At 48.7% G+C, this 57,671-nt stretch carries 53 protein-coding genes, 14 tRNA genes and 1 rRNA gene (1 of these 68 running past the window's edge); 52 read left to right on the forward strand and 16 right to left on the reverse strand.

Annotated elements, in window-relative coordinates:
• From rrf to KNP00_RS10380, 19 genes are all read left to right on the forward strand, one after another.
• Nucleotides 1–87, forward strand: a 5S ribosomal RNA gene (rrf, locus tag KNP00_RS10290); the annotation flags it as partial.
• Nucleotides 88–95: 8 nt separating this feature from the next.
• Nucleotides 96–170: transfer RNA gene (locus KNP00_RS10295), tRNA-Asn, on the forward strand.
• Nucleotides 171–181: 11 nt separating this feature from the next.
• Nucleotides 182–272 (forward strand) — tRNA-Ser (locus KNP00_RS10300).
• Nucleotides 273–290: 18 nt separating this feature from the next.
• Nucleotides 291–365 (forward strand) — tRNA-Glu (locus KNP00_RS10305).
• 16 nt (nt 366–381) lie between these two features.
• Nucleotides 382–455 (forward strand) — tRNA-Met (locus KNP00_RS10310).
• Nucleotides 456–463: 8 nt separating this feature from the next.
• Nucleotides 464–539 (forward strand) — tRNA-Asp (locus KNP00_RS10315).
• A 25-nt stretch (nt 540–564) separates the two neighbouring features.
• Nucleotides 565–640 (forward strand) — tRNA-Phe (locus tag KNP00_RS10320).
• Between the two features lie 5 nt (nt 641–645).
• Nucleotides 646–729, forward strand: a tRNA-Tyr gene (locus tag KNP00_RS10325).
• 3 nt (nt 730–732) lie between these two features.
• A tRNA-Trp gene (locus KNP00_RS10330) sits at nt 733–803 on the forward strand.
• Between the two features lie 18 nt (nt 804–821).
• Nucleotides 822–897, forward strand: a tRNA-His gene (locus KNP00_RS10335).
• A gap of 7 nt (nt 898–904) precedes the next feature.
• Nucleotides 905–979 (forward strand) — tRNA-Gln (locus KNP00_RS10340).
• Between the two features lie 4 nt (nt 980–983).
• Nucleotides 984–1,058: transfer RNA gene (locus KNP00_RS10345), tRNA-Gly, on the forward strand.
• A 10-nt stretch (nt 1,059–1,068) separates the two neighbouring features.
• Nucleotides 1,069–1,142 (forward strand) — tRNA-Cys (locus tag KNP00_RS10350).
• Between the two features lie 9 nt (nt 1,143–1,151).
• Nucleotides 1,152–1,232: transfer RNA gene (locus KNP00_RS10355), tRNA-Leu, on the forward strand.
• A 452-nt stretch (nt 1,233–1,684) separates the two neighbouring features.
• A tRNA-Gly gene (locus KNP00_RS10360) sits at nt 1,685–1,755 on the forward strand.
• A 67-nt stretch (nt 1,756–1,822) separates the two neighbouring features.
• Nucleotides 1,823–2,971 carry a tRNA epoxyqueuosine(34) reductase QueG gene (queG, locus tag KNP00_RS10365; protein ID WP_215144894.1) on the forward strand — a complete coding sequence of 383 codons (1,149 nt, stop codon included), beginning with the start codon at nt 1,823–1,825 and terminating at the stop codon, nt 2,969–2,971.
• Complete coding sequence (locus tag KNP00_RS10370) at nt 2,952–3,392, forward strand: methylated-DNA--[protein]-cysteine S-methyltransferase (RefSeq protein ID WP_215144896.1); 441 nt, start codon at nt 2,952–2,954, stop codon at nt 3,390–3,392. The genes queG and KNP00_RS10370 overlap by 20 nt, the downstream gene beginning before the upstream one ends.
• A 12-nt stretch (nt 3,393–3,404) precedes the next feature.
• Entirely contained in the window at nt 3,405–3,878 is a 474-nt protein-coding gene (gene trmL, locus KNP00_RS10375) for a tRNA (uridine(34)/cytosine(34)/5-carboxymethylaminomethyluridine(34)-2'-O)-methyltransferase TrmL (RefSeq protein WP_215144898.1), read from the forward strand.
• 227 nt (nt 3,879–4,105) lie between these two features.
• Complete coding sequence (locus KNP00_RS10380) at nt 4,106–4,663, forward strand: DUF5366 family protein (protein ID WP_015880910.1); 558 nt, start codon at nt 4,106–4,108, stop codon at nt 4,661–4,663.
• A gap of 38 nt (nt 4,664–4,701) precedes the next feature.
• Here the strand turns inward: KNP00_RS10380 and KNP00_RS10385 are convergent, their stop codons facing one another.
• The gene (locus KNP00_RS10385) at nt 4,702–6,489 is read right to left on the reverse strand and encodes a transglycosylase domain-containing protein (RefSeq protein WP_215144900.1); all 1,788 of its coding nucleotides are present in this window, start codon (nt 6,487–6,489) and stop codon (nt 4,702–4,704) included.
• A 155-nt stretch (nt 6,490–6,644) separates the two neighbouring features.
• Between KNP00_RS10385 and KNP00_RS10390 the strand changes: the two genes are divergently transcribed.
• The 4 genes from KNP00_RS10390 to KNP00_RS10405 are packed head-to-tail and all read left to right on the forward strand — an operon-like array spanning nt 6,645 to nt 12,833.
• Entirely contained in the window at nt 6,645–7,799 is a 1,155-nt protein-coding gene (locus KNP00_RS10390; protein ID WP_215144902.1) for a glucose-1-phosphate adenylyltransferase, read from the forward strand.
• On the forward strand, nt 7,741–8,934 hold the full coding sequence (glgD, locus tag KNP00_RS10395; protein ID WP_240542834.1) for a glucose-1-phosphate adenylyltransferase subunit GlgD: 1,194 nt from the start codon (nt 7,741–7,743) through the stop codon (nt 8,932–8,934). Before KNP00_RS10390 ends, glgD begins: the two co-directional genes overlap by 59 nt.
• Before the next feature lie 10 nt (nt 8,935–8,944).
• Nucleotides 8,945–10,378, forward strand: a complete 1,434-nt coding sequence (gene glgA, locus KNP00_RS10400) for a glycogen synthase GlgA (protein ID WP_215144904.1) — start codon at nt 8,945–8,947, stop codon at nt 10,376–10,378.
• 22 nt (nt 10,379–10,400) lie between these two features.
• Nucleotides 10,401–12,833: a glycogen/starch/alpha-glucan phosphorylase gene (locus KNP00_RS10405; protein ID WP_215144906.1), complete on the forward strand. Its 2,433-nt coding sequence runs from the start codon at nt 10,401–10,403 to the stop codon at nt 12,831–12,833.
• 15 nt (nt 12,834–12,848) lie between these two features.
• On the opposite strand, the gene KNP00_RS10410 is transcribed toward KNP00_RS10405, so the two are convergent.
• The gene (locus tag KNP00_RS10410) at nt 12,849–13,664 is read right to left on the reverse strand and encodes a sulfurtransferase (RefSeq protein ID WP_215144908.1); all 816 of its coding nucleotides are present in this window, start codon (nt 13,662–13,664) and stop codon (nt 12,849–12,851) included.
• A 99-nt stretch (nt 13,665–13,763) separates the two neighbouring features.
• On the opposite strand from KNP00_RS10410, the gene KNP00_RS10415 reads away from it, so the two are divergent.
• The 3 genes from KNP00_RS10415 to KNP00_RS10425 all read left to right on the forward strand — a co-directional run bounded on the left by KNP00_RS10415 (nt 13,764) and on the right by KNP00_RS10425 (nt 17,023).
• The gene (locus KNP00_RS10415) at nt 13,764–15,491 is read left to right on the forward strand and encodes a phospho-sugar mutase (RefSeq protein WP_215144910.1); all 1,728 of its coding nucleotides are present in this window, start codon (nt 13,764–13,766) and stop codon (nt 15,489–15,491) included.
• Nucleotides 15,492–15,617: 126 nt separating this feature from the next.
• Nucleotides 15,618–16,376 (forward strand): transporter substrate-binding domain-containing protein, encoded by a 759-nt coding sequence (locus KNP00_RS10420; RefSeq protein ID WP_215144912.1) that lies wholly within the window; start codon nt 15,618–15,620, stop codon nt 16,374–16,376.
• A complete protein-coding gene (locus KNP00_RS10425) occupies nt 16,373–17,023 on the forward strand; it encodes an amino acid ABC transporter permease (protein ID WP_215144914.1) in 651 nt (216 codons plus the stop codon). The genes KNP00_RS10420 and KNP00_RS10425 overlap by 4 nt, the downstream gene beginning before the upstream one ends.
• A gap of 47 nt (nt 17,024–17,070) precedes the next feature.
• On the opposite strand, the gene KNP00_RS10430 is transcribed toward KNP00_RS10425, so the two are convergent.
• The 3 genes from KNP00_RS10430 to KNP00_RS10440 form a co-directional block, all read right to left on the reverse strand.
• Nucleotides 17,071–17,910: a DUF6671 family protein gene (locus KNP00_RS10430; protein WP_215144916.1), complete on the reverse strand. Its 840-nt coding sequence runs from the start codon at nt 17,908–17,910 to the stop codon at nt 17,071–17,073.
• 131 nt (nt 17,911–18,041) lie between these two features.
• The gene (locus KNP00_RS10435) at nt 18,042–19,139 is read right to left on the reverse strand and encodes an ABC transporter ATP-binding protein (protein WP_215144918.1); all 1,098 of its coding nucleotides are present in this window, start codon (nt 19,137–19,139) and stop codon (nt 18,042–18,044) included.
• Between the two features lie 102 nt (nt 19,140–19,241).
• Nucleotides 19,242–20,093 carry a PucR family transcriptional regulator gene (locus KNP00_RS10440; protein WP_338082276.1) on the reverse strand — a complete coding sequence of 284 codons (852 nt, stop codon included), beginning with the start codon at nt 20,091–20,093 and terminating at the stop codon, nt 19,242–19,244.
• 69 nt (nt 20,094–20,162) lie between these two features.
• On the opposite strand from KNP00_RS10440, the gene KNP00_RS10445 reads away from it, so the two are divergent.
• Nucleotides 20,163–21,254, forward strand: a complete 1,092-nt coding sequence (locus KNP00_RS10445) for a DUF445 domain-containing protein (RefSeq protein WP_215145110.1) — start codon at nt 20,163–20,165, stop codon at nt 21,252–21,254.
• 35 nt (nt 21,255–21,289) lie between these two features.
• Entirely contained in the window at nt 21,290–21,661 is a 372-nt protein-coding gene (locus KNP00_RS10450; protein WP_215144922.1) for a YlbF/YmcA family competence regulator, read from the forward strand.
• A 103-nt stretch (nt 21,662–21,764) separates the two neighbouring features.
• Here the strand turns inward: KNP00_RS10450 and KNP00_RS10455 are convergent, their stop codons facing one another.
• Genes KNP00_RS10455 through KNP00_RS10465 form a run of 3 tightly spaced genes read right to left on the reverse strand, consistent with a single transcriptional unit; the run spans nt 21,765 to nt 24,075 of the window.
• The gene (locus tag KNP00_RS10455) at nt 21,765–21,983 is read right to left on the reverse strand and encodes a YhzD family protein (RefSeq protein WP_215144924.1); all 219 of its coding nucleotides are present in this window, start codon (nt 21,981–21,983) and stop codon (nt 21,765–21,767) included.
• Nucleotides 21,984–22,022: 39 nt separating this feature from the next.
• Nucleotides 22,023–23,114, reverse strand: a complete 1,092-nt coding sequence (gene dinB, locus KNP00_RS10460; protein ID WP_215144931.1) for a DNA polymerase IV — start codon at nt 23,112–23,114, stop codon at nt 22,023–22,025.
• A 22-nt stretch (nt 23,115–23,136) separates the two neighbouring features.
• Nucleotides 23,137–24,075 (reverse strand): CorA family divalent cation transporter, encoded by a 939-nt coding sequence (locus tag KNP00_RS10465; RefSeq protein ID WP_215144934.1) that lies wholly within the window; start codon nt 24,073–24,075, stop codon nt 23,137–23,139.
• A gap of 81 nt (nt 24,076–24,156) precedes the next feature.
• On the opposite strand from KNP00_RS10465, the gene KNP00_RS10470 reads away from it, so the two are divergent.
• A complete protein-coding gene (locus tag KNP00_RS10470) occupies nt 24,157–25,116 on the forward strand; it encodes an HD domain-containing protein (RefSeq protein ID WP_215144936.1) in 960 nt (319 codons plus the stop codon).
• Between the two features lie 55 nt (nt 25,117–25,171).
• Here the strand turns inward: KNP00_RS10470 and KNP00_RS10475 are convergent, their stop codons facing one another.
• Nucleotides 25,172–26,161 (reverse strand): peptidylprolyl isomerase, encoded by a 990-nt coding sequence (locus KNP00_RS10475; RefSeq protein WP_215144938.1) that lies wholly within the window; start codon nt 26,159–26,161, stop codon nt 25,172–25,174.
• A gap of 154 nt (nt 26,162–26,315) precedes the next feature.
• Between KNP00_RS10475 and KNP00_RS10480 the strand changes: the two genes are divergently transcribed.
• The gene (locus KNP00_RS10480; RefSeq protein ID WP_338082277.1) at nt 26,316–26,654 is read left to right on the forward strand and encodes a DUF1878 family protein; all 339 of its coding nucleotides are present in this window, start codon (nt 26,316–26,318) and stop codon (nt 26,652–26,654) included.
• On the opposite strand, the gene KNP00_RS10485 is transcribed toward KNP00_RS10480, so the two are convergent.
• Both KNP00_RS10485 and KNP00_RS10490 read right to left on the reverse strand, forming a co-directional pair.
• Nucleotides 26,638–27,201, reverse strand: coding sequence for an HTH-type transcriptional regulator Hpr (locus KNP00_RS10485; RefSeq protein ID WP_015880933.1), 564 nt, complete (start codon nt 27,199–27,201; stop codon nt 26,638–26,640). The two genes, KNP00_RS10480 and KNP00_RS10485, sit on opposite strands and share 17 nt — an antisense overlap.
• Nucleotides 27,202–27,262: 61 nt before the next feature.
• Nucleotides 27,263–27,619, reverse strand: coding sequence for a hypothetical protein (locus tag KNP00_RS10490; protein ID WP_215144942.1), 357 nt, complete (start codon nt 27,617–27,619; stop codon nt 27,263–27,265).
• Between the two features lie 168 nt (nt 27,620–27,787).
• Between KNP00_RS10490 and KNP00_RS10495 the strand changes: the two genes are divergently transcribed.
• A complete protein-coding gene (locus tag KNP00_RS10495; RefSeq protein ID WP_215144944.1) occupies nt 27,788–28,123 on the forward strand; it encodes a hypothetical protein in 336 nt (111 codons plus the stop codon).
• A 34-nt stretch (nt 28,124–28,157) separates the two neighbouring features.
• Here the strand turns inward: KNP00_RS10495 and KNP00_RS10500 are convergent, their stop codons facing one another.
• Nucleotides 28,158–28,586: an HIT family protein gene (locus KNP00_RS10500; protein WP_215144946.1), complete on the reverse strand. Its 429-nt coding sequence runs from the start codon at nt 28,584–28,586 to the stop codon at nt 28,158–28,160.
• 127 nt (nt 28,587–28,713) lie between these two features.
• On the opposite strand from KNP00_RS10500, the gene KNP00_RS10505 reads away from it, so the two are divergent.
• Entirely contained in the window at nt 28,714–29,763 is a 1,050-nt protein-coding gene (locus KNP00_RS10505; protein WP_215144948.1) for a zinc ribbon domain-containing protein, read from the forward strand.
• A gap of 42 nt (nt 29,764–29,805) precedes the next feature.
• Here the strand turns inward: KNP00_RS10505 and KNP00_RS10510 are convergent, their stop codons facing one another.
• Entirely contained in the window at nt 29,806–30,057 is a 252-nt protein-coding gene (locus tag KNP00_RS10510; RefSeq protein ID WP_215144950.1) for a GlsB/YeaQ/YmgE family stress response membrane protein, read from the reverse strand.
• A 162-nt stretch (nt 30,058–30,219) separates the two neighbouring features.
• Here KNP00_RS10510 and KNP00_RS10515 point away from each other — a divergent pair, with 162 nt between their 5' ends.
• Nucleotides 30,220–30,957 (forward strand): ABC transporter ATP-binding protein, encoded by a 738-nt coding sequence (locus KNP00_RS10515; RefSeq protein WP_240542836.1) that lies wholly within the window; start codon nt 30,220–30,222, stop codon nt 30,955–30,957.
• Nucleotides 30,954–32,087 (forward strand): ABC transporter permease, encoded by a 1,134-nt coding sequence (locus KNP00_RS10520; RefSeq protein ID WP_215144952.1) that lies wholly within the window; start codon nt 30,954–30,956, stop codon nt 32,085–32,087. The genes KNP00_RS10515 and KNP00_RS10520 overlap by 4 nt, the downstream gene beginning before the upstream one ends.
• A 43-nt stretch (nt 32,088–32,130) precedes the next feature.
• Here the strand turns inward: KNP00_RS10520 and KNP00_RS10525 are convergent, their stop codons facing one another.
• Entirely contained in the window at nt 32,131–33,435 is a 1,305-nt protein-coding gene (locus KNP00_RS10525; RefSeq protein WP_240542837.1) for an ammonium transporter, read from the reverse strand.
• A 122-nt stretch (nt 33,436–33,557) separates the two neighbouring features.
• Between KNP00_RS10525 and KNP00_RS10530 the strand changes: the two genes are divergently transcribed.
• From KNP00_RS10530 to KNP00_RS10605, 16 genes are all read left to right on the forward strand, one after another.
• Nucleotides 33,558–33,863, forward strand: coding sequence for a MerR family transcriptional regulator (locus KNP00_RS10530; RefSeq protein WP_338082278.1), 306 nt, complete (start codon nt 33,558–33,560; stop codon nt 33,861–33,863).
• A gap of 117 nt (nt 33,864–33,980) precedes the next feature.
• Entirely contained in the window at nt 33,981–35,030 is a 1,050-nt protein-coding gene (gene hemE, locus KNP00_RS10535; RefSeq protein ID WP_215144956.1) for a uroporphyrinogen decarboxylase, read from the forward strand.
• Nucleotides 35,027–35,956, forward strand: a complete 930-nt coding sequence (hemH, locus tag KNP00_RS10540) for a ferrochelatase (RefSeq protein WP_215144958.1) — start codon at nt 35,027–35,029, stop codon at nt 35,954–35,956. The genes hemE and hemH overlap by 4 nt, the downstream gene beginning before the upstream one ends.
• Nucleotides 35,949–37,334 (forward strand): protoporphyrinogen oxidase, encoded by a 1,386-nt coding sequence (gene hemG / locus KNP00_RS10545; RefSeq protein ID WP_215144960.1) that lies wholly within the window; start codon nt 35,949–35,951, stop codon nt 37,332–37,334. Before hemH ends, hemG begins: the two co-directional genes overlap by 8 nt.
• Before the next feature lie 87 nt (nt 37,335–37,421).
• The gene (locus tag KNP00_RS10550; protein ID WP_215144962.1) at nt 37,422–38,309 is read left to right on the forward strand and encodes a Cof-type HAD-IIB family hydrolase; all 888 of its coding nucleotides are present in this window, start codon (nt 37,422–37,424) and stop codon (nt 38,307–38,309) included.
• A gap of 70 nt (nt 38,310–38,379) precedes the next feature.
• Entirely contained in the window at nt 38,380–39,369 is a 990-nt protein-coding gene (locus KNP00_RS10555; protein WP_215144964.1) for a lipoate--protein ligase, read from the forward strand.
• 147 nt (nt 39,370–39,516) lie between these two features.
• On the forward strand, nt 39,517–39,990 hold the full coding sequence (locus tag KNP00_RS10560) for a PTS sugar transporter subunit IIA (protein WP_215144966.1): 474 nt from the start codon (nt 39,517–39,519) through the stop codon (nt 39,988–39,990).
• A gap of 100 nt (nt 39,991–40,090) precedes the next feature.
• A complete protein-coding gene (locus KNP00_RS10565; protein ID WP_215144968.1) occupies nt 40,091–41,638 on the forward strand; it encodes a long-chain-fatty-acid--CoA ligase in 1,548 nt (515 codons plus the stop codon).
• Between the two features lie 90 nt (nt 41,639–41,728).
• A complete protein-coding gene (locus tag KNP00_RS10570) occupies nt 41,729–42,031 on the forward strand; it encodes a metal-sensitive transcriptional regulator (protein WP_026826659.1) in 303 nt (100 codons plus the stop codon).
• An 11-nt stretch (nt 42,032–42,042) separates the two neighbouring features.
• Nucleotides 42,043–44,151, forward strand: coding sequence for a heavy metal translocating P-type ATPase (locus KNP00_RS10575; protein WP_215144970.1), 2,109 nt, complete (start codon nt 42,043–42,045; stop codon nt 44,149–44,151).
• Nucleotides 44,148–44,354 (forward strand): copper chaperone CopZ, encoded by a 207-nt coding sequence (gene copZ, locus KNP00_RS10580; RefSeq protein WP_215144972.1) that lies wholly within the window; start codon nt 44,148–44,150, stop codon nt 44,352–44,354. The genes KNP00_RS10575 and copZ overlap by 4 nt, the downstream gene beginning before the upstream one ends.
• Nucleotides 44,355–44,663: 309 nt before the next feature.
• On the forward strand, nt 44,664–45,326 hold the full coding sequence (locus KNP00_RS10585; protein ID WP_215144974.1) for a response regulator transcription factor: 663 nt from the start codon (nt 44,664–44,666) through the stop codon (nt 45,324–45,326).
• Nucleotides 45,326–46,693: a sensor histidine kinase gene (locus KNP00_RS10590; RefSeq protein WP_240542838.1), complete on the forward strand. Its 1,368-nt coding sequence runs from the start codon at nt 45,326–45,328 to the stop codon at nt 46,691–46,693. Before KNP00_RS10585 ends, KNP00_RS10590 begins: the two co-directional genes overlap by 1 nt.
• A gap of 127 nt (nt 46,694–46,820) precedes the next feature.
• Entirely contained in the window at nt 46,821–47,291 is a 471-nt protein-coding gene (locus KNP00_RS10595; RefSeq protein ID WP_215144978.1) for a competence protein ComK, read from the forward strand.
• 87 nt (nt 47,292–47,378) lie between these two features.
• A complete protein-coding gene (locus KNP00_RS10600; RefSeq protein ID WP_215144980.1) occupies nt 47,379–50,453 on the forward strand; it encodes an efflux RND transporter permease subunit in 3,075 nt (1,024 codons plus the stop codon).
• A gap of 123 nt (nt 50,454–50,576) precedes the next feature.
• Complete coding sequence (locus KNP00_RS10605; protein WP_215144987.1) at nt 50,577–50,987, forward strand: hypothetical protein; 411 nt, start codon at nt 50,577–50,579, stop codon at nt 50,985–50,987.
• Nucleotides 50,988–51,015: 28 nt separating this feature from the next.
• Here the strand turns inward: KNP00_RS10605 and KNP00_RS10610 are convergent, their stop codons facing one another.
• A complete protein-coding gene (locus KNP00_RS10610; RefSeq protein ID WP_215144989.1) occupies nt 51,016–51,402 on the reverse strand; it encodes a hypothetical protein in 387 nt (128 codons plus the stop codon).
• 55 nt (nt 51,403–51,457) lie between these two features.
• Nucleotides 51,458–51,838 (reverse strand): truncated hemoglobin, encoded by a 381-nt coding sequence (locus KNP00_RS10615; RefSeq protein WP_215144991.1) that lies wholly within the window; start codon nt 51,836–51,838, stop codon nt 51,458–51,460.
• 158 nt (nt 51,839–51,996) lie between these two features.
• Here KNP00_RS10615 and addB point away from each other — a divergent pair, with 158 nt between their 5' ends.
• Nucleotides 51,997–55,434 (forward strand): helicase-exonuclease AddAB subunit AddB, encoded by a 3,438-nt coding sequence (gene addB, locus KNP00_RS10620; protein WP_215144993.1) that lies wholly within the window; start codon nt 51,997–51,999, stop codon nt 55,432–55,434.
• A protein-coding gene (gene addA, locus KNP00_RS10625) for a helicase-exonuclease AddAB subunit AddA (protein ID WP_215144995.1) crosses the window boundary here: on the forward strand, nt 55,412–57,671 show its 5' portion. It continues 1,358 nt past the right edge of the window; 2,260 of the gene's 3,618 nt are visible here — the first part of the coding sequence; it begins with the start codon at nt 55,412–55,414; its stop codon lies beyond the right edge, outside the window. Before addB ends, addA begins: the two co-directional genes overlap by 23 nt.

The raw sequence follows: 57,671 nt of genomic DNA on the forward strand, positions 1-57,671 counted from the left end.
GTTCCCATGCCGAACACGGAAGTTAAGCGTCTCAGCGCCGAAAGTAGTTGGGGGATCTCCCCCTGTGAGGATAGGACGTTGCCAGGCAAGATCGTTCCGCAATAGCTCAGTGGTAGAGCAACCGGCTGTTAACCGGTAGGTCGTAGGTTCAAATCCTACTTGCGGAGCCACTTTCTCTTTTGGAGAGCTGTCCGAGTGGCCGAAGGAGCACGATTGGAATTCGTGTAGGCGGCAAAACCGTCTCAAGGGTTCGAATCCCTTGCTCTCCGCCAGTTTTTCAAATATGTAATGGCCCGTTGGTCAAGCGGTTAAGACACCGCCCTTTCACGGCGGTAACACGGGTTCGAATCCCGTACGGGTCACCATTTAATTTTATATCGTCGCGGGGTGGAGCAGTCTGGTAGCTCGTCGGGCTCATAACCCGAAGGTCGTCGGTTCAAATCCGGCCCCCGCAATTAAGTCCGGTCTCGTGGTGTAGGGGTTAACATGTCTGCCTGTCACGCAGAAGATCGCGGGTTCGAATCCCGTCGAGACCGCCATTTTTATAAAAAATATACTACATATGGCTTTGTAGCTCAGTTGGTAGAGCAAAGGACTGAAAATCCTTGTGTCGGCGGTTCGATTCCGTCCAAAGCCACCATATGTGGGGGGGTAGCGAAGTGGCTAAACGCGGCGGACTGTAAATCCGCTCCCTCGGGTTCGGCGGTTCGAATCCGCCCCCCCCCACCACTTAGGGGCATAGTTTAGCGGTAGAACTACGGTCTCCAAAACCGTCAGCGCGGGTTCGATTCCTGCTGCCCCTGTTTTTTAATTTCATCATGGCGATTGTGGCGAAGTGGTTAACGCACCGGATTGTGATTCCGGCATTCGAGGGTTCAATTCCCTTCAGTCGCCCCATTATTATTGGGCTGTAGCCAAGTGGTAAGGCATCGGATTTTGATTCCGACATGCGAAGGTTCGATCCCTTCCAGCCCAGCCATTTTGCGGAAGTAGTTCAGTGGTAGAATACGACCTTGCCAAGGTCGGGGTCGCGGGTTCGAATCCCGTCTTCCGCTCCAATGACTTTTTGGCGCCATAGCCAAGTGGTAAGGCAGAGGACTGCAACTCCTTTATCGTCGGTTCGATTCCGACTGGCGCCTCCAACATAATATGCCGGTGTGGCGGAATTGGTAGACGCGCACGACTCAAAATCGTGTTCCTCTGGAGTGTCGGTTCGACTCCGACCACCGGTATCCGTATGACTCTAACTAAGGTTAGGGTCTTTTTTCTGTTCTCTATCCTTTCTTGAGAAGGAAACAGATTCGTTTAGCTCGAATGTTTTTACAAGAAGAAACGAGGTGGATGTTATTCAATATACAGAACAATCGAATCGGTTCACCCGATTTGCTGACAACGAATGTATAGGATCCAGTCGCTTATACGAAGTGCTGGCTCGAGAAGTGGCCCAGAATGAATGGCTCTTATGTTTAACAGAGTTAACATATTCCGAGACAGAAGGTCATGGAAGATCATTTCGTGTGATCAGACCACTTGAATCGTTATTTGTACGGGCAACAGAACAACGATTAAGATATATTGAAATATTTTCTTTAGTCATTTTAGAAAAACTCACGAATACTTGTTGACAGTCTAATGGTATAGGTGTATATTAATTATAGTCGCTTGAACGAAAACAATATTTCATGCGGGTGTAGTTTAATGGTAAAACCTCAGCCTTCCAAGCTGATGACGAGAGTTCGATTCTCTTCACCCGCTTCATATCTCTCTGCCGAGTGGCGGAGAGATTTTTTGTATGCGAAAATATATAGAGGAGGTGAACGGAATGGACCCGTACACGTTAAAACAACAGATTCTAGAATATGCGGAAACCATCGGCATTGATGAGTTGAAAGTGACGACAGCTGATCCGTTCATCGTCATGAAACAACGACTCATTCAACAACAGGAGAAAGGATATGCCTCTGGATTCGAAGAACCGGATTTAGAGAAACGGACAAATCCTGAACTCCTGCTTGAAGAGGCGCAATCGATCATTGCGATTGCCATAGCCTATCCAAGTAAATTAAAGGATGCGCCACGTAGTGTCTCTGGAGAGAGACGAGGGTTGTATGCTCGAGCTTCATGGGGGCTCGATTACCATCGGGCGGTCGGCGATCGGTTGGCCAAACTTCAAACGTATATCGAAGAGTTGGTGCCAGGCGTCCGGACCCGTTCGATGGTCGACACGGGTGAGCTCGTCGACCGTGCTGTCGCAGAGCGGGCGGGAATTGGCTTTAGTGGGAAAAATTGCTCGATCATCTCACCTGAGAAAGGATCCTACATTTATTTAGGCGAAATGATTTTAGATGCGTACTTGCCACCGGATGAAGCGATTGAAGACGGATGCGGAGATTGCGATAAATGCATGACGGCCTGTCCGACGACGGCGCTCGTTGAGCCAGGTGTCCTCGATGCGAAGCGTTGTATCGCCTATCTCACACAGATGAAGACATTGATGCCACGAGAGTTCCGATCAAAGCTTGGCGGTCGCCTATATGGATGCGACACGTGTCAGCAAGTCTGTCCATACAATCGCAAAAAAGACTGGCGCCATCATGAAGAGCTGTTACCGGAAGCAGAAATCGTCAAACCGCTCCTAGAGCCGCTTTTGACACTGAGCAACCGAGAGTTCAAACAAAAGTTCGGACATTTGTCGGGCGCATGGCGCGGGAAGAAGCCGATCCAACGCAATGCGATTTTAGCACTCGCGCACTACCGTGAACCTTCCGCGATTCCCATCTTACGTGAGTTCATCAAACGAGATGAACGCGAAGATATGCGCGCTACGGCTGTTTGGGCCATCGGTGCGATTCTCGGGCCTGATGCCGATTCGATGTTTGAAGAGATTGAACGAAATGAAGCGTCTGAGATGGTACATGAAGAGATTCGGATCTATCGAGAGGAGTGGGCACATGAAGATCGTGTCGTCTAAGTGGGGACCGTTAGAATATGAATTAAATGAAGTAGGAAAGTTGACTTCACTTGCGTTCACCACAGTTGAATCGAAAGAAGAGGTACCAGACTGGTTAGAAGCATTGATGATGCGAGTCGAACAGAACGGGTTTCAAGAAGCGGATCGTGCATATATCGAAATGAACGGGACACCGTTTCAACAGGACGTATGGGACACCCTATTGACCATTCCGTCTGGCGAGACACGAACGTATAAGCAAATAGCCGAACAGATCGGCCGGCCAAAAGCCGTTCGCGCCGTCGGTCAGGCGCTCAATCGGAATCCATTGCCGATTCTATTTCCGTGTCATCGCGTCATTGGAAGCAGTGGGAAGCTTGTCGATTTTGCGGGAGGGTTGTCCGAGAAACAACGCCTTCTAGAATTTGAAATGAAAAAGTGAGGGAAATCCATCATGGCGATTCATGTCGTAATGTTTCAACCAGAAATACCAGCAAATACAGGGAACGTATCCCGTACGTGTGCGGCGACGAACTCTGTCCTCCATTTGATTCGTCCGCTCGGGTTCTCGACGGATGACAAGATGTTAAAGCGTGCCGGTCTCGACTATTGGCAATTTGTCGATGTACGCTATCATGACTCGTTAGAAGAGCTGTGGGAGAAACATCCGGACGGACAGTTCTTTTATATTACGAAGTACGGGGAACAGTATCCGAGCGATTTAGACGTTTCGGACATAGAGGGGGATTACTTCTTCGTCTTCGGTCGTGAAACGAAAGGCTTGCCGATGGAAGTCATCGAGAACAACTTGGACCGTTGCATCCGCCTGCCGCAATCGAACCTCGTCCGTTCATTGAACGTATCCAACACAGCAGCCATCATCATATATGAAGCCCTTCGCCAACAAGGATATGCAGGGTTGAAATAAAAAAGAGCCGGATTCGTAAGAATCCCGGCTCTTATTCGTTACCCTCAGGTTTGCGGTTATATCCAGCTGTCAAAATCGCTGCGAGGAAGACGACGCTGATTCCAACCATCAATAATAGGCCCATCCAAAAATCCCCCTTTTATTCTCCATAACTATAAATAGTATAATATACTTGATAGTAGAATTGCACTGAATATAAGAAATTACTGTGAAATTGGAGAAGGAACATGAAAACGAATGTGTACTTACTGAGCTATGCCCCACTCATCGGAATTATTTTGTTTTCTATGTCACTTGCGATTGCGACATCCGAGTATGTGATCCAGTGGCTGAATCAAATTGGCGTATATAGTGAAATTATCGAACTGTTATCCGTGCAAGAAACGAAAGTGCTTGTGCTTGTCGTATTCTTCACGATTTTCTTTATGTTGTTTAGCGCATTCAAGTTGGTTGCCGATACGTTCAATCAACTCGGTTTTGCCTTTTTTGCACGCGAGACGAATGGCACGTCGCTTCATCGCTTGAAACCTGGAGCCATCATCTTTCTTATCGGGTCTGGGATCAGCTTCCTCTTTTTGAACACGCTGCTCGCCGTCATCGCCGTCCTCGTCGGAACGCTCTTGATGTATCTCTTTTACTATGTCTGGCAAGTGAGCCAATCGATGTCTGTCCCACGCGCTATCGGCTTATTGCTCATGCAGGCCGTCATGTGGGCGACGTTGATCAGCGGGTTAGGTTGGTCGGTCCTTCGATTATTCAATTCTGTCGGAGATATCATCTTATAAGTAAAGTGGCATCGGATGACGAACCGATGCCACTTTTTCTAATGTGCGTCTGTCCAGACAATCGCCGGATACGCACGGTTGGCGAGTTCTGGGAAGGGACGAGGCTTGTCGGCACCGAGCCAAATGGCGGTGATCGTGCGATCGGTCAGCCCGACATACCACATATCTTTGTTGTCGTTGGTCGTTCCCGTCTTGCCACCGAGATACTCATAATCACGCTTCACTTGATTTGCGTAGCGCCCGGTTCCGTACGTGGTGACGGTCGATAACGCCTTCTTCATCTCGTTCACGGTATCCGGGGACCAGACCATCTCCTCCGTTAATACGGGGGTCAGTGTCGGTTCACCGGACTTGAATGTGATTTTTTTGATCGTGTGTCCGGATATATACTTTCCTTTGTTTAAGAACGGGGTGTAGGCGGCGGCCAGTTCTTTCGGAGAGACGCCTTGTGTAAGACCACCGAGCGCACTCGCTAAGTTCTCGTCTTGTTCATCCCATTGACTGAACATCATCTCTGCCGTCTTGTATGCGCGTTCCTGATCGATTGCTGAGAAGGCGGCAAGGGCGGGGGTATTGTACGAGAAAGCGACCGCGTCTTTCAATAAGACATCGCCCAACACGCGGTCGTGACTATTTCCGGGACAATAGGAACCGTAACAGGTTGGGCGACCGTCGAGTACCGTGTCAAGTGTCGCCCCCGTCTCTTCGATGAATGGAGCGAACACGAGAATCGGTTTGATTGCGGAGCCTGGTTGGCGGTATGCCTGGGTCGCCCGGTTGAACTCACCGACCTGGGTCATCTCGGAGTCGACCATCGCCACGATTCTCCCTTGAGGTGTCAGTTCCGTATAGCCTCCGTTCACGCCGGACGGCAATTGACTCATCACCCGTTTTGCTTGTTTTTGTTTTCCTGTTGATAAGTAGGTTTCGATCGTGGCCTCGTGAGTCGATAAATAATCTCTTGCTTCGTCATCATTCAAATCATAACGCGACCGTACCAGTTGCAGTGCTTCACGGACCGCTGTATCCATGTAGTCTGGGTATTGAATCGTTTGACTGCGAAACGATGCTTGCAGCTTCACACCATGATATTGATCGTACGCATTTTTTGAGAGGATGCCTGCTTCAAACAGCTGTGTCAAAATCCGGTCTTTGCGCTCAAAATATGCGTCGGATGGATTGAGCGGGTCGTAACGCGACGGATTGTTCGGTATCGTCAACAGGTAAGCCAGTTGATTCCAATTTAAATCAGCAAGTGGTCTTGAAAAGTAAGTATCGGCCGCAGATTGAATGCCATATACATTGTGTCCGAAAAAGATGACATTGCTGTAAGCAGTTAATATTTCTTTTTTGCTATAATTTTCCTCAAGTGCTCGTGCGATTAACAATTCCTTCACTTTTCGTTCATATGTCCGTTCATGGGTGAGATATACGTTACGTGCAAGCTGCTGCGTGATTGTACTCCCACCTTGAAGCGAAGTCTCGTTCGCATTATTAATAAATGCCCGGGCAATCCCGCCTAAATCATAACCGGGATGGGCGTTGAACTTACGGTCCTCAATCGTCATGATTGCGGCTTGGATATGTTCAGGTAACGCTTTTGGAGATACGTCATTCCTACGACCTGCCAAGTAGATCTGTTGCTCTCCACCGTTATATGCGAGAGTGACGGCATGCTTTGACGAGAGTGGTTGTGATGACACCAGCTCTTGTCCCCATGTTAAAATCTCATCTGTTTTTTCGATTTCCTCTTTCAGTGCTTGTGTAAGTGACAAGGAGGTTGCCAAAAGTCCTGCAAAAAACAAGGTTCCAATCCAAGCTCTCATCGTTTTCACCTCTTTCTATTCATTATATCGACTAATTTACAAAAAAATAAAAATGTAAACGTTATCATATAATAATTTGAGAAGGAATACTTTAGGAAAGAGCGAAAAAGGGTAAAAGAAGTTGTATATTACGATTTTGAGGAGGCTTATTATTTATGAAGCAAGAAATGGTTGCGATGCTCCTTGCGGGAGGAGAAGGAAAACGATTGGGGCCTCTCACGCGAAAAACGGCGAAACCGGCCGTTCATTTCGGCGGAAAGTACCGCATTATCGATTTCCCATTGTCAAACTGTACAAACTCGGGACTTACAACAGTCGGGGTGTTGACGCAATACGAGCCACTTGAACTAAATCGTTATTTAGGGATCGGGACGGCGTGGGACTTAGATCGTCGTAACGGAGGACTAGCGATCCTTCCACCATATCAGGCACAGTCGGGAAAAAACTGGTATGAAGGAACGGCTAACGCAATTTATCGTAACTTGAGTTACATTGACGAGTATGACCCGGACTATGTATTGATTTTATCAGGTGACCACATCTACAAAATGGACTACGAGAAGATGCTCGAAGCCCATAAAGAAAAACAAGCCGATGTGACCATCTCTGTCATGGAAGTGCCGTGGGACGAGGCCTCACGTTTCGGGATTTTAAACACAGCGGACGACCTTCGCATCAATGAGTTTGAAGAGAAACCTGAAGAGCCGAAGAGTAACTTGGCATCGATGGGGATTTATATCTTCAATTGGAGCGTCTTACGCGAACATTTAATTAAAGATGCAGAGGATGAGACGTCAAGTTTTGACTTCGGGAAAAACATCATCCCAAATACGCTTCTCCAAGGACTTGACGTATTTGCCTACAAATTCAAAGGGTATTGGAAAGACGTCGGTACGATTCAATCACTTTGGGAAGCAAATATGGACTTGTTGGAAGAAGAACCGCCGTTTAATCTATACGATCCAGAATGGAAAATCTATTCGGTCAATCCGAATCAGACACCACAATACATTGGGAAAGACGCCTGTGTCGAGCAGTCTGTCATTAATGAAGGGTGTCATATCGAGGGAGAAGTGCAACATTCGGTACTTTTTTATGATGTACGGATTGAAGAAGGTTCGCTCGTGAAAGATTCGGTGATTATGCCTGGAGCAAGAATTGGAAAGGATGTAACAATTCACAGAGCCATTGTCGCCAGCTGTGCAGTCATCGAAGACGGCGCGACAATCGGTGAGCCGGGTGGTGAAATCGTTGTTATCGAACCATATGAAAACATCGAGAGCGGAACCGTCTTCAAGCAACGAGTTTGAGACGAGTAAAGAGAAACGCAAGGAGGCGTTACTGTTGACGAATGATTTATTAGGGGTCATCAACTTAGGGACGGAACAAGGGCTGTTTCCGGAATTTACTGGACATCGTAATTTAGCGTCGGTTCCATTCACAGGGCGGTATCGGCTGATTGACTTCACATTGACGAACATGATTACACAAAACATCAGTCAGGTCGGGATTTTTACATTAGACAAATACCGCTCATTGATGGATCACCTCGGATCAGGGAAAGAGTGGGACTTGGACCGCTCTCAAGGCGGCCTCCATATCTTCCCTCCGGCGCTGAAACCGGACGGGGAGGCGTACCTTGGTGATTTGGCAAACTTTTCGATGCACCGCGAGCATTTTATTCGTAGCAAGCAGCCATACGTGGTCATCACAGGGTCGAACGTGTTGACGACGATCGACTACAACGACATGCTCGAGCACCACAAATCGATGGGCGCAGACATTACGCTCGCTTATACGACTCATGAGCAGAAATGTGGGTATTGCCGTCCGATTCGACTTGGTGAAAATGATCGGGTCGTCGGAGTTTCTGAACGAGGGTTCTCACCGGATGATGAGTACACGTATACAGAAACGATTATTATGTCGAAGAATCTCTTCATGCGTCTCGTCGATGAAGCGACGTCTAAAGGCGAATACGACTTGTTAGATGGTGTCATCCGTCCACAGCTTCATCGTCTACACGTGCACGGCTATCACTATGTCGGGAAAATGCAAGTCATTCATTCGGTGCTTTCTTATTACAATGAGAGCATGAAGTTGATTCGTGGTGAAGGCATCATCTATGACTTCCCTCACATCTATACGAAAATCAAGCATGAACCACCGACTCGGTATTTAAAAGGGTCAAAAGTGAATGAGGCACTCGTGGCGAACGGGTGTAAAATCCATGGTGAGGTTCAGAATAGTATTCTCTTCCGTGGCGTACAAGTAAATGAACACGCACGTGTGAAGAACTCAATCATTTCGTCGAAGTCGATCATTGAAGAAGGAGCTGTCGTCGAAAATGCGATTTTGGACAAAGAAGTCGTTGTAAAACGCGGGCAGGTCATTCGAGGCACAATCGACGAACCGATCGTCATCGCAAAACGAACAGTGGTGTGAGGAGGATTATATGAAAATTTGGTATGTTGCTTCAGAAGCGGCACCGTTCATGAAAACAGGGGGGCTGGCCGACGTTGTCGGTTCGCTCCCTCAAGCGGTGGCGGACTTAGGAGAAGAAATCAGTGTTGTCATGCCGAAGTATGGATCTATCGCAGAGGAATATACAGATGAGATGGAGTATTTATTCGACTTGATCGTCCCGGTCGGTTGGCGAAAGCAGTTTGGTGCAGTATTGAAGTTAGAACGGGACGGGATCACTTATTACTTCATCGACAATGAGTACTATTTTAAGCGTGATGGTGTGTTATATGGACACTTTGACGATGCCGAACGCTTCGCATTCTTCTCGCGAGCAGTCCTCGAGATGATTGGAAAGATGGAAGATGTACCTGATGTCATCCATTGTCACGATTGGCAGACAGGAATTTTGCCGGCCTTCTTACGAATCCATTATCAACATATTGAAGCGTATCAACGCATTCGAACCGTCTACACGATCCATAATTTGCAATATCAAGGAATTTTCCCAGAAGAAGTTCTCGGAGAGCTATTACAGTTTGGTCATGAACACTTCACGGCTGAAGGGATCCAACATAACGGTCTCGTCAATTATATGAAAGCTGGAATTGTACATTCCGATCAAATCACGACCGTCAGTCCTTCGTATCGAGATGAAATCATGGAGCCTTACTATGGGGAAGGGCTAGACGGGGCGCTAAGACATCGCGCAGTCGATGTACGTGGAATTCTGAACGGGATTGACTTGGCAACGAACGACCCAAGTACGGATTCACGTATCGCGAAGACGTATACGCTAGACACGTATAAAGAAGGAAAAGTAATCAACAAACGGGCGTTACAAGAACGACTCGGGCTTGAAGTGCGGGACGATGTCATGCTTATCGGTTTTGTCAGCCGACTCGTTGACCAAAAGGGGCTCGATTTAATTGACGGTGTCAAAGAAGAACTAGGGCAACTTCCTTGCCAGTTCGCGTTCCTCGGTTCGGGGCAACCAGAATATGAGGGGATCATCCACGAGATGACAGCAGCGCATCCAGGGAAAGTCGGGTCTTATATCGGTTTTGACATCGAACTTGCGCATTTGATTTACGCCGGGGCGGATGCTTTTTTGATGCCATCACGCTTTGAGCCATGTGGGCTCAGCCAATTGATCTCCATGCGCTATGGAACATTGCCAATCGCACGTGAGACGGGTGGACTTCGAGATACGGTGAAGCCGTATAACGAATACACGCAAGAAGGGACCGGGTTTGGTTTCATGAACTATAATGCCCATGAGATGTTAGCAACAATCGAAAAGGCGATTCGTGTTTTTCACGAAAAAGAAAACTGGCATGCTCTCGTCCATCAGGCAATGACCGCGGACTATAGCTGGAAACAATCCGCCAAGCAGTATCGTGAGTTATATCATTTATTTGTATGAGTGGAAGGAGCTAACTTGATTTATGTTCACTGATAAGCAAAGCTTTGTTGACATGTTCAAAGAACGATTCATTTCATTAAATGGAAAGTCGATTGAAGATGGGACAGAGCAGGAAGTGTATCAAACATTGGCAACGATGGTGCGCGAACAGGCTATGCCGAAATGGATTCATGCGCGTGATCGTCAAGAAGAGAAACATAGCAAGCAAGTCATTTATTTCTCGCTCGAGTTTTTATTAGGTCGTTTCCTATACAATAACTTGCTCAGTTTGGATGTGTTGGAACTCGTCAAAGAAGGACTGGAGGATCTCGGTTATGACTTGACCGACCTCACTGAACTGGAACCGGAACCAGGTCTTGGGAACGGAGGACTCGGTCGCCTAGCCGCCTGCTTCCTCGATTCGCTGGCCGCACTCAGCTTGCCCGGGCACGGTAACGGGATTCGTTACCGATATGGGCTGTTCAAACAGAAGATTGTGGACGGGTATCAAGTTGAACTGCCGGATAACTGGCTTCGTGACGGGAACATGTGGGAGACAAGACGTCAAGATAAGGCAGTCGATATCAACTTCGGTGGATGGGTTGAGATGAAACAAATCGGAGATCGGTTGCGTGTCGTTCACCATCCGGACGAGGTCGTCCGGGCGGTCCCTTACGATATGCCAATTATCGGTTATCAAAACGACGTCGTGAACACGTTGCGCCTCTGGAACGCAGAATCGCCATATGACGATGAGGCGTACTTGGAAAAGACGAAAGGGACGTACAAAGATTTATTGAAGCATAAGCAATCGATTGCGACGATTTCGGAATTTTTATATCCGGACGATACGACATATGAAGGAAAAGTGTTGCGTTTAAAACAACAATACTTCTTTGTGTCGGCAGGAATCCAATCGATGCTCACTTCCTATCTGAAACGTAATCAATCACTCAAGCAACTAGGTGATTATTATGCGATTCATATCAATGACACGCATCCGGTTGTCGCCATTCCGGAATTGATGCGAATTTTGATGGACGAGCATGGATACGGTTGGGACGAGGCATGGCGAATCACGAAGAGCGTCATGTCGTTCACGAATCATACGTTGCTCGCCGAAGCTCTTGAAAAGTGGCCGGTCGAGATGTATCAACGACTGTTGCCGCGTGTTTATCAAATTATTGAGGAAATCAATCGACGTTTCTGTCGAGACGTACTCGTCAACTATCCGCATCTTGAGTCGCATATGGGTGAAATTGCAATCGTGTCGAATGAGCAGATCAACATGGCCAACCTGGCCGTCGTGGGATCCCATTCAACGAACGGGGTTGCCCAGATTCACACAGACATTCTCAAACAGCGTGAGATGCGTTACTTATATGAGATGTTCCCACTTCGTTTCAACAATAAGACGAACGGGATCACCCACCGCCGTTGGCTCTTAAAGTCGAACCCGCGCCTATCTGACGCAATCACGGACGCGATTGGACCATCATGGATCGAGCATCCGAACGATTTGGAAAAGTTGATGGATGTCGCTAAAGATCAGAGTTTCCAGGAAAAAGTGATGGATGTAAAACAGCAAAACAAATTCGACTTGGCCGCATATATTCAAGAAGAAACCGGTGAGACCGTCGACCCACATTCGATTTTTGATGTCCAAGTCAAACGTTTGCATGCGTATAAACGCCAACTGCTGAATGCCCTTCATATTCATGCGCTTTATTTGAAGATTCAAGCGGACCCGACATTTACGATGGTTCCTCGTACGTTCATCTTCGGTGCTAAGGCGGCACCGGGTTACTATTACGCGAAAGAGATTATCCGCTACATTAATGCGCTTGCGACGCTCATCAACAAAGATAAACGTGCAAGTCAGTTCATCAAAATCATTTTCCTTGAAAACTATCGCGTTTCGATGGCTGAACGGATCTTCCCGGGGTCGGACTTGAGTGAACAAATCTCGACTGCGAGCTATGAGGCTTCAGGTACCGGTAACATGAAGTTCATGATGAACGGTGCCTTGACGATTGGAACGTTAGATGGAGCCAATATTGAGATTCGTGATGCGGTCGGTGATGACCATATCTTCATCTTCGGACTATCACCACAAGAAGTGATGAACTATAAAAAGTTCGGTGGCTATCATGCGGCAGAAATATATCACGCACATCAAGAAATTAAAGATGTCGTCGACGGCCTCGTCAACGGTACGTTCGATAAGGTGGGCGAATATCAATTCCAATCCATCTTCGATTCGCTTCTTCTATACAACGATGATTTCCTCGTTCTAAAAGATTTCGTCTCCTACATGCGGGCGCAACGACGTGTTGATGAAGTGTTCAGCGACCGTTCACGTTGGGCCGAAAGTTCAATCGTCAATACGGCGAAGTCAGGAATCTTCTCGAGTGACCGGACCATCACGGAATATGCGAATGCCGTGTGGAATATCAAACCAACGAGCGTCAAATAAAAAACGATCCACCCATTATGGGTGGACCTCGTTTTCTGAATAGCTGACCCAATCGGAGTATGACCCCGGATAGAGCCGGACATCGTCTTTCCCGAGAGCATGAAGCGCCAAAATGTTGACACACGCAGTCACACCGCTACCACAATAAAAAATCGGGTTCTCGACAGGGAGGACGTCTTTATAAAGTTCTTTCAAGTCATGGAAGTCTTCTAACGTACCGAGGTCTGTGATGGCCTCGGCATATGAACAGAGCAACGCGTTTGGAATGTGGCCTGCCTTTTTGTCAATCGGTTCATGGGTGCCGTTATAGCGGTCTTCAGTCCTCGAATCATAGAGTGTGCCGATCGAAGCAGCTTTAACTTCTTCAATCGTTGCAATCATATGGTCTTGGAAGTCGGGCGTGTAGTCGCTTGTCGGATAGTGCGGGATGTCTGTCGTAGTATCACCGCAATAGGTGATTCCTGATTGGACGCCACCTTCAAGCACGACGACGCGCTCGTGGCCAGCCCACTTGAAGAGCCACCAAGCACGAGCTGCAAACGGGAAGCCGTCATCATAAATGATGACTAAGTCGTCTTTTTTCAAGCCGATTCGACGAAGTGTTGCCGTCCATTCTTCTTTTGAAGGGAGTGGATGACGCCCTCCATGTTCGCTGAGCGGACCGGACAAGTCTTCCATCAAGTCGAGAAAGACGGCGTTCGGCAGATGTCCCTGTCGGTATGCATATTTACCATAGGACGCGTCATTTAGTGAATATCGGCAATCGATGAAACGAATCGAATTCGTATGCACGATTTGTTTTAATTCTTGGGCACGCATTGTTGGAAACATTAATATCACCTCGAGGTTTCGTTACTTTCATCCTATACAAGATGGAAGCAATTGGCGAGTACTTCGATTGAATTTTTAAAGGTGAAAGGGGAATAAATCATGACATGGCAACAAACGTATGACCGTTGGAATCGATTTGTCGGGCTAGAGCCGCATTTACGTGCGGAACTCGATGAACTCGCAAAAGATGAGACAACACTTGAAGACGCATTTTATAAAACACTGGAGTTCGGGACAGGCGGAATGCGTGGGGAAATCGGACCCGGTGCGAATCGGATGAACGTGTATACGATTCGAAAAGCATCACAAGGCTTTGCTGATTTTATCGCAGCTTCAGGGGAAGAGGCGAAACGCCACGGCGTCGTCATCGCCCATGACTCACGTCATTTCTCACCTGAATTCGCGTTAGAGGCGGCGCGGACGCTTGCGTCAAACGGCATTAAAACGTACTTGTTCCCAAGTCTGCGCGCCACACCTGAACTTTCGTTTGCTGTGCGTCATTTAAATGCGTTCGGTGGAATCGTGATCACGGCCAGCCATAACCCACCCGAATATAACGGATTCAAAGTATATGGGGCAGACGGCGGGCAACTTCCACCGGCGGAGGCGGATGAACTCGTCAGTTACGTCAATGCGATTGAGGATGAATTGACAATCGAAGTCAAAGAAGAGGCGGCGCTTCGTCAAACGAGTATGCTCGTCACAGTCGACTCATCAGTCGACGAAGCCTACATGGATGCGCTCCAGTCGATTCGAATCCACCGTGACGTACAGGATAATCCGCTCCAAATCGTGTATTCACCACTTCACGGGACGGGACGCCGTCCGGTCATGGAAGGATTAAAGGCGTACGGGTTTGACCACGTGACGATTGTAGAGGAGCAGGCAGAGCCAGACGGTGCTTTCCCAACTGTCAGTTACCCGAATCCAGAAGAAAAGGCTGCATTCAAACTAGCGATGGAATACGGAGATCGTGTCGGAGCCGACTTACTCATGGCGACAGATCCAGATGCGGACCGCGTTGGCTTGACGGTGCGCGGACGTGACGGCGAATGGTTCGTCTTGACTGGAAATCAGACGGGGGCACTATTGATGGAATACATTCTGTCGCAAAAGAGCGAGACGGGCACGTTGCCGTCGAACGGGTTCGTTGCCAAGACAATCGTCACGTCTGAACTCGGTGCCGCAATCGCAAAAGCATATGGCGTGCATCTCGAGAACACATTGACCGGATTCAAATTCATCGGTGAGAAAATCAAGCAATACGAAGAATCCGGAGAGTACGAATTCTTGTTTGGTTATGAAGAAAGCTACGGCTACTTGGTCGGAGATTTCTGTCGTGACAAAGATGCCGTCCAGGCTTGCTTACTCGCAGCCGAGATGGCGGCTTTCCATAAACAACAGGGACGGACGCTCTATGACGCGTTGCAGTCGATTTATGAGAAGTACGGCTTCTATGAGGAGTCGTTACAGTCGATGACGTTGAAAGGGAAAGCTGGTCTTGAGCAAATCGGACGTATGATGGAAGCGTTCCGTGCCAACCCGCCAAAAGAAGTCGGTGGCTATGAAGTCGTTCGTTTCGAGGATTATAAGGAACAAACGGCAACCGACCTACAGACCGACACGTCTGAAGCCATCGATTTACCGTCGTCAAACGTCTTGAAGTTCATCTTTGCGGACGGTTCTTGGTTCTGCCTTCGCCCATCCGGTACAGAACCGAAAATCAAGTTCTACTTTAGCGTGCATGCGGATCGTGCCGAGAAGACGACCGCAAAACGTGAAGCGATTGAAGCGGATGTCATGAAACAGGCAAAAGCCATCGATTGACGAGGAGCATCACTCTAGAAATAGGGTGATGTTTTTTGTTTGACATGAAGACATCACGCCAGTATGATGAGGTTATTGTTCAAAACCGTGTAATCATATAAGGATTATAAGAAAGGCGGAATTATTATGAAAAAAACGTTAACTACCGTACTCGCACTCGGAGCATCAGTCGGGCTTCTCGCAGCTTGCGGCAATGAATCAGACAGTGGAGCGGACGAAGCGGTCATCACTGTCGGGACAGAAGCGACATATCCACCATTCACGTATAAAGAAAAAGGTGAACTGATGGGATATGACATCGACGTCCTAAATGAAGCGGCAGAGCGTGCCGGTTATAAAGTAGAATACGAGGCAATGGACTTCAAAGGTCTCGTTCCAGCACTCGATGCAGACCGGATTGACATGATTGCCAACCAAATGAGCATCACGCCCGAGCGTGAGGAGAAGTATGCGTTCTCTGATCCGTATGCTGTGTCTGGCGCACAAGTCATTGTCGGTTCAGATAATAACGACATTCAAGGTGTAGACGACCTCGACGGGAAGTTAGTCGGTTCAACGCAAGGTTCAGTCTATGCACAGATGGCCGAAGAAGCGGGAGCTGAAGTGAAGTTTTATAAAGGGGCGAACCAAGTGCTTCAAGACCTCGAAGTCGGTCGCTTGGATGCGGCACTTAACGACCGTCTCTTCATCTTGACTGAGCTTGAGAAGACGGGTTACGACGTCAAAGCAGTCGGCGACATCTTCAACACGAGTGAAGCTGGATTCATGACGCGCCAAGATAGCGACGTGCTCGACAAGTTGAACGACGCACTCGCAGAGATGAAAGAAGATGGCACGATGGAAGAAATCGGTATGAAGTACTTCGGTGAGGATATCAGTCAATGAATGAATTGATCACGATCGTCATAGATAACCGTTCGGTCTATCTAGAAGCCATCCAGCTCACGTTGATCGCCAGTGTCCTGTCGATTCTTCTCGCCTTGGCGCTCGGTCTGGTCATCGCTTTACTTCATAGTAGCCCGATTAAAGTCGTACGGTTGCTCACAAGGACGTACATCTCATTCTTCCGTGGCACACCGCTTTTGCTTCAATTGTTGATTTTGTATGTCGGTCTCACAGGGTTCGTACAACTCAGCGGTATGCAGGCGCTCATCTTTGGACTCGGGTTCCACTTTGCGGCGTATATCTCGGAAGCGTTCCGGGCAGCCATCAACTCGGTGGACAAAGGGCAAGTGGAGGCGAGTGTCGCACTTGGTATTCCGAAAACGAAACGCTTTAAGGATATCATTTTCCCACAGGCACTCTCTCGCGCCATCCCACCTGTCTCGAACTCGGTCATCGACATTATCAAGTCGACGTCACTCGGTTCGGTCATCGCGGTGCAAGAATTGACGTACGTGTCTGACCAAATTGCCGCAACAACGTATTTGGTCATGCCGTTACTCTTGTTCTCGGCCTCGATTTATTGGATTTTGTCAACATTGATTCAAGCAGGACAGCATCGACTTGAACGTCGCTATGCCATTCGTTAACCGAAAGCAGCCGCCTCTCTTTCAAATAGAGAAGCGGCTGCTTTTTATTATGGGTTACAAAAGTCACAATGAGCGGGGGAAGCATAAACGCCTGCGTCAATCTCAATCAACTGTTTACATGAACAAGCCTGACAGGCATACAGGTGTTTCGCAGTCTGTTTCGTTGGAGTATGACAATACTCGCATAATCGCCCGGGTACTTTTTGAACGAGACGAAAACCGGGAGTACCGCACGTCGGACACAACGTGTTGGCTTGTTCGATCAATCGTTCTGTCGCTACTGCAATATTTTGCATTCGTGTCGGATTGGCGTATGCTCGCATATCCGTTTCAATGAACACTTGTCGATTTGTTGACTTGTTGAAACAGTACGTGAAGGCTTCTTGTAACAAGGTTTCGTTCATGACTTCTTTGATTAAAATGCTGGAGTGTTCGTCATCTGGTCGAAGAATGACGTGGTGGTCGGGAAAGCCGATTTGATGAGCGAACTGGAGTGCCGATGAATAGTCTTGAACGATTGTATGGTTAAAATTTGTATGGAACCCTTCATAATATCCATACACTTCAATACCTTGTTCGTAATCTTTTAGGAAAACAAGTTCAGTGTTCCAAGCGATCGGCGAAAGGGGATGAAACCCAAACGTCCCTTCACTAGCGACTCCAACCTTTACACTAGACTGTTCGATTCCTTTCTCTACTTTCTTGCGGGCGGTCTCAAACTGATCATGTGGACGCTTGACCTCTCTTGTGAACGTACCGAATTGGTCAGTGTCGAACGTATTTACATGTAACCGACATCCGAGTTCTGATTCAAGCAACGGTTTGATAACTTGTTCTTTCTGATGCATCGTCACGAGCGATACATCACGATTTTCTAAAAAACGCATCTGCTGTTTCCTTTCTCTCACTTCATGTTCACTTATGATCAAATATAGAATAACGGAGTTAATCTGTATAGTCGGTATAAAAAGGAGTGAATCCCGTATAGCGGACTCACTCCTTCGTCTAGTTTGAGAAATTAACGGATGACTTGTTCTGTCTCTCCATCAAAGAAATGTGCTTTCGTCATATCAAGGGCGAGTTCGACATCGTCTCCCATATGAATGTTTGAGCGACCATCGACGCGTGCCGTGAACTGATGTCCACCGAGTTCCGCGTAGAGATACGACTCTGAGCCCATGAGCTCAGCGACGTCGATATGCGCTTTGAACGTATGAGTCGTCGGTGAGTCGATGTAGATTGGCTCATCGTGAATTGACTCTGGACGAATTCCAAGGACAAGTTCCTTGCCGACGTAGCCGCGGTCACGGAGCGTCTTCATTTTACCTTCTGGTACGTTGACTTCTTCACCGTTCGTGATGAACTTGCCTTCAGCGAGTGTTCCGCGGAAGAAGTTCATTGAAGGTGACCCGATGAAACCGGCAACGAAGATGTTATCTGGATGATCGTAAACTTCTTTTGGTGAACCGACTTGTTGGATGAGACCGTCTTTCAAGATGACGATACGCGTCGCAAGTGTCATCGCTTCTGTTTGGTCATGGGTGACGTAAATCGTCGTCGTGTCCAAGCGGTTGTGAAGTTGGATGATCTCTTTACGCATTTGAACACGGAGTTTCGCATCCAAGTTTGAGAGCGGCTCATCCATCAAGAAGACTTTTGCATCACGGACGATTGCACGACCGATGGCTACACGCTGACGTTGTCCACCTGAAAGTGCTTTCGGTTTACGCTCGAGGTATTCTTCCAAACCGAGGATACGAGCGGCATCTTTTACGCGACGGTCAATCTCGTCTTTCGGGAACTTACGGAGTTTTAATCCGAATGCCATGTTGTCAAATACACTCATGTGTGGATAGAGTGCGTAGTTTTGGAAGACCATGGCGATATCACGGTCTTTAGGAGCGACGTCGTTCATTCGTTTCCCGTCAATGATAAAGTCACCGTTTGAAATTTCTTCAAGTCCTGCGATCATGCGAAGTGTCGTCGACTTTCCGCATCCAGATGGTCCGACGAATACGATGAACTCACGGTCTTTGATGTGTAAGTTAAAGTCGCTGACGGCTTTTACGCCACCATCGTAAATTTTATCAATATGCTCTAAACGAATTTCTGCCATGTCGTTAGCCTCCTAAAGGATCTGTTTATATAATAGCGCTTACAAGAACGATTATATGATGAAACCGCTTGCATTGAATATGGACAAGTTGCACAAAAACCGTCAATCGGATTTGTGCAACGTGACCATGAGTTGAAGGAGACTGGCATCATAAAACTTTCGAGCGTCATAACCGGTCGTCTCAAAGAGGCGATCGAGTCGGTAATTCAATGTGTTGCGATGCATGAAGAGCGCTTTGGCTGTGTGTGAGACGTTCAATGAATGACTGAACAGCGATTCGAGCAACTCGATTGTCGACAAATCAAGCATCTTCATCAATGGCGCGGTCCGATGCATTCGCTCTTTAAAATCCTGCTCCTGTAGTAAATAATGGTATAATAATTGACTAGCAGGGTAAGTTTTAGTAGATAGTCGAGCGTATGGCATGAGCAGTTGATGTTGACGATAGACTTGGGAAAGTGAACCTTGGGGACGCTCACTGTATACGGCGTATGCTTCGATGAAACAATCACTTGCGATGGCACGTAATACGTCCTCAAACTCATGCAGGTCGATGAACGACCCTTGTTCAATCAGTTCGATATGTTTTTGCGTGATCAACACGATTTCGGCGTGCGGCATAAAATCACGGATAATGCTAATAAATGACTCAAACGTCTCCTCTTCCACTTCTTGAAGTGAAAGTGAAATCAACCGAAACGAATGGTTGAAGCGGAATGCGTCATCTTGAAAGCGTTCCTGCCATTTCCGTTGATGTGGGTCTGACTGAACGATTGGTGTCGCCCACATACGAAGTAGTTTTTGTTCACGCTCGCTCAACTCGAGCGTTGGTATCCCGAACACGGTACCATCTTGCGTCTCGAACCAATCAAGGTCACTAGATGCATCTTTCGACCGATGGACAGCGGTCGGAAAAATCGATTTAATACGATCAAACGTATTCAATACTATCACCTCAACAACAATGTATCATATTTCAGATCGGGGGCTTGCAGTTTGGACGGTATATTAAAGATTTTACTCATGATTGCCATTGGAGCGGTCATCGGTGGTGTGACGAACTTTCTCGCCATCAAAATGTTGTTTCGGCCGCATGAACCGAAATTCATCGGTTCTGTCCGTGTTCCTTTCACACCAGGGCTCATTCCGAAACGTCGGAATGAACTGGCGTCTAGTTTAGGAAAGACGGTCGTCAAGCATTTGTTGACACCGGAGGGCATGCGGAAACGACTGCTCGATGACCAAGTGACGCTCCATATCACCCATTTTGTCCAACGAGAAGTTCAAGCGATGCTCCGTTCCGAAAAGACCGTTCAAGAGCTGTTAGAACCGCTCTACCCGAACGCAGAGGAACGGATCATTACGTTGGCAGATGAAAAACTACGCGCTGAGTTGTCGAGTGCCATGGCAGAAGTAAAAGAACGGAAACTGTATGAAATGCTCGGTGAAGAAGGGATGGACCGTGTACGTGCTCTCATTCCTGAAATCGTCGATGCGCTTCTCGTCAAGTCAGAGGAGTATTTTTATTCCACAGAAGGCGAGGCACAGCTTCGCCACATGGTCGATTCATTCGTCCAACGTCGGCTCGGTTTTATCGCAGGATTCATTCAAAACATGAACTTTGTCGAGATGGTACGACCAGAAATCGTCAATATCCTTAGAGGTCAATCGACTCGAGATGGTATGACGACGATGATCACACGTGAGTTTGAGCGATTCAGTGAAAGAACGGTCGATACGTTAGTGGATGAACGATTAGAGTTAAAATTGATCGATGGGATCACCGATCAAGTCGTGTCACGTCTACCGATCGGACAATTGTTAAATCGACCACTATCATCTTATACGCAATCAGTCGAATCCCGTGTTGTCGATGAACTCGTACCCCAAGGCGTAACAGTCGTCATAGAGCGCTTCACGAGCGAAATGGAGACGATCATGGATCGATTGAAAATCGATAAAATCGTACAAGAACAGGTTCAATCACTCGATACATCTTACCTAGAAGAGATCGTCTTATCCATCTCAAAACGAGAGTTTCGGGCAATAACATGGCTTGGCGCGCTGTTAGGTGGTATGATTGGGTTGATTCAAGGGTTGATTGCCATCTTGTGATGGCTACGCCCTAATAGCATTTAGGAGGACGTTACATGTCACAAACAAACTTGTACGACCAAGCTTACCAATTGGAGAAAGCACTTCGCGATTCTGAAGAGTTCACAACACTCTCTTCTTTATACGATCGTGTCAATGCGGATGCGGAAGCGAACCAGTTGTTCGCTGACTTCCGTAACATCCAAATGACGCTTCAACAAAAGCAGATGCAAGGAGAGGAAATCTCTGAGCAAGAAATGATGGATGCGCAAACGAGAATGATGAACGTTCAACAGAACGAATTGATCATGGAGCTCATGCAAGAAGAGCAACGCATGCACCAACTCGTCACAGAAGTGACGAAAATCATCATGAAGCCACTTGAAGAGCTTTATGCGCCGATGGTGAACGAAAACGAAGTTCAATAAGATGTGATGAACGGATGGCTTTCGAGCCATCCGTTCTTTTGTTGAAATCGTCGCTACGTCAAAAAAGTAGGTCAGGACAATGGATGTCCTGGCCTACTTTTTTTTAGGATGCCGTTCCTTTCAATTTCCCCGGTAATTTGCAACGCTCGAAATAAATTAGCTCTCCGCGCCGAGTGATGCGTGCCCCTTTATGCTCATGTCCAGCAGCGCGAAGCATGTCGAGTCCTTGTTGTTTGGCAGACTGATCATCGCTCGCTTCGAACATTTCATTCAATACGAGCGTGCCATCATTCTCAAATCCTGTCACCGTGTATGTCTCCATTCACACGACCCCCTTTTCCTCATTGTAATGAATGGTCATTCATTCTTCAAGAGAAGGTTTCGTCAGTTCATCGAAAGTCAGTTGACGTGTCGATTCGATTCGCGGAAGCAAATCGGATACGGTCAGTCCAATCAGACGGACGGGCTCGGTGACGTTCATCTCATCGAAGAGGCGTCTAGCTAATTTACGAATTTCATCATGGTCATGCGTCGGGTGATTTAATTTGATTTGATGACTCCGAGCCTGAAATTCGCTCGTCTTTAATTTGATGGTGACCGTTTGACAGCTCAGCTCACGGCGATCGAGCTGACGCAGGACGTCTTCCATCTCCGGAATGACCCGTTCGAACACTTCTTCCGGGTCATCGATGTCAAATGCGAACGTCGTCTCCGACCCGATTGACTTACGTTCCCGTGTGGCGACGACGGGACGCGTATCTCGTCCATGTGCCAGTTCATACAGTTGTTGCCCACGATCGTGTCCAAAGATGGCTTTCAATTGTTCGGGACGGGCTGATTGTAAATCACGGATTGTATGGTATCCGCTCTTATGAAGCGTTTGGGCGGTCACTTTCCCGACGCCGTGCATCGCTTCGATGGAAAGGGGGGCGAGAAAATCTGACACTTCATCAACCGAGACGACCGTAAGGCCATTTGGTTTCTCAAATCCCGAAGCAATTTTCGCGACAAACTTTGATGGTGCGACCCCGGCAGACGCGGTGAGACCGGTGCGACGCTTAATCTCGCCTAATATATACCGGGCAATAAAGGGACCGGATGTGCTCAATAACGCGTTTTCTGTCACGTCGAGATACGCCTCATCGAGCGAGAGTGGTTCGACAAGTGGTGTGACCGACTTAAAAATCTCCATCACTTGTGCGCTGACTTGTCGATAGGCTTGAAACCGTGGTTTAACGAACGTCGCATGGGGACATAAGGCAAAAGCGCGACGTGATGACATTGCGCTGTGTACGCCATACTTTCTCGCTTCATATGAACAAGTTGCGACGACTCCACGGTTGTGGGGTGGACCTCCGACGATAACGGGTTTTCCTCGTAAGTTAGGATGGTCACGCTGTTCGACAGAAGCGTAAAAGGCGTCCATGTCCACATGAATGATGAGTCGTTCCATAACATCACCTTTCTTATGTGAATCACTTTTCTTTCATTATACCGAACTTTTGTTCGTTTTTTGAGAATTTTGTTTTTGCCCGATGTTTCGTCGAAGTCGTTTGATTTGGAAACTGTAGCAATGACCCGATCCAATTCTTTCGTTTCAGCCACACTTGGATGATGAGCGTGAAGAGAAGGATCATGAGCCAGGCGAATCCATATCCGAGCGGCCATTCCAGTTCAGGCATATGTTTGAAGTTCATTCCCCAAACCGCACCGAATGCAACGACAGGAGTCGTCAGTGCTGTGAAGACGGTAAGGGCCTTCATGATTTCGTTCCCCCGGAAGTTCGACAGGGTGGAGGCGAGGTCTGTCATCGCAATCACGTCTTCTTGATAATGGTTGATGAGTGTCAGCAATCGACTGACTCGATAATCGGCAAGTTGATACGATTTCAGTTGCTGTAAATCAATCGTTAAAAAAGCCTCCCGTCCCGCCATGACAAGTTCCTTATATGGGGTGACCGTATCGGACCACCGTTCAATCTCACTGCGAAGACCAAAAATCTCATTCATGAACGTAGCGGGAACTTGTCCCGTCATTTCACGCTGAGCTGCCATCAAACGTTCTTCAAATTCATCGATGCCATGAAAGTAGTTGTTCATCCGTTCGGCAAGCAACTCATAAAACGCCTCGATCGGAGAATCACATTGTTTGGCGAGAATGGACTCATGATGTAAATCATCGAACCCGATTGTCCATAAAAAATCAGGTCCGATAAAGTAATGTCCAATTTTTTGTGGCTCCCGTTCTAACTGTTCATAGTCGAGCGTGAGTGAACCATACATATATCCATTCTCGACCACGATTTTTGTGACGTTTGCGGTCGTCAACTGCTCGAGCCAATACGAATAGGCTTGGGCATATCGCTGATCAACATGAATATAGTCTTCCGGTCGTGTATACCAATCCCATTCCATCATCTATTCCTCCAATTCACTATATTGATAGTATTCCCAAATTGTCAGGAATGTTGGCATCTGTCGCAAACTTTCGATAAGATGAAGGTATTGAATAAGAGAGAGGTGCTTTTATTGACAACAAAAATCGGTCAGCTCAAAGTGGGCGACACGCTAGACCAATATGTCATGATTAAACAATCGTATAAGGGACTTGCCGGCAACGGGAAACCTTATTTAACATTAATCCTATGCGACGAGAGTGGCGAAATCGAAACGAAACTATGGGATAGTGCGGATACCGAAAAATATGCGACGAAAAAAATCGTCCATGCTGCCGGTGAAGTGATGGACTATCGCGGGCGCACCCAGTTGAAGTTGAAGCAAATTTCAATCATTGAACAAGAAGTAGATATCGCGCCGTACGTCCGCTCAGCTCCTGTACCGAAATCAGAGCTCGAGACGACGATTCGTGGATTCATCGCCTCCCTTCAACATGATGAAGTTCGCCGTCTCGTCGAAGAAGTTGTCAATCGTCATGAAGAGGCATACTTCACGTACCCGGCAGCCGTTCGGCACCACCATGCGGTCTATTCTGGACTTGCATTTCATGTGATGTCGATGTTGAAGCTTGCCGATACGATGTGTGAACTGTATCCGTCATTGAACCGGGACCTGTTAGTTGCCGGCGTGATCTTACATGATTTGGCGAAGGTGATTGAATTATCCGATGCGATCACACCGGAGTACACGCTCGAAGGGAAATTACTCGGTCATCTGTCACTCATGGCATCGGAGATTGAAGTCATCTCCCGAGAACTTGGAACGAACCGTGAAGTGACGACGCTGTTGCAACACCTCGTCTTGAGTCATCACGGTAAACCGGAATGGGGTTCTGCGAATACGCCACAGCTGCCTGAAGCCGAGATGTTGTTCTATATCGATAACATCGATGCGCGGATGAACATGTTCGAGAAAGCGTATGAAGGCGTTGAGCCGGGGACGTTCACAGAACGGATTATGGCACTCGATAATCGGGCCTTCTATCGTCCGAAGCTATAATGGAATATGGTCACAAAAAAAAGGGGGACTCCATTGCTGGAGTGCCCCTTTCTCATTACTGTTCAGTCGATTCTTCAGAAGACTCGTCTGCGTTTTTGATCGCTTCTTTCACCGCGTCAAATTGTTGTTCTGCTTTTGCATCTTTTACGTCAACGTTGTATTTTTCAATCAACTCTGCATAAATTTTGTTCGCATCAACAGAAGCCGATTTTTCAGCCGCCAACTCTTCACGAATGCGGTCTTTCTCGTCCTCGAGTTTCAAGTCTTTTTCTTTACGGTCTGTCACTTTGATGACGTGGAAACCGAATTGAGATTGGACGGGCTCCGAGATTTTCCCGACGACGTCTTCTCTAAATGAGTATTCTTCGAATTCAGGTACCATCGCGCCGGCAGAGAAGTAACCGAGCTCTCCACCTTTTTCACCTGAACCTGTGTCTGTCGACTTCTCTTTCGCAAGTTCTGCGAAGTCCGCACCGTCATTCAACTGTTTGATGATGTCTTGTGCTTCTTCCTCTGACTCAACGAGGATGTGGCTTGCTTCCACTTCCACGTTCTCTTTAGCGAATTGTGCCTCGATGTCTTCATCCGTCACATCGACAAGCTCAGATTTTGCAGCGTCGACAAGCATCTGTCCGCGAAGCGCCTCTTTGAACTCATCTGTGCCACTCATGCCGGCTTGTTGAATCGCCTGCTCGAATTCTTCTTCCGAGTTAAATTGTTCTTCTGTCTTGCTGAACTCTTCGTCTACTTTTTCTTGAGCGACTTGGTCCCCGTATTCCTTTTCAAGAAGTGCATTCATCGTCTCTTGGAATGCGAGTTGCGGCACCATACGGTCGTAACTCATATCCGCGATTTCACCGCGTGTGATTTCGCCGCCTTTATATGTGACGACTGCTGAGCTATCTGACTCACCGCCACCTACGTTCGTTGCAGCGTACGTACCGCCAGCTCCGATAATCAGTGCGAGTGCAGATGCACCGACGAGAGCGCCGGTTGAGAATTTTTTATCTTGCTTTTTTGGTTCGTTTGTCATTCCGTTTGACATGTATTCCACCCCTAATAATTCTTTGAAAGTTTCTAAGTCCGACTATATCACATTTTCCTAATGATGACAGCTGTTCTCTTGTCTGTACAGTATCATAGCACACAATCCTGTCGTATAATGATGTAATAGAATGTGAAATGATGGGGTGAGGGAAGTGTCACTAGAAGAGAAGGTCGAGCATTTATCATATCAGCTGAAAATTTTGCTTGAAATTGTCGATTGGACGGACCGTCCCTTTGAATATGAAGTGATTCGAGCGAATCTGACGAAGCAAGAGGTCAAGTCGTTTTTTCAACTGATTGAAGAGGTTCGAACACGACAAAACGAGCAATTGCGCTATGGATATACGTCCATAGAGCCGTTACTCGTTCATTTCGTAGGTATGCTAGATGCGAGACTCGACGCAAAAACGATTCTAGAGGCATGCGTCCGTCAAAGAATCGAGTTGGATGTGACCGAGCCACTTTATCGGCAGGTCAAGCTTCTTGACTGAGCTCATCCTCATCAGGGCGTCTACCTGCTTCTTCTGTGATCATTTTTGATGTCTCCGCAAAGATATCCATGAAGTTGTCCCCATACAAGCGACGTACGATGGCCGTCATGTCTGTCAAGTCTGGGAATTTTCCATAGAGTTCTTGAAGCGGAAGGGAGGCACGGAACACTCCGTTTCCTTCCGGGTCAAATGCATGAATCGTTTCAAGTAACAACGATTCTCCTTCAGGAGTCAATTGGACGTACGTGTTTCGTTTGTCCGTCTCTTTTTTAGAAAACGTAAGTAATCCACGGTCCTCTAACTTCTTTGAGAAGTTAAAGGCGGTTGAGACGTGCATGACGCCATATTTAGCGATCTCAGAGATGGAGGCACCACCTAAAGCGTGGGCAATCCATAAAATATGATGCTCATTAATATTCAAGTCGAACGGTTTGATCCAGTTTTGCCAGTCTTTTTCGACGGTTTTCCACAAAGCCTTACTCAATTGAATGATTTTATGGCTATAGAGCATGGCCTCAGGGCCAGTGAATTCTTTTTCGTGTTCCATCTCGATCCATCCTTTCCGGATAAAAAATCACATGTAATCGACGGACGATGTCTTCAAACACTTATTGTGTTGGATTGACGGGTTTGTCAGTCATAGCAGACTGTACGTTCGAGAGTTCCTGGAGGTTCCCTTGGATGCGCTCGACTGAAGGCTGAATGTCTTGTTGATAGCGTTCGACTTCGACCTTCACTTGATCAGTCAGTTCTTTACCTTGTAGCTTTCCTGCGGCGGCAACGTGTGATGCATGTTTCGCCACATTCCCGAATTGTTCTTTTAGCGTAGTGATTGTGGATGCCCGATGTTGTTGGGCAGCGGCATCGTTTCCAGTTCCTCGTGCCAGTTTCTTAAATGTAGCGACTCCTAAAAATGCTAAAACAAAGCCGAAAGCGACCCAATCTCGACGTTGGCGACTCGACAATTCATTCCCCTCCTCAAGCTTGGATATTCAGAATTACATTCTTTTCATATTATTTTACCAAAAAAGAGTGATTAAAAACCTATATCGCAAATAAAATTTTTCAGAACATTCATTTTTGACCGAAAAATCATTTTATTTTAAAATACGGGTAAAGGAAGGTGATCCTCAGTGGAGAAAGCGGAGCGTTGGGTAGATGATATGCTTGACTTGTACCTTGCTGCTAAACGACTGGGAGATGACACTTGGGCCGAATCCATTATGAACACACTAGAGGCGGGGTACGAAGCGTCGAAACAAACGGAACAGGCGCGCGAAAATTCGATTCGAGAAAAGCGGATGCTTGAAATAGATGCCCGTCTAACTGAGTTAAGGAAAGAATTTGAACAAGCGACATCTGTCAAGACGCGCCAACAGCTGTATGAGGTGGCAATCAAGCTTCAGGTCGAGCGAGCACAATTGGAAGAAGAGCGGAAGCGTCACCGCGACTCAATCAATCAATCATAAAGAGAGAACCGTCAAGCGATGACGGTTCTCTCTTTTAAAATTGTGCATGGATGTTTGATGCGAGGGTTGCAAGTTCCTCTTTCGTGAAGGCGTCGTTTTGTGCGATCCACTTTGCACCGAATCCGTCTTCGCTCCCGTAGCGAGGAATCAAATGAATATGGAAATGGTAGACGGTTTGTCCTGCAATTTCTTCTGCATTGGACAAGACGTTCATGCCGATTGCTCCCGTTTCACGTTGAATTGCTTTGGCGATGGTCGGGACGCGTTTGAAGACGTCCGCTGCGACATCCGCTGGGAGCTCATAAATGTTTTTGAAATGCTCTTTTGGAATGACGAGCGTATGACCTTTCGTCACTTGTGATATGTCGAGGAAAGCAAGGACTTTATCGTCTTCATACACTTTGTGCGCGGGGATTTCATTGTTGACGATTTTGCAAAAAATACAGTTCGGGTCAGTTCGCATTGAGATTCCTCCATTCATTTTTTCGTTTCAGAATCATCATACCACGGAAGTTCGGGCGCAAGGACGATATGAAACGAGATTGATTCTCGTTATAATATAGGTATGTATTTTGAAAGGAGGTGGGTAGATGCCGTATACGAGAAGCAAGAGAAAAGAGCGTCATCCAAAGATACTATTTATGTCATCTGTATTAATCATTTTAGTTGGAGCCATTGTCTTCTATATATATGCATACAAGCCGGCAGCGGAGCAAGATCACATACACGTTATGTTCAAAGAGGCCTTATTAGAAGAAGACCGTACCTTCTTTGAAGAGAAGGTAGAATATCAAGGTGAGCCGTTATCGCGAGCGGAGTCTCTTCGATTCATGGGATGGTTGAACGATGAAAAATCTATTCGAGGTGAGGCCATCGCAGAGGTCGCGAAAGACCGTGCTAATCGAACGAGTGGCATGGAAGCAGAAGGGTTGTTTCGATTGATTGACACGGGTGAAGGTCGCTTCGGCTTTTCAGACTATCGAATCGAGTTGCTCCCTCAACAAATCGATGTGACTTCAGACGTACCGCTGACGAACATTTGGGTCGACGGTCAACAAGTGGGTCGAATCGATGAAGCGAACGATGTGCTCACGTTTGAGAAGATGCCCGGGACGTATGATGTGAAAGCAATCGCGACAACGGGTGGGGAAACGGTCTCTGAAACAGAAACCGTTCAATTGACCTCATCTACATCCCTTGACTATGCACTCATGCCGGAAACGAGTGAAGCGATTGCCGGACAATTCGATTTGAAACGTGCTGAACTGATTGAGATCGAAGTGGAAGCACAAACCGGTCACTCGCTCGAAACGGTCGATTCTTTGATCGGAAAATCGAATGAGACGGTTCAAGGAACGCTCGGCGAACCGGTCGGAAAGCGTGAAAAGAAGTGGGACTATGAACGTTTGACTGTCACGTTCAAAGATGGAAAGGCCGACTCGATTTTAATCGACCTCGATAAACGGGCGGACGACATGATCGCCTTGCTCGGCGAACCGAAAGAGAAATCGGAGCATCCACTCGGAACGGAGTGGGACTACGGTCAATCATTTTTCGAATCAGTTTTCACGTTCTTTGGACTGGAGACCGAGAAGCAGTTCATCGAGAGAGAGGGCGCCATATATTTGTTGATTCAATGAAAAAAGAGGGACATTCCATAGTGGAAGCCCCTCCGATACATATTATTTTTTGCGCATTGATTTCATGACGAACGATACGATCAAGATTAGGATAATCGCACCGATAAGAGCCGGGACAATCGCGATATCTGCAACGACTGGTCCGAAATCACCGAAGATAAGTCCCCCTAACCAAGCTCCGATAATCCCTGCGATGATGTTACCAATGATTCCACCTGGTACGTCCTTACCTAAAATCAATCCTGCTAACCAACCGATGATACCCCCGATAATCAAATAAAGAATAAACCCCATGACCATTCTCCTTCCTCTTTTTGCCCATTGTTCTTTACAACGATTTTGTGAAACAATGGAAGTATTGATGTTTATGATGCCTTACAGTTCAGAATATTCCCATGTGACAACATTTAAAACATATATCACGAAAAAAAGTTGAAAATGAAAGGTGTGGTTTTCATGCTGCACGTCGAACGATTGAACGGCGGATATATTGGTAAACAAGTTTTGCATAACGTCTCGTTTGAAGTAGGGAAAGGAGAGCTCGTCGGTTTGATAGGGCTAAACGGGGCCGGTAAATCAACGACAATCAAACATATTTTAGGCTTGTTGTCACCGCTGTCTGGAACGGTCAAGATTGATGGGGAGACATTGAGCTCTTCAGAAAAGAACTATCGTAAAAAAGTGAGTTACATACCGGAAACACCGATTTTGTATGAGACGTTGACCTTACGAGAGCATATCGAATTGATGGGGAAAGCGTATGATGTAGACCCGGATGACCTGGCCGCACGTACGAAACGTCTAGCAAAAGAAATGAGGATGGAGAAGCAGCTCGGGTGGTTCCCGTCCGTCTTTTCAAAAGGGATGCGTCAAAAGGCGATGATCTTGTGTGCGCTCGTCACAAAGACGCCTCTCTTGATTGTCGATGAGCCGTTCGTCGGTCTCGACCCGTTGGCGATTCGTCAGTTGCTCAGCCTATTTGATGAATATAAGCAAGACTGTGCGATCTTGATGTCAACCCATATCCTTGAAACGGCAGAACGGCACTGCGACCGATTCGTCTTCCTCCATCAAGGGGTCGTCATCGCGAACGGGACGGCCGCGCAGCTGCGAGAAAAATATCAACTGTCTCCTGATGCGACACTCGATGACATTTATGTTGAGGCGATTGCGTCGGAGGAGCGTTCGTCATGAATCGATTCACTTCAAGACTCGGCAGTTGGATGGAAGAGGTCGTCAAATATAGTCGATACGTCGCGAACGGGGGACTGTTGTTCACACTCTATTTCACTTTGATTTATGGGGCGTTCGTTTACAACAACTTCCTAGAGCGAGTCGATGGGGCGTTCCCGGGGGTGTGGATTGCCGCGGCGGTCCTATTCATCATGCCACTCGGCCATCGTCCACGAACGTTTATCCGAGATGCGGATCAAGTATTTTTGCTTCCGGAATTAGGGGAGATTCGTTCTTATATGATTGGGGTGCGCTTGTTTAATATCGCTTTTGCCGCGTTACGTGGGTTGCTCGTCCTTCTCGTCTTGTTACCGCTACTCGTACGGACAGAGAGCTATTCGGGCGTCGAGGTGTTAGCTGTCGTCGTGACGATGCTCATGCTGTCGGCTGCAGGGCGTCTGGCGAAAGTGGAGGGAGTTCGTGAATGGCTCATCTTACCGTTCGCGTTTGGAAGTGGTGTCCTATTATTGATCGATTGGACATTATGGGCGTGGGTCCCGGCGCTCGCTCCGTTCATTCTCTTACATGTGAAACGAAATGAGCGAATTCCACTCCTACATTGGTTGGTGCTTGAAGAGAAAAGCCGAGCCCAGTTTGAACGGGTGATCAGCTGGTTCGTCGACTTGCCGACCTCAAAAGAAGAGGTTCGGGAACGCCGGCTCTTGACACGACTTTTAGAAAAACGGGTACTGCGACGAGTGGACGCTTCACGCTACGTGTACGGTCTCCGAATTTTGCGCTCGAACGACTCACTTGACTTGATTCTCCGTTTGACCGTGGTGGCGCTCATCGTCATGTGGATGTCTGGGGGATGGTATGTAGGGTTTGTCACGCCACTCTTCGTAGGTTTGACGGCGTTACAACTCGTCCCATTATTTAAGCGATTAGAGGCGGTCTCCATCGTTTCTTGGTTACCGGTCACACGCGATGAACGAATCGAAGGATATTCCTGGTGGGCCATGCGATTGCTCATCGCCCAGTCTACCGTTCTCGTTCTAGCATCCATCGCTTTCGGTGCGACATGGGATGCGGCGGTCGGATTCGTTTTATCAATCACGGTCATTCGCTATTATTTAGGTCGATTAAAATAAAAGAAGGACATCCTGTGCGGGATGTCCTTCTCACATGACTCGATTATTTTTTTGGAGACATGACCGACACGCTCGAGCCGAGGACTTTCGGGAGACGTCCTGGTTTCTCTGTCGGCGCTTTTGTTTCACCATAAGCCGATACACCGTGCTCTGCAATGTCGAGACCGACATCTTCTTGTTCTTCCGTGACGCGTAGACCGATCGTGACGTCAAGGAGTTTTAAGAAAGCGTAACTTCCGCCACCGGCGATGACCATGGCGATCAATACACCGAGTGTCTGTACGCCAAGCTGTGTCAACCCGCCGCCGTAGAAGAGACCGGCTGACCCGATTCCTGTGATCTCGACGAGTCGGGGAGAAGCGAAGAAACCGAGTGCGAGCGTTCCGATGATCCCTGCGACCCCGTGAACGGAAAAGGCGCATAATGGGTCGTCCACATATTTCGCCATCAAGATGCTCGTCCCGTATGTCGCGACTGATGCGAGCGCGCCGATGATGACGGCCGCCCACGGTTCGACGAACGCACATGCTGCCGTGATGGCGACGAGTGCCCCGAGTACCCCGTTGACGATGGTCGGGATATCTGCCGTCTTCCGATGAAGCATGACGACCGCGAGCGCACCGAGCGCACCAGCTGCCGTGGCGAGCATCGTCGTCAACGCGACATACCCGAAGAATCCGTCAGCGACCGACATCGTCGAGCCGGCATTGAATCCGAACCAGCAAAGCCAAAGGACAAGACCACCAACGACCGTCAAGACGTGATTATGACCAGCGAGTGATTCCGTCTTTCGACGTGGTTTCAAGATGATGGTCGCCATGAGCGCCGCCATCCCACCTTGAAGGTGAACGACCGCCGAACCCGCGAAGTCTTGCATACCCATCGACCCAAGCATGCCACCAGCCCAAACCGAGCGAGCGACAATCGGGTAGAGGATGGCAACGAAGAAGATACCGAACAGAACGTAGGCAGAAAGCTTAGCCCGTTCCGCAAATCCACCCCACGCGATCGCGAGGGAGACTGCGACGAATGATAACTGGAATAAGAATTTGATGTCGATGGAGACGTTCGCCCAGTCGAGGCTTGTGAACGATCCGCTTAAGAAGAATCCTTCTGTCCCAAACCAAGTCGTCCCGTCACCGAACGAGAGGCCGAACCCGACCGCCCAAAAAGCGAGTGCCGCCACAGAGAGGCTGATTATTTGTTTGACCGCGACGTGCCCGGCATTTTTCGCCCGGAGCGTCCCTGTCTCGAGTAATCCGAATCCTAATTGCATCGTCAATACGAGCAATGCAGCGATGAGTACGTACAGCGTGTCCATATAATAGAGAATGTCTTCCATGTTCATGTCCTCCTTTTTCTTAGGTGCTTTCCAAAAGTTGACTTCAGTGTAAAACGAAAATTTCGTGCTGGATTGCATTTTGTCAGATTATCTGACATATTTTTTTTAAGACAAGGAGGCGAGGAAAGGTGGACTACAAAACGAAAAAAGTGATTGGAATGGGCGTTGTCACAGAGCTGACGGGACTTTCAGAACGTCAAGTCCGTTACTATGAAGAAAAAAAACTCGTCTTTCCTGAACGGACGAAAGGTGGCTCGCGTAAATATTCTTTCCATGATGTGGAACGTTTGATTGAAGTGGCGACTAAGCTAGAGGATGGCTGGCGAATTCAAGACATCAAGGAACGGGAGCGACGATTGTCGGCGAAGCAACGCGATGATCTGATTCGAGGGCAGTTGAATTCGGCCTTCCGAACATTTCCGACAAAAAAATGACACAAAGAAAACACAATGAAAATGCTTCACATTAGCATAATTCTAATTAATTTCTGTATAATGTTTTTTGAGTTCACAAACACGAGAATAAAGAGTGTAGGAGAAATATAGAGGGGAATGACGCGACGTATGAACGATACTATTTTAAAAGCGTTTAAAGGAGAGGCGACGGATTATGTACCTGTATGGTATATGCGCCAAGCCGGACGCTACCAACCGGAATATCGAGAGATTAAAAAGACGAGGTCACTATTCGAGATCACGCATGATCCTGAACTTTGTGCATATGTCACAGAACTTCCGGTGAAACAACTCGGGGTCGACGCGGCCATTCTTTATAAAGACATCATGACACCACTTCCGTCGATGGGGGTTGACGTTGAAATCAAGAGCGGGATCGGACCGGTCATTGACAATCCGTATCGAACGATGGAAGATGTGGAGCGCTTGAAACCGTTAAACCCGGAAGACATCTCGTACGTCTTCGACACGATCCGTCTACTACGGGAACGATTAGAAGTTCCGCTCATCGGCTTTTCAGGCGCGCCGTTCACATTGGCGAGCTACATGATCGAAGGGGGACCGTCGCGGAACTACCATCGTACGAAAGCACTCATGTATGCAGAACCGGACGTATGGAATGCGTTGATGGAAAAGCTAGGCGACATGGTCATCACGTATGCGAAGGCGCAAGCGGATGCCGGCATTCAAGCGTTCCAATTGTTTGATTCTTGGGTCGGGACGCTCAGTCGTAAAGATTATGCACGTTACATCAAACCGACGACGGAGCGTATTTTTAAAGAACTGCGTTCACTCGACATTCCGCTCATCATGCACGGTGTCGGAGCGAGCCACCAAATCGAGGAATGGCACGACCTTCCACTTGATGTGGTCGGGCTTGACTGGCGTCTATCGGTCCAAGAAGCACGGGACCGTGGCATCACAAAGGCGGTACAAGGAAACTTAGACCCGTCGTTTTTGTTAGCTCCATGGCCGGTCATCGAAGAGAAGGTTAAGGAAATTTTAGATGAAGGAATGAAACAGCCAGGATACGTCTTCAATTTGGGACATGGGGTGTTCCCTGAAGTCGACCCGGCCGTACTCGTCAAATTGACGGCATTCATTCACGACTACTCAGGCGAAAAAATGGGAGGCAACGAATCATGAAAACAGTCGGACTACTTGTCATGGCGTACGGCACACCGTACAAACCAGAAGATATCGAGCGGTATTACACGCACATTCGCTACGGACGCAAACCGTCACCAGAAGCACTTCAAGATTTGACGGAACGTTACGAAGCGATTGGGGGAGTATCTCCACTCGCGAAGATCACGATCGATCAAGCGGAGACGCTTCGTGACATCTTGAACGAGCGTCATGTGGGTGAGATCGAGTTCAAACTGTATATCGGATTGAAGCATATCGAACCGTTCGTAGAAGACGCGGTCGCGCAAATGGCAAACGACGGCATCAAAGAAGCGGTATCGGTCGTCTTGGCACCTCATTACTCGTCATATAGCGTCAAGTCATACAACGGGCGCGCCCACGAAGAGGCGGCGAAGTTTGGGATTGACATTCGTTCGGTAGAGTCATGGTATGATGAGCCGAAGTTTATCAAATGGTGGGCGAATGCGATTAACGATACGTATGCGTCATTGCCTGTACCGGCTGAAAAGACATGTCTCATCGTATCGGCGCATAGTCTCCCTGAGAAGATTTTGGCTGGCGGCGACCCATACCCGGATCAATTGAAAGAGACGGCTGATAAAATTGCCATTGAAACAGGCGTCCCGCACTATGAGATCGGTTGGCAGTCAGAAGGGAACACGCCGGATCCATGGATTGGACCTGACGTACAGGATTTGACGGCTGAACTTCATGAAAAATATGGCTATGAGGCGTTCGTCTATACGCCTGTCGGCTTTGTTGCAGATCATCTTGAAGTATTGTTCGACAATGACGTCGAGTGTAAAGTCGTCTGTGACCGTCTAGGTGTTCACTACGCACGTCCGGCTATGCCAAACGCAGAGCGAAGCTTCATCGAAGCCATCGCGGATCGAATGGAAAGCGTGATTGTGCATCATGCGTAAATTCACGATTATCGGTGGTGGGATCACAGGTCTCACCGCCGCTTTTTATGCGGAGCGTTATTTGCCGGAAGACGTGACGATCACGTTGCTCGAGGCGACCGACCGCCTCGGTGGGAAAATTGATACGTACGAGACGGGAGAGTTTGCCGTGGAAAGAGGTCCAGATTCGTATGTCTTTCGAAAGACGGCGATGACGGAACTAATTGAAGATGTTGGCTTAGGCGATGAGCTCGTCCGAAATGGCGTCGGGCAAGCTTACGTCCTTCATCATGATGGGCTCCACCCGATTCCGAAGCAGACGGTGATGGGGATTCCCCTCGACGTCAATGCATTTCGTGAGACGACGTTGCTCTCGGAAGAAGAACACGAGGACTTGAAACGCATGTTGCTGACACCCCCTAATGTAGAGGCTCCAGATTCGGACGTTTCACTCGGTCTTTACCTTCGTGAACGTGTCGGAGACCCGATTGTCGATCGGTTAATCGAACCGTTGCTTTCAGGGATTTATGCCGGTGACATCGATCAGATGAGTGCGATGTCGACGTTCCCACAGTTCATCGAAGGGGAGAAGAAATACGGGAACCTATACGAAGGGATGCGCCATTTACGTCCTGAACAACGAGTCGCGGAAGTCGGCGCGAAGAAGGTCGGTCAGTTCGCCTCGTTGAAACGGGGACTTAAATCACTTACAGACCGTCTGGCTGAGCGATTAGAACGGACGGAGATTGTATTGAACTGTTCAGTCGAACAAATGTCCGAGCGCGAGGATGGGTATCGATTGTTTACGAATCGTGGAGATATCGATACAGACCATCTCCTATTGACGGTCCCACCACGTCTCATCCGTCAGTTTCTCCCGAAAGTCGATAGTGAATTTTTGGCAGACATGAAGCCGCATGCGACGGCGACTTGTTCGCTTGTATTTAAAGAGGGGGATATCGATCTTCCATTCGTCGGAACAGGATTCGTCGCGAGTCAGGAAGCGGACGTGACGATTACGGCGTGTACGTTTATCGACCAGAAGTGGCCCCATGCCGTGCCGAAAGGGTATCATGTCCTTCGTGTCTTTTTAGGTCGTCCGGGAGCGGATGAAATCGTCGAAGCGTCCGATGAGGAAATCATCGAGACGGCGTTACACGATCTTCGTGGTCTCATGCGTATCCATCGTGCTCCGATCCAGACGGTCGTCAGCCGACTCCGCGATGGCCTGCCACCATATGCCGTTTTTCATGCGGACCGCGTCAAAGCACTCCGTGCCGAAATGAGCCGGATATACCCAGGCGTCATTCTTGCCGGAATCGCCTATGACGGAATCGGGATGCCAGACTGTGTGAAAAGTGTACGGGAACAAGTAAAGGCAGTGAGTCGTACATTTTGAGATTTTATGAAGGGAGGGCTCGGATTGTTCCGGAACCCTCTCTTTTTGATATAGTAAGAAGCGAAAGAGAAAAAGGAGTGATGAGAGATGGCGACATATAAACTTTTTGTGTCTGACATGGACGGTACGATTTTGCACAATCACACGACGATTGCGAAAGAAACGGCAGAAATCGTTCACGAGGCAGAGGCGGCTGGGATTCGTTTTGCGATTGCGACGGGACGCAACTATGTGAATGCGAAACAAATTTTAGATGAGGTTGGGCTCTCTTGTCCAATCGTGTCATCGAATGGTGGGCGTGTGCTCGACGCTTCGGGCGAAATTCTTCATGAAATTGATTTGACGACAGAAGAGGCACTTCAAATCATTCATGTCCTTCATCATGATCACAAGTATGCGGACGTCTTTTACGAGATGTACACGGAAGGCGGACTCGTCGCAAGCCGAGGTGATTTGATTGAAGCGTCGATGAAGAACTTAAAAGCGAACGGGGACGACCGCTCGCTCGAAATGTATGAGTTTTTCAAAAATCGTTACTACGTCAATGAAGATGTGAAGCTCGTCGAAGACATCGAGGACTTTGTTCGTCACGAAGCGGGACGCGTCTATAAGTTCATTGCGTTTTCGAGTCATCTTGAGAAGATGACTGCTCTATGGAAAGAAATCGATGAAACTGTCGAGGGTGTGTATGTCACGTCCTCAGGGAACGACAACATCGAAGTGATGGCTCATGGTGCGGATAAAGGGAACGGTGTGGCGAAACTCGCCGAGCACTATGGTATCGATTTATCGGAAGTCGTCGTCATCGGTGACAACTTGAACGACGTACCGATGTTCAAAGTGGCCGGTAAAGCGATTGCGATGGGGAACAGTCATGAAGACTTGATCGCGCTCAGCGACCATGTCACTGAACGTCATGATGAATACGGTGTGGCGAACGCCTTGAAACGAGTCATGAACGGTGAGTGGAAGTAAAAGATTTGTCGAGGCATCGACTCGTTTCGTATAATACGAGTAATGACATCCGACTAGGAGGAAATAGACTGTGAAATTTATTTTTAATCCGGATATCCGCGACCCGAAAATCAACTTGGCGGTTGAAGAGTATATCTTGAAACACTTGAACGTAGACCATGAAGATTATTTCCTGTTCTACATCAATGGACCCTCGATTATTATTGGGAAAAACCAAAACACGTCAGAAGAAGTCAATTTGAAATACATCGAAGAGAACGGGATTGATGTCGTTCGACGTCTCTCTGGTGGGGGAGCCGTCTATCATGATGAAGGAAACTTGAACTTCAGCTTCATTACAAAAGATGATGGCAACTCGTTCAATAACTATAAGAAGTTTACGCAACCAATCGTGGATGCATTACGTAAACTTGGCGTAGAGGCAGAACTGACGGGTCGCAACGATATTCAGGTCGGTGAACGTAAGATCAGCGGGAACGCCCAGTTCACGACGCGCGGGCGCATGTTCAGCCACGGGACGCTCATGTTCAACTCAAACATTGAAGAAGTCGTCAACTCGCTCAACGTCTCGGAAGAGAAAATGCGTTCAAAAGGAATCAAATCGGTTCGCAGTCGCGTGGCGAACATCACGGAATTTTTAGAGCGTGAGATGGAGATGGACCATTTCGTCGAGGCGCTCCTGCATTCAATTTATGATGGGGAGCAGCCGGAGCGCTATGTGCTTCGTGACGAGGATTGGGAAATCGTTCATGATATCTCGAAGGAGCGCTACGCAAACTGGGACTGGAACTTCGGGAAATCACCGAAGTTCGACGTCGAGTCGAAACGTCGCTTCCCAATCGGAACGATTGATGTTCGCATGAACGTCAACAAAGGGACGGTGACAGAGGCGAAGATTTACGGTGATTTCTTCGGTGTCGGAAACATCCAGGATGTCGAGCAAGCGCTCGTCGGAACTCGCTTCGAACGTGCCGCCATCCGTGAGCAATTGATGCAACTCGATTTAAAGCATTACTTCGGTAACGTCGAGCTCGAGGAATTGGTTGATTTGATTAGTTAAGATGGTCAGGGCGATCTCTACGGAGGTCGTCCTTTTTGGCAGTTTCGTGAACGTTTACCGAACAGATTGAACCGATACGAAAGAAGGCGTATCATAATTTGTGCAAGCGCTTTCGTGGTTGTTGTCATTAAATGAGGAGGAGTATGCATGTATCGAATGCTGAGTGAATGGATGGATTCGAGTCGTATGTGGGTGACGGAACAAGTGACTTTTGAACGTGCTGTCAATGCGGTAGGTTTAGAGTTAGAACGTAAAGGGATGGTCGATTCTTCTTTTACACAGATTGTCCTCGATCAAGAGACGATTATTCCTTCTGGAGTGAGCGATGTGGCCGTACCGGTTGCCGTCATCGATGTGCCCCTCTCCATTTCAAAAAAGGACGGCATCTCGCTCCTTCATCTGCTCAACCCGTGTGAGGTCAAAACGATCACCGGGGAAACAATACAGGCGGAAGCCGTCTTGTTGATCACCGCGACGAATGAACCGAAAAAACAGGCGTACCATAAACTGATTGATGATTTACTCATGGACGACGAGGCACTCCAAGCGCTCGTGCATGTTCAAAGCCGTACCGGATTGTTTCACTTAAAGTCGAACTTTTTGGAAGCGTTTTCTTATTGAATCATTTCATGTACAATAGAAGTAATTGAAAAGGGCGCGGACAACGTGCTCTTTTTTATGGCTCAAAAGTGAATCATCATTCATTTAAAGGGGGATTACCATGGCAAACTTAGTCAAGTCGCTACAAGAAGTAGTGGCCGCTCACCCGCAGAAAGCGGCGTATGTGTTTGGGGAAGACACGGTGAGTTACGGACAGTTTTATGGGCAGGTCAAGGCGATGGCGTCGACGCTTGAACAAAAGGGTATTGGACAAGGCGACCACGTCGCGCTCGTTCTCGGAAACAGCCCTGCGTTCCTAATTTCGTACTTCGCCGTGTTGTCACGGGGAGGGGTCGTCATTCCGATCAACCCTACATACACGCCTGATGAGATGGCCTATATTTTGCTCGATGGGGATGTGAAGGGGATCGTCGGGTTATCGCCTCTCGTCGCAAAAGCAGAAACGATGCTCGCGAAGCTGCCTCAGCTGAAGCTTGTCGTCTCGGTGCCATATGCCGATATCCCGGCATTGAAGCGGGAAGGCGCGATCGAGTTCATTCCGTTTGCGGAGGCGTTCGCTCCATCTGAAGGCACGTTCATCGAAGTGGATGAAGAAGAAGTCGCGGTCATCCTTTATACGAGTGGGACGACGGGAAAACCGAAAGGGGCTCTGCTCACGCATCGGAACTTGTTCTCGAACGCCCATTCGATCGGGGAATATTTGGACATCACACCAGAGGACAAAGCGTTGGCGGCATTGCCGATGTTCCACGTCTTTTGTTTGACGGTCATCGTTAATGCACCGCTCCTTCGCGGGGCGACGATTGTGATCTTACCGAAGTTCTCACCGCAAGAGGTGTTCGATTTAGTGCCGAAACATCGGGTGACGTTGTTTGCCGGGGTGCCGACGATGTACAATTTCTTGTTACAGACCGCGATGAAAGTTCCGGCTTATACATCTTCACTGAAACATGTCCGCGTCTTCGTTTCAGGTGGAGCGAGCTTGCCGGTTCAATTGCTCGAGTCGTTTGAGCAGATGTTCGAGTGCAAGATACTAGAAGGGTATGGTCTGTCCGAGGCGTCACCGGTCACTTGTTTCAATCCGCTCCACGGCGAGCGTAAGGCCGGATCGATCGGCCCTTCCATCGTTCACGTCGAAAATAAGGTCGTCGACGAGCTTGGGGAAGAAGTCGGCGTCGGTGAAGTCGGTGAACTGATCGTACGGGGACCGAACGTCATGAAAGGATATTACAAACTACCAGAAGAGACGATGATGACGCTCCGCGACGGCTGGCTTTATACGGGGGACTTGGCGCGACGAGACGAGGACGGATACTTCTATATCGTCGACCGGAAGAAGGATATGGTCATCGTCGGAGGATACAATGTATACCCTCGTGAGGTAGAAGAGGTGTTGTATCAACATCCGGACATCGTGGAAGCAGCCGTCATTGGTGTGCCGGATGCGGAGCAAGGGGAGGCGGTGAAGGCATTCGTCGTCACGAAACACGAAGGGGTGACGAAAGAGGACATCCGAGCCTATACCGAAACGAAATTAGCAAAATATAAACAACCGGCACAGATTGAAATCATCGAGGAGCTTCCACGAAACACGACCGGTAAGATTTTACGGACGGTCTTGAAGAGCGAAGCGTTTCAAAATAGTTGAGTAGAGAAGGGCGACCTAGTTCGCCCTTTTTTAATCTTTATATTTGACACCATTACGGGGTAGGGGTATATTGATGGTGAGGTGATCAACATGGATGAATTTTTGCATGACCAACCACTCGTTCCGCGTGATGATGCCGAACGGGAGGCACTCGGGAAACGTCTGAAACGAATCGAAGGACAGGTCCGGGGGATTCAGAAGATGGTCGAGAGCGACCGCTATTGTGTCGATATTCTGACACAGACGTCAGCCATTCAGGCCGCTCTGAAGCAAGTCGAGATGCAACTGTTAGAGCGTCACATGCGCAAGTGTTTGGTTCACGCAAGCGAGACGGAAAACATGGAACCTTACATTGATGAACTGATGACGATCGTCAGCCGCATCAAAAAATAAGGAGGGATTTCATGAAAACCGTTGAGTTATCCATACAAGGTATGACTTGTGCGGCGTGTTCAGCGCGAATTGAAAAAGTGTTGAATCGGATGGATGGTGTCGAAGCGACGGTCAACCTTCCGCTCGAGACGGCAACGATTCGTGTCAATGAAGGAATTACAGAAGAAGAGCTGATCGCTCGGATTGAGAAAATCGGATACGGAGCCGAGCCGAAAGTCGACATGGCACCGCCGCATGATTTGCGTCCATTACAGCGGAAAGTCATCATCTCCGCGCTGTTGTCGGCCCCACTACTTCTCGTCATGCTGACACATATACCAGGACTCGGTTTCAATGCGCCATGGTTGATGAATCCATGGTGGCAGTTCGCCCTTGCGACACCCGTCCAGTTTTGGATTGGGGCGCAGTTTTATCAAGGGGCATATAAGAGCTTGAAGAGCGGTTCGGCGAACATGGATGTGCTCGTCGCGACGGGAACGTCAGCCGCATACTTCTACTCGATTTTTGAAATGATTGTACACCCGATCAATCCCCATCTCTATTTTGAGACGAGTGCAGTGCTCATCACGCTCGTCTTACTCGGGAAGTGGTTAGAAGGGCGGGCGAAGGAGAAGACGACCGATGCGTTGAAATCACTCTTATCGCTACAGGCGAAAGAGGCCATTCTGTTTGTCGATGGTGAAGAACGGTCTGCCGCCGTCGAACTCGTCAAAGCAGAAGATATTCTCGTCGTACGTCCCGGAGAGAAGATCCCGGTCGATGGACGGATCATCGAGGGAGAGACGGTCATTGATGAATCGATGTTGACCGGTGAATCGATTCCTGCCGAGAAGACGGTCGACGCTGAGGTCGTCGGCGGTACAATCAACCAGTCTCATCGTATCCTCATACGGGCGGAACGGGTCGGGAAAGAGACGATGCTCGCTCAAATCGTGCGTGTCGTCGAGCAGGCACAGACGAATAAGGCGCCGATTCAACGGCAGGCCGACCGCATTTCGGGCGTCTTCGTGCCTATCGTCGTAGCGATTAGTGTCGTCACGTTCGCCGTCTGGGCATTCCTTTTCAATGACATCGATACGGCCATCCGTGCGTCAATCGCCGTTCTTGTCATCGCCTGTCCATGTGCCCTCGGCTTGGCGACCCCGACCTCGATCATGGTCGGGACGGGACGGTCGGCCGAACAAGGTGTGTTGTTCAAAGGTGGCGGTCAACTGGAATCGCTTAATGAAGCGAACATCGTCGTGTTCGATAAGACCGGTACGTTGACGAACGGAACACCGGAAGTAGTGGAAACGTTTGGAGACGAAGCGGCGCTAAGGCGCGCCGTCATGGCGGAGCGACAATCGACGCATCCGTTGGCGGCGGCCATCGGTCGAGAGACAGGCGATGGTGTCGTGACAAAAGTAGAAGAGTTGGCCGGTCGAGGTGTCAAAGCGGTCGTCGATGGGGAACAGCTCACCATCGGGTCTGTCCGAATGATGGAAGAACTCGGATTCGTGTTGCCGGATTGGTCGATGCGAGCGATGACCCCGGTCTATGTCGCAAATGAGAATGGAATCGTCGCGGCATTCGGGTTGCAAGATCAACTGAAGCCAAAAAGTCGAGATGTCGTACAAGCGTTGAGTCAAACGCGTGACGTGTACGTCTTGACGGGCGATCGGAAAGAAGTCGCTTATGCGATTGCCGACGAACTCGGTATCCCACACCGTCATGTCATCGCCGAAGTGCTTCCGGTCGAGAAGGCGGACGAAATCGAACGATTGAAACAATTCGGTCGCGTCGCCATGGTAGGGGACGGCATGAATGATGCCCCGGCGCTCGCGGTGGCAGACGTCGGGATTGCATTCGGGAGCGGTACGGATATCGCACTCGAGGCGGCGGATGTTACGATTGTAGGGCAAGACGTTGAAGGAGTGAACCGGGCGCTGAACATGAGCCGACTGACGATGAAGAACATTCGTCAAAACCTGTTTTGGGCGCTCGCCTATAATAGTCTTGGCATACCGGTCGCTGCAGCGGGGTTACTTGCTCCATGGATTGCCGGTGCGGCGATGGCGTTCAGTTCGGTGTCTGTCGTCTTGAACGCGTTACGATTAAAAACACAAGGAGGATCATCATGAAAGAAACAACGTTAACTGTAGAAGGTATGACATGTAATCACTGCAAAGCGGCAGTGGAGGGAGCATTGAATGAGTTGAACGGTGTCGAATCAGCGACGGTATCTCTTCAAGAGCATCGGGTCGATGTCATTCACCAAGATTCCGTCTCACGTGAAGCGATGGTGGAAGCGGTCGAAGAGCAAGGATACGACGTAAAAGCTTAATCATGGTAAAGTCCTGAGTTAATCGGGACTTTTTTTTGATATTCAACGTAGAGGATATATGCTATATTTAATATGATAATGAGAATCGGTATCAATGGGAGGCGGCATCATGGAGTTGATTATGATTAGTGGAGTACTGGCGCTGATTGGTGGGGGAGCGGCGTTTTTGACACAACAAGTACGAACAAATTCAGCCCGTTAAAGAAGGAGCGATTTCAAGCCCTTCTTTTTTCTTTGAGTTGACGCCCATCCCATCATTTCACGACAATTGTTTGATATGATGAGAAAAAACGTGTTGAGGTGACTTGAATGTATACAATCTACTTAGTCGACGATGAAGTGAACTTAAATAAAATGCTCGTCACGTACCTAGAACAGGAAGGGTACAACGTGCGCTCGTTCGCAGACGGTACGGCTGCGCAAGAAGCGATTTCGGACCAACCGGATTTATGGGTGCTCGATATCATGCTGCCGGACTTGGACGGGTTCCAGTTATTAAAACAAATCAAAGCCGTCAATGCGAACACGCCGACCATCTTCATCTCCGCGAGAGACGAGGATATCGACAAAATTATTGGACTCGAGATGGGATCGGATGACTACATCGCCAAACCGTTCCTTCCGAGAGAGCTCGTCATTCGTGTCAAGAAGTTGATCGACCGTGTCTATGGATCGAAATCGAACGAACATATTGAATACGGGGAGTATACGATATATCCGGACAAGCGTCTCATCAAGCATGGGGATGAGGAAATCGATTTGACTTCCAAAGAGTTTGACTTGCTTCTATTGTTTTTAGAATATCCGGGTTCGGCACTGTCAAGGGAACAGATTTTAGAAGGGGTGTGGGGGACGGACTACTTCGGTTCAGATCGTGTCGTCGATGACTTGGTTCGCCGTGTACGGAAAAAATTACACCGCCTTGAGCTCGAAACGCTTTACGGAATCGGCTATCGTCTCGTCAGACCATGATGAACTCACTCAAGCCAAAACGTCTCATGTGGAAAATTTGGGTGCTCATCCTGCTCATCATCGTGACGCTCGCTCTCATGATTTTAGTTACGATTCGCTCGTCCATCACCCAGTTCATCGATGAACAAGTATACGAGATGTTGCAAGACGTAGATTATTATTTGGGCAATACGAACGAGTTGGAAAATTACCCACAAAACCCGATTGAATACGATCGACGTCAACAGGAGTCCCGTTCGGTCAATCAATTGATTTTTCTGCCGAACGGTCGAATCATTTACGGGTCGGCGCCGCTAGAACTGACGAATCGTATGTATCAGGAAGCGCTCGACCAAAATGAACAAGTCAAACAGTATCAGACGACGATCGATGGGGAGGACGTCTATTACATCATTCGACAAAACGAATACGACGGAACGATCGTGTATCAAGCTTCCTACGCTTGGGATGCATATCGACGGGAGTTGGTGTCGACATTATATTGGCGAATCTCGATCCTCATCGGTCTTATCAGTTTTCTATCGCTCATTCCGGCACTGTTGATGTCCCGCCAATTGACGAAACCGATTGTCGAGATGGAACGCGCGGTCGAAAAGATCTCGAATCGTCAGTGGGAAACGGCTCTTCCGTTAGACCGTCAAGATGAGCTCGGCCAGTTGGCCCACTCGATCGACGCGATGCGGAAAGAACTGAAAGAGCAAGATTTGGCACAACAAGCGCTACTTCAAAACATATCGCACGATTTGAAAACGCCAATCATGGTCATTCGAGGATACGCCCAGTCAATCGGGGACGGCATTTATCCGACAGGGGATTTGAGAGGTTCTGCGGAAGTCATCGACGAAGAGGCATCCCGGCTCGAAAAGAAAGTCGTCGACTTGTTGTATGTCACAAAGCTCGAATATTTCAAGGGACAGGAAACCACATTCGAACCGATCAACCTCGACAAACTAATGGAACTTCTCGTAGCGCGCTTTAAGCTTAGAGGTCAGATCGAATGGGAACTGAATGGCGAGGGCGGCGAGATGCTTGGGGACGGGGAGCAAATCCGTGTCGCGTTTGAGAACGTGCTCGATAACGCATTGCGCTATGCAGAGACACGAATCCAAATCGACATGCGCCGGGATGAATCCGGAGTAGAGATCATCATCTTCAATGACGGGCCGGCGGTCGACGAAAGTTTAGATTTGTTCCATCAGTTCTCGCGTGGAAAACAAGGAAAGTTTGGACTTGGGTTGTTCATCGTCCAACGAATTGTGACACTTCACACAGGTGAGGTGTCCCTTCGAAATACAGGAGACGGAACAGCGGTGCGATTTTACTTTCCACGACTCAAACCGAACCATTCTTCAAAATCTAACACTTAATTTTCAAAACCAGCCAGAAAACGGCTGGTTTTTTCTTAGGAAATAACAAGAAGCCGATTTGCGGTAGGAATGGAATCCTGGTATGAATGACATGTAAGTCATTACATACGTTATGGAGGATGAAATGATGAGTCGATTGACCAATGAAACGAGAGCTTTAATTCCTGTGTTTAACGAATATGGTGAGGCGGAGACTCTCGTATACCAACCAGAGGGAATCGTGCGAATGAAAGGGTCGCCAATCCACCTCCTTGAACATGCATGTTTGTACTATGGGTCGAGCATACAAGGGCGGATCGAAGCGGCACGTCATGTTCTTGGACCGCATCGTAAGACCCCCGTCGTCATGGATTGGCACGCGGACGCGGTCTTTTTTCCGACAATCGCCAAAGAAAGTCCTGATTGTGCATGGATCAATTTTCAACACGTCACGTCCATCAAAAAAGAAGGGAAACAGACGCTTATTCAATTTTTGACCGGCGAGTCAGTCAAGGTTCACGTTTCCGACCATACCGTATCGAAGCAAAAACAACGGTCAATCGAGTTATCGTACGCTTTTCAAAAACGTTTTCATGACAGCACATTGCAACACGCATAAAAATTGAATTCAATGAAAAACCCCTCTATGATGAAGAAGAGATATCATATGTGTGTTTGCACATCTTCCGAAAGTGAGGGGTTTTTAATGTTTTTTGAAAAAATGATTGAACGGGGAAAGTTGGTCATCGTGTTTCTTCTCGTCGCAATTGTCGTGGGTGTGTTGACGTTCTTTCAGCTCCCAAAGCGAGAGATTCCAGAAACGGGAATCAATATCGTGCTTGTTCAAACACCGTATCCTGGAGCAACGGCGGAAACGGTTGAACGAAATGTCACCGGCGTGTTAGAGGAAGAGTTGCGAAGTCTAGAAGGGGTAGAGAACGTCACGTCAATCTCGGCTTCAGAGTTTTCAAACATTACGGTCGAGTATGTCGATGGGACCGATCAAGCAGAGTTTCAAGCGAGCGTGCGGCAAGCTCTGTCTGACGCGACACCAAAACTACCAGAAAACGCACTCGCGCCAACAGTTAACGATTCTCTCGGTCAATTGCCGGTCGCATCGTACTTGTTGACGGCGGATGACCGGGCATCTTTTGAGGACGTGCGAGCAGACATCGAACAGTTAGAGTCGAACCTTCTGCGAACGGATGGCGTGACGGGAGTCACGATTAAAGGATTACCGGAGCAAGAGTATGTCGTAGCGCTCGACTCGGAAGAGCTCGGTGCCCGTCAGCTCGCCTTCCCTGATGTCTTAACGGCAATCAATGAAGAGTACAAGACGACACCGCTCGGTCGCAAATCAACCGATGAAGGGATTTATCAGTTAGCGATTGAAAACTTGACGAACGTGAACGATATGGAACAGGTGATTGTCGGTTCGTTCAACGGGGAACCTGTCTTGTTAGCAGATGTCGGGACAGTCGAAGAGACGGCGAAGAGCGAAACGGACCTCGTCTCACTAGACGGAAAGCCGGCTGTCTCCATCACTGTGCCAATCGAGTCAGGATTGGATATTCCGACGATGCAAGACCGTGTCGATGACGTGGTAGAGGCCGAACTTGGAGATGTAGACGGATTTGAGCTCGTTCCCTACTATGAGCAGGCGAAAGCGGTCGATGCCATCTTCTCCTCACTGACGCGTGAATTTATCATCGCGATGATTGCCGTTATCGCGGTGACAACGATCGGTCTCACGTTCTCTGGTTCAATCATCGTCAGTTTGGCAATCCCATTATCATTTTTGATCGCCTTGATCCCGTTGCAGTTCACCGGGGTCGATTTGAACCAAATCTCAATCATCGGGGCGATCATCGCCTTGGGGATATTGGTCGATGATGCGATTGTCGTGAACGATAACATTTTAAGGAGATATCGAAACGGAGATTCTGCGATGGTCGGGGCAGTCCGTGGAACGAAAGAAGTATGGGGATCGATTGTCACGTCAACACTTGCGGTCGTCTTTGCTTTCCTCCCACTCACTTTGCTGTCTGGAGCGAACGGAAACTTTATCCGTGCCTTACCAACTGTCCTTGCGCTCTCTGTTTTGGCATCGATGGTGATCAGTTTGACACTCGTTCCGATTGCGCAATATCGTCTGAACCGCAAAGAGGTAAAAGTGTCAAAACGTGAGCCGGGCTGGCTCGGCGGACCACTTAATCGTCTCAGTAACTACTATGCCGATCGCCTCTTACCAATCGTCGCCAAACGGCCATGGACGTTTGGAATCGTCGGACTTGTCGTCACGACAGCATTGTATGGACTGATTTTGCTCACACCGTTCGAGTTCTTCCCAGCAGCGAACCGTCAGGAGGTCGTAACGAGTGTGACCTTCCCGGTACAAACGGATTTAGAGGAGACGGAATCTCGTCTTGAAGAAATCGAAGCAGAGTTTCAACGAGAAGAAGGTGTCATCGAAACGTCCATCTTCGCTGGCGGTGGACTACCAGGCCTCTTTACAGGGGGACTCGATCAATCCGGTGAAAACACGGGACAAATCATTGTCCGTGTCGACAACGAGTCGATTGATGCCATTGAGCTGATCGACCAATATACGAACGTGTTACGCGAGAAGTATCCCGATGCGGAAATCTTCCTGGATACGCAACAGCAAGGACCTCCTGCGTCGGCACCCGTCGAGTTCACGATGCGCAGTGAAACAATCGATCAACTCGTCGCTGCACGCGATCAAGTAAAAGCTGAACTCGAGGAGGTCGAGGGCGCGATCGTCCTTGACAACATCAAAGAACCATTCCAAACGCTCACTTACGAGTTGAATCGTGAAGAGATGGCAGAAGCCGGCGTCACGGCTAAAGCAATCAGTGATCAAATCCGACTCGTCACAGACGGAATCCCAATCGGAACGTTCGATGACGGGGTGGAACAGCGTGACGTGAAAATCGTCATTGATGCGGAAGCGAACCGCCAGGCGCTCGCACTCGACGAGATCTCCGTACCGGTCGAAACCGAAGCCGGACCTCCGGTTGAACCGCTCAGCACGTTCGTGACGGAAACGACAACGGAACAAATTCAGCAGATCCCACGTGAGAACGGGGAACGGTCGGTCACGCTTCAGATTTATGCGAGCGAAGGTACGGATGAAGACGTATTTAAACAAGAGGTAGAACAGGTGTTAGAGGATGCGAAGTCTGGCCTCGAAGATGAAGGGATTACGTTCGACCAAACCGGGGCGAGCGACACACAAAACGAGTTCTTCTTAGAGCTTGCGACATTGTTCGTCGTCGTCTTGTTCTTGATCTACTTGGTGATCGCATTCCAGTTCAACTCACTCTCGCTACCATTACTCGTCTTGTTCACCATCTATCTCGCAATCGCGGGAGCGGTCGTTGGGTTGTTCGTGACACAGACGCCGTTCAGTTTCATGGCATCGATGGGGATGGTCTCACTTGCGGGGATCGTTGTACGAAACGCGGTCGTCTTGTTCGAGTTTATTGAACAACGGATTCGAGACGGACTAGCGGTCACGACCGCTGTATATGAAGCAGGTCGTGCTCGGATTCGTCCGATTCTTTTGACGGCGCTCACCGCAGTCGTCGCCCTTTTACCTGTCGCACTAGGTGACGATCCGCTCTTCAAACCGCTTGCGATTGGAATCGTGTCAGGGATTCTATTCTCGACTGTGTTAACCTTGGTGCTTGTCCCGGCGTATTACTTGATTTTGGCGAAACGTCGTCATAAGGACAAACCGTTTACTGACGAATCATAATGGAAGGTGTGGCGTCGATGATGACGTCACATCTTTTTTTGAACCATTCGTCACATGTTTTGTGCGATGTTGTATGGGTATAATTAGAAGAGAGGTTTTCAACAGTAGGGGAGGGAAATGAAGATGAACGATTCATATACTTGGCTTAACCGCCGAAAAGTGCGACCCGCCTATAGCGTGACCGGGAGCCGCTCGTGGACGAGCGAGCGTGTCGTCCGACCGGACCGTGCACGAGGGAAAGTCGTGCGTGATGTGAAACGCGTACGCCGTCCGTATGTGGATGAATACGGCACTCGTCGCTGGACAACGGGCCGTGTGGTCGTCACGGATGCGTCTCGTAAAGCACGGGCGCATGGACACGGTGATACAGCCGTACAATTAGAGTTCTCGACACCAACGCCATACGAGCGTGTGAAAGAGATGATTCCGACGAAACGTGTGCTCGTCCCGGTCGTTGCTGGACTTGCGGTCGTCGGTGGAATCGCCGGTGTCGCCTATGCGCTTCGTAAAAAGAAACGAAATAAGAAGAACTAAAAAAATCGCCGAAATTTCGGCGATTTTTTTACTTGAATCGTTCAGCGAGGATGCGCTCGAGTTCACGCTGTCCAAGCTCACGCATTTCTGTCTCATTCTCTTCATCATATGCATCGTCCGTGAAGCGGCCGACAAATTCGACTTTGTCGTTCCCTAGTTCGCGGAACACTAAGTTTTTGCGATCGTTATAAAAGACGACACGGTATTCACGGCCGTTTTCGTGATCGTAATTGAAGACGCCTTTGATGTGATCCATATTTTTCTCTTCAGGCTGATCCTCATCATCGTCCTCTTCTTCTGCATCGGCTGCCTCGGCAGCTTCTTCAAGCGCGTCGGCGAGGACTACCGTTTCTTCTTTCTCTTCTGTTTCCTCTTCTTCAGATGAGACGACTTCTTTTTTTTCTTCTTCTGTCATGTGAAACGACCTCCTTTATTTACTTTCCTATCATACCCACTTTTTATAGTTGTGACTACTCAAAATGATGCGAACAAACGCGTACGACATTCGAAGACGACATAACCAACCGCTGAAACAGTTGACGTTTGATCGATTCCGGGGCGTCTACCGTCTTGAGCGCCTGCTCCATACATCCGAGCCAATGACCGGCGTGTGTCTCAGAAATCGGATGTTCATGATGGATCATCGCTAAATTCCCACCGCCACGACGTTCCGAATACAGCTTCGGACCACCGAGCAACTGTGTTAAAAATTCAAATTGATGCTGTTTGACCCGGTCTTGATCTTCCGGAAAGAGTGGAAGTAAAATTGGGTCGGCATAGACGAGGTCATAAAACGCGTCGACGAGTTGTTGCACGCCGCGTTCGCCCCCAAACTGTTCATAAGCACTCACATTCATTCCCCCTCATACGTTCAGTCTAATCGATTTTGACGATAAATGGGAGCGATGCAGGCTGTAACTTTTTTAACTAAGGTAAAGGAGAGGTTTCCCTCTACAAATGAGTGGAGATGGTTCATAATGAAGAAAAAAGGGAAGGAGTGTTCGCTAAAATGGCAGTTACCTTTCATGTTGGCCGATCGGGAACGGGAAAAAGTGAGCGGATGATTCGAGAGGTCATTCAAGAACTTAAACGAAATCCGAGCGGACCGACGATTTATATGATCGTACCGGACCAAATGTCGTTTGAAATGGAGAAGAAAATGGCGACAGTAGACGGTCTGCATGGCTCAACGCGTATCCAAGTCCTCTCCATGCGTCGTCTCGCATTTTTGCTGATGCGGGATGCGGGGGTAGCGACAGACCAATTTTTAGACCAGACCGGGACCCATCTGTTGTTACGGAAGGTCGTCGAGATGAGCGAGGAACGTTTGACCTTGTTCCGTCGAACGATGAATCAATTCGGATTCTATGAAGAGTTGAATCAATTGATCTCGATGTTGAAGCGAGGACTCGTCGAACCGGAACACTTGTTGCGTCTAAGTGAACAGGCACAGCACCGAGCCTTAAAATTGCAGGACCTCTCCATCATATACGAAGGATTTTTAAAGATGACCGAAGGCAAGTCGCTTCATGCGGAAGACTATTTCAACGTCATGTTGCAAATCCTTCCGGAAACGGATTTGACAGACGTACGTGTCTACGTGGACGGGTTCAATGAATTTTCAGAACAGGAGTTGGCGGTTCTCGTCGCCCTCGCTGAAAAAGTTGAGGTCGACGTGTTGCTCACGCTTGATCCTACGTCGATGTATCGCCTTGACCCACTGTTTGGTCCGACGCAGCGTACGCTCATGCGATTCAAAGAGCTGTTGTCAGAACGACAGATTGCTTTTGAAGATGAACCGTACGATATCGTCTATCGTTACACACATCCGAGTCTTCGATATTTAGAGGCGACGTTTGACCAATTGACGGCCGAACCATATACCTTGTCTGAGAATCGGGTCGATTTACACGCTGCAGTCGATCGGACCGTCGAAGTGGAGGCAGCGGTCCGAGAAGTCATCCGACTCACTCGTGAGGAAGGATATCGCTATCGGGACATCGCACTCATTTCACGCTCGCTCGAGGAATATGGAGATTTGGCATCTCAGGCACTCCAGAAGATGGGACTGCCTTATTTTCTCGATGAGCGACAACCGATGCTCGACCACCCACTCGTCGAACTATTGAAAGCAGCGATTGATATCGCCTTACGCGGTTATCGGGAAGAAGCGGTCTTTCGTGCTCTCAAGACGGAACTCATCGTCCTCGACCCGTCACATCGGCGGACGTCCGTCGACCGTCTCGAAGCGTTCGTCATTGAGCGTGGCATCAAGCATTACCATTGGCATGACGAATGGCAGTTACGGCGACGTGCCGGCGAAGAGGCACGACTCACGAGCGAAGAGTTGGATGTTGAAGCAGACTTGAACCGTTACCGGGAACGTGTCATCGATACATTTGATCCATTGCTCAAAGAGTTAAAGCAAGCAAAGACGATGCAAGCCTATACACATGCCATGTATGGCTTTTTAGAGCGGATCGGTGTATCAGACTGTCTAAATCATTGGCGCGACGAGGCGATTGAGGAGGCGCAGTTGCTCGAGGCACGCGAACATACACAAGTATGGGATGCGGTGTTACATTTACTTGAGCAATTAGAGGCGGCCGCTCCGGAAGAGACGTTGTCAACGGACCTGTTCCTCCAGATGATGGACACCGGACTAGATAGTCTTCGGTATGCCTTAATCCCGCCGTCGCTCGATCAGTTGACGGTAACGGACTACGTACGTGGGCGTTTGATTGATAAGAAGGTCGTGTTCTTGCTCGGGGCGAATGAGGACCAGATTCCTCTCGTCACGACACAGTCCAAACTGCTGACCGACCACGACCTAGATTTCATGCATGAGCATGGACTGCGTGCAGGGAAGGCGACGGAGCATTTGTTTGATGATGAAACGTACTACTTATATAAAGCCGTGACGGCGCCGAGCGAACGTCTTTACATCAGTTATGCCTTAGTCGACAGAACGGGTAAAGCCGTTCAGCCAGCGCGCTTCATCGCAGATTTAAAAGCCCGCCTTCATCAAGAGGTCATCAAGACACACTTTTCTGAAGCGGGAGAACATCGACCGCGTGACCAGTTTGCCTTCTTGACGAATGTGAACCAGACGGCAGCGGTCACGGCACTTGAACTTCAGCGATTGAGTCGCCATTACCCGATTCAAGATATGTGGTTTGCTGTCTACAATGAACTGTTAAAACACCCAGGTGGTCGTGAGCGCTTGCAGCTGTTGACGAGCGCCCTGTTCTATCAAAATATCCCGGAATCGTTAGATGACCGTGTCGCGAAATCGCTTTACACGCCATCGATTCGGGCGAGCGTCTCTCGACTCGAGACATTCCAGTCTTGTCCGTTCAAACATTTCGCACGTTACGGATTGCGCTTGAAAGAACGGCGGTTGTATCGACTCGAGGCACCGGATATCGGAAACCTATACCACCGGACCATCGAACATATGTCGCAGACGGTGAAAATGGATGGGAAAGAATGGCGAGATGTCACGCCTGATGAGTGTTCGAGTCTAGCGGATCAGGCGGTAGAGCTCGTGACACCGGAGATTCAGCACGCCATCTTGATGAGCTCAAACCGATACGCCTATTTGAAGAAAAAACTGACGGACGTCGTCAGTAAGACGGCAGAAGTATTGATCGAACAGTCAAAACGGGACGGCTTTGACCCGGAGGCGTTTGAACTCGCGTTCGGTAGCGGTGAATTCCCACCCGTATCGTTCACCTTGTCGAACGGGGCAACGTGTGAACTGGTCGGCCGAATCGACCGCGTCGACACGGCGATGGTTCACGATCAGCTATACGTTCGAATCGTCGACTATAAGTCGAGTAAACATGAAGTCGATTTCGCGGAAATCTATTACGGCCTGGCGATGCAGATGCTCATCTATTTGAAAGTGTTAATCGAGCAGGCGGAGGTGTGGACAAAAGAGAATGTGGCACCTGCAGCGGCCCTTTATTTTCATGTTCATCGGCCACTCGTCCCACCGGCAGGTTCTGAAGAAGAGACGCGCCAAAAAGTGTTGGAGTCGTATCAGATGCAAGGTTTACTCGTGGATGACCCGGACATTTTGGAGAGGATGGACCGTTCCGCAAAGGGATCTTCTAAGAAATCGATCGTCATCCCGGTCAAATATAAAAAAGATGGTACACCTGATGCGAACACATTGAAAAAAATTGTCACGCCACCACAACTCGAACAATTGATGAACCATGCGTTCGATGTCGTCAAGGCGAGCGCCGAAGAAATGTATGAAGGAAAAATTGATGTAGAGCCGTACGAGTACAAAGAACGAAGACCATGTCAGACGTGCCCATATCAGAGCGTCTGTCATTTTGACGAGGCGCTCTCGAATGAGCCACGCAAGTTAAAAAAACTTGAGAAAGAAGATGTATTCCAGGAGTTAGGAGGCGATGACCGTGAAATGGACGAATGATCAGTTCGCCGCGATTGAGGCGAGAGGGAGCCACGTGCTCGTATCGGCTGCGGCGGGGTCCGGGAAGACGGCGGTCCTTGTCGAGCGGTTGTCGAGCCGATTGCTTGATGAGACGGATGAGCTCACGGCTGACCGGATGCTCGTCGTCACATTCACGAATGCGGCAGCGGCAGAGATGAAACGACGGATCGCAAGGGCGCTTGAAGAGGCGTTGCGTGACGATCCAGCAAACGAATACGTCCGAAAACAACGACAGATGTTGAACCGGGCACTCATCACGACCATCCATTCATTCTGCTTAGAAGTCATTCGGGAGAACTATTACTTGTTGGACTTAGACCCGGCGTTCAAGATTGCGGAAGAGCGAGACCTCGTGCTGTTACAGGACGACGTATTAGAAGAGGTGCTTGAAGATGAGTACGGGAAACAAGATACTGATTTCTTCGCGCTCGTCGACGCGTATACGTCAGACCGGGGTGACAGTGAAATCGAGGATTTGATTCTCGGCTTATATCACTATGCGCGCACCCTTCCAGATCCTGACGCCTATTTAGACAAACTCGTATCCATGTACACGTTCTCAGAGGACCCGGACGAGGAAGCGATCTTGATCGAGTTTGGACAGATGTTGTGGGACGACATCGATCAGGCGGTACGCAGTCTTCGAAAACTTGAGGCAGAACTCCGTGTCGCTGGTTATGAGCCGCAGTCTGAAAACATCCGTCAGGCGATTTTCCCGTTTGAACAACTCGAAGGGGAAGAGCTCATCTGGAGTGAACTCGAGACGGCCGCACGTGCGATGAAGTTCGGGACGATGAAAGCAGTTCCGAAAAAAGAAGAGCATCAAGTGTATCACGAGGTATTCAAGCCGGCGTACGATCAAGCAAAGAAAAAGTTGACGGCAGCGGTCGAACAGGCACGCGTCAGCGGAGCGGATTTGTTAGAGAGCGTCTCGATGCAACAGCCGCTCGTTGAAACACTCGTTCGAACCGTTCGCACGTTCGGTCAAGCATACGAGCAGGCGAAGCGTGACCGTGCTTTCGTCGACTTCAGTGACTTAGAACACTATGCGCTCGCTATTTTACGAAACGACGGGAGACCGTCCGACGTCGCTTCTCTTTACAAGGAACGCTTCGCTGAGGTGCTAGTCGATGAGTATCAGGATACGAACGAAATTCAAGAGACCATCATCAACCTGGTCGCAAACGAACGGGAAGAAATCGGAAACTTGTTCATGGTCGGTGACATCAAACAATCGATTTATCGATTCCGCCATGCGGAACCGGGTCTCTTCATCGATAAGGCGACGCGCTTTAGACAAGCGGATACCGGGAAACGAATCGACCTCTCTCAAAACTTCCGCAGTCGGGCAGAGGTGCTTCATGGAATCAATGACCTGTTCGTTCAGCTCATGGACGAAGAGGTCGGCGAGATCGCATATGACGAGGCGGCGCAACTTGTCCCAGGACGCGAGTATGAACCGATTCCGGCGGACCCCGAGTTTATTTTAGTCGACGGGGCGAGTCGTGAGTTGTCGAAGCAGGAAGTCGAAGGACGAGCCATCGCGACCCGAATCCTAGAACTCGTATCGGGTGATGAGCCGTTCAAAGTGACGGATGAGTCCACCGGGCAACTCCGAAACTGTGAATATCGGGATATCGTGATTCTCGTGCGTTCGAAGAAAGAACGTGTCGAACAGTTGATGGACATTTTGACGCAGTACAACATCCCGGCCTATACCGATTCGGATGGCGGCTACTTTCAAGCGACCGAGATACGCATGATCCTTGCCCTTTTGAAAGTGATCGATAACCCACTTCAAGACATCCCGCTCGCCGGTGCACTGCGTTCACCGATGTTCCGTTTCGATGACAGCGAGTTGGCCCGCATTCGGCTCGAATCAGAAGATTCTTTTTATGAGGCACTTAAAGCCAAAGCGGATGACGATGATGAGCTTGGTGTGAAATGTGAAGAGATGCTCGACCGCCTATCCCGCTGGCGCACGTATGCTCGAAATCATAGTTTGTCTGAGTTGATTCAACAGTTATTCAATGACACCGGGTTTTATGACTTTTCAGGTGGATTGCCTGGAGGGAAAGGACGCCAAGAAAACTTGAAGGCGCTCTATGACCGGGCACTCGCCTATGAGCGGAGCGGCTATCGTGGCCTCTATCGCTTCTTACGCGTGATGGACCGCCTGCAAGATACCGGGGAGGACTTGTCAGAGGCACGGTCAC

This window comes from Exiguobacterium qingdaonense, from assembly GCF_018617855.1.
In the GTDB taxonomy this organism is placed as follows: Bacteria; Bacillota; Bacilli; order Exiguobacteriales; family Exiguobacteriaceae; genus Exiguobacterium; species Exiguobacterium qingdaonense.

Coding starts and splice junctions, on each gene's coding strand:
- queG (WP_215144894.1), top strand. CDS start 1,823: ATGGACCCGTACACGTTAAAACAACAGATTCTAGAATATGCGGAAACC.
- KNP00_RS10370 (WP_215144896.1), top strand. CDS start 2,952: ATGAAGATCGTGTCGTCTAAGTGGGGACCGTTAGAATATGAATTAAAT.
- trmL (WP_215144898.1), top strand. CDS start 3,405: ATGGCGATTCATGTCGTAATGTTTCAACCAGAAATACCAGCAAATACA.
- KNP00_RS10380 (WP_015880910.1), top strand. CDS start 4,106: ATGAAAACGAATGTGTACTTACTGAGCTATGCCCCACTCATCGGAATT.
- KNP00_RS10385 (WP_215144900.1), bottom strand. CDS start 6,489: ATGAGAGCTTGGATTGGAACCTTGTTTTTTGCAGGACTTTTGGCAACC.
- KNP00_RS10390 (WP_215144902.1), top strand. CDS start 6,645: ATGAAGCAAGAAATGGTTGCGATGCTCCTTGCGGGAGGAGAAGGAAAA.
- glgA (WP_215144904.1), top strand. CDS start 8,945: ATGAAAATTTGGTATGTTGCTTCAGAAGCGGCACCGTTCATGAAAACA.
- KNP00_RS10405 (WP_215144906.1), top strand. CDS start 10,401: ATGTTCACTGATAAGCAAAGCTTTGTTGACATGTTCAAAGAACGATTC.
- KNP00_RS10410 (WP_215144908.1), bottom strand. CDS start 13,664: ATGTTTCCAACAATGCGTGCCCAAGAATTAAAACAAATCGTGCATACG.
- KNP00_RS10415 (WP_215144910.1), top strand. CDS start 13,764: ATGACATGGCAACAAACGTATGACCGTTGGAATCGATTTGTCGGGCTA.
- KNP00_RS10420 (WP_215144912.1), top strand. CDS start 15,618: ATGAAAAAAACGTTAACTACCGTACTCGCACTCGGAGCATCAGTCGGG.
- KNP00_RS10425 (WP_215144914.1), top strand. CDS start 16,373: ATGAATGAATTGATCACGATCGTCATAGATAACCGTTCGGTCTATCTA.
- KNP00_RS10430 (WP_215144916.1), bottom strand. CDS start 17,910: ATGCGTTTTTTAGAAAATCGTGATGTATCGCTCGTGACGATGCATCAG.
- KNP00_RS10435 (WP_215144918.1), bottom strand. CDS start 19,139: ATGGCAGAAATTCGTTTAGAGCATATTGATAAAATTTACGATGGTGGC.
- KNP00_RS10445 (WP_215145110.1), top strand. CDS start 20,163: ATGATTGCCATTGGAGCGGTCATCGGTGGTGTGACGAACTTTCTCGCC.
- KNP00_RS10450 (WP_215144922.1), top strand. CDS start 21,290: ATGTCACAAACAAACTTGTACGACCAAGCTTACCAATTGGAGAAAGCA.
- KNP00_RS10455 (WP_215144924.1), bottom strand. CDS start 21,983: ATGGAGACATACACGGTGACAGGATTTGAGAATGATGGCACGCTCGTA.
- dinB (WP_215144931.1), bottom strand. CDS start 23,114: ATGGAACGACTCATCATTCATGTGGACATGGACGCCTTTTACGCTTCT.
- KNP00_RS10465 (WP_215144934.1), bottom strand. CDS start 24,075: ATGGAATGGGATTGGTATACACGACCGGAAGACTATATTCATGTTGAT.
- KNP00_RS10470 (WP_215144936.1), top strand. CDS start 24,157: ATGAAGGTATTGAATAAGAGAGAGGTGCTTTTATTGACAACAAAAATC.
- KNP00_RS10475 (WP_215144938.1), bottom strand. CDS start 26,161: ATGTCAAACGGAATGACAAACGAACCAAAAAAGCAAGATAAAAAATTC.
- KNP00_RS10485 (WP_015880933.1), bottom strand. CDS start 27,201: ATGGAACACGAAAAAGAATTCACTGGCCCTGAGGCCATGCTCTATAGC.
- KNP00_RS10500 (WP_215144946.1), bottom strand. CDS start 28,586: ATGCGAACTGACCCGAACTGTATTTTTTGCAAAATCGTCAACAATGAA.
- KNP00_RS10505 (WP_215144948.1), top strand. CDS start 28,714: ATGCCGTATACGAGAAGCAAGAGAAAAGAGCGTCATCCAAAGATACTA.
- KNP00_RS10510 (WP_215144950.1), bottom strand. CDS start 30,057: ATGGGGTTTATTCTTTATTTGATTATCGGGGGTATCATCGGTTGGTTA.
- KNP00_RS10515 (WP_240542836.1), top strand. CDS start 30,220: ATGCTGCACGTCGAACGATTGAACGGCGGATATATTGGTAAACAAGTT.
- KNP00_RS10520 (WP_215144952.1), top strand. CDS start 30,954: ATGAATCGATTCACTTCAAGACTCGGCAGTTGGATGGAAGAGGTCGTC.
- KNP00_RS10525 (WP_240542837.1), bottom strand. CDS start 33,435: ATGAACATGGAAGACATTCTCTATTATATGGACACGCTGTACGTACTC.
- hemE (WP_215144956.1), top strand. CDS start 33,981: ATGACGCGACGTATGAACGATACTATTTTAAAAGCGTTTAAAGGAGAG.
- hemH (WP_215144958.1), top strand. CDS start 35,027: ATGAAAACAGTCGGACTACTTGTCATGGCGTACGGCACACCGTACAAA.
- hemG (WP_215144960.1), top strand. CDS start 35,949: ATGCGTAAATTCACGATTATCGGTGGTGGGATCACAGGTCTCACCGCC.
- KNP00_RS10550 (WP_215144962.1), top strand. CDS start 37,422: ATGGCGACATATAAACTTTTTGTGTCTGACATGGACGGTACGATTTTG.
- KNP00_RS10560 (WP_215144966.1), top strand. CDS start 39,517: ATGTATCGAATGCTGAGTGAATGGATGGATTCGAGTCGTATGTGGGTG.
- KNP00_RS10565 (WP_215144968.1), top strand. CDS start 40,091: ATGGCAAACTTAGTCAAGTCGCTACAAGAAGTAGTGGCCGCTCACCCG.
- KNP00_RS10570 (WP_026826659.1), top strand. CDS start 41,729: ATGGATGAATTTTTGCATGACCAACCACTCGTTCCGCGTGATGATGCC.
- KNP00_RS10575 (WP_215144970.1), top strand. CDS start 42,043: ATGAAAACCGTTGAGTTATCCATACAAGGTATGACTTGTGCGGCGTGT.
- copZ (WP_215144972.1), top strand. CDS start 44,148: ATGAAAGAAACAACGTTAACTGTAGAAGGTATGACATGTAATCACTGC.
- KNP00_RS10585 (WP_215144974.1), top strand. CDS start 44,664: ATGTATACAATCTACTTAGTCGACGATGAAGTGAACTTAAATAAAATG.
- KNP00_RS10590 (WP_240542838.1), top strand. CDS start 45,326: ATGAACTCACTCAAGCCAAAACGTCTCATGTGGAAAATTTGGGTGCTC.
- KNP00_RS10595 (WP_215144978.1), top strand. CDS start 46,821: ATGAGTCGATTGACCAATGAAACGAGAGCTTTAATTCCTGTGTTTAAC.
- KNP00_RS10600 (WP_215144980.1), top strand. CDS start 47,379: ATGTTTTTTGAAAAAATGATTGAACGGGGAAAGTTGGTCATCGTGTTT.
- KNP00_RS10605 (WP_215144987.1), top strand. CDS start 50,577: ATGAACGATTCATATACTTGGCTTAACCGCCGAAAAGTGCGACCCGCC.
- KNP00_RS10610 (WP_215144989.1), bottom strand. CDS start 51,402: ATGACAGAAGAAGAAAAAAAAGAAGTCGTCTCATCTGAAGAAGAGGAA.
- addB (WP_215144993.1), top strand. CDS start 51,997: ATGGCAGTTACCTTTCATGTTGGCCGATCGGGAACGGGAAAAAGTGAG.